The organism is Pseudoalteromonas sp. BZK2, from assembly GCF_014349195.1.
GTDB lineage: Bacteria > Pseudomonadota > Gammaproteobacteria > Enterobacterales > Alteromonadaceae > Pseudoalteromonas > Pseudoalteromonas simplex.
The window spans coordinates 1-57,671 of the sequence record NZ_JACSOG010000004.1; the positions used below are offsets into that span (position 1 = coordinate 1).

At 40.4% G+C, this 57,671-nt stretch carries 53 protein-coding genes, 1 tRNA gene and 1 pseudogene (1 of these 55 running past the window's edge); 32 read left to right on the plus strand and 23 right to left on the minus strand.

Features of this window, described 5'->3' with window-relative positions; translation table 11 throughout:
- Positions 1 to 98: 98 nt before the first annotated feature.
- The 4 genes and pseudogenes from BIZ38_RS03355 to BIZ38_RS03370 all read right to left on the minus strand — a co-directional run.
- Positions 99 to 440: pseudogene (locus BIZ38_RS03355) on the minus strand (transposase); the annotation flags it as partial.
- Positions 441 to 653: 213 nt separating this feature from the next.
- Positions 654 to 2,369, minus strand: a complete 1,716-nt coding sequence (locus BIZ38_RS03360; protein WP_187489556.1) for an AMP-binding protein — start codon at positions 2,367 to 2,369, stop codon at positions 654 to 656.
- A 235-nt stretch (positions 2,370 to 2,604) separates the two neighbouring features.
- On the minus strand, positions 2,605 to 3,057 hold the full coding sequence (locus tag BIZ38_RS03365) for a DUF3010 family protein (RefSeq protein WP_054561405.1): 453 nt from the start codon (positions 3,055 to 3,057) through the stop codon (positions 2,605 to 2,607).
- Between the two features lie 64 nt (positions 3,058 to 3,121).
- Entirely contained in the window at positions 3,122 to 4,135 is a 1,014-nt protein-coding gene (locus tag BIZ38_RS03370; RefSeq protein WP_166340043.1) for an endonuclease/exonuclease/phosphatase family protein, read from the minus strand.
- A 249-nt stretch (positions 4,136 to 4,384) separates the two neighbouring features.
- Between BIZ38_RS03370 and thrS the strand changes: the two genes are divergently transcribed.
- The 10 genes from thrS to BIZ38_RS03420 all read left to right on the plus strand — a co-directional run bounded on the left by thrS (position 4,385) and on the right by BIZ38_RS03420 (position 14,694).
- Positions 4,385 to 6,295, plus strand: coding sequence for a threonine--tRNA ligase (gene thrS / locus BIZ38_RS03375; RefSeq protein ID WP_054554889.1), 1,911 nt, complete (start codon positions 4,385 to 4,387; stop codon positions 6,293 to 6,295).
- Between the two features lie 57 nt (positions 6,296 to 6,352).
- A complete protein-coding gene (gene infC, locus BIZ38_RS03380; protein ID WP_082389338.1) occupies positions 6,353 to 6,916 on the plus strand; it encodes a translation initiation factor IF-3 in 564 nt (187 codons plus the stop codon).
- Between the two features lie 208 nt (positions 6,917 to 7,124).
- A complete protein-coding gene (gene rpmI, locus BIZ38_RS03385; RefSeq protein ID WP_054554888.1) occupies positions 7,125 to 7,325 on the plus strand; it encodes a 50S ribosomal protein L35 in 201 nt (66 codons plus the stop codon).
- A gap of 15 nt (positions 7,326 to 7,340) precedes the next feature.
- A complete protein-coding gene (rplT, locus tag BIZ38_RS03390; protein ID WP_036968189.1) occupies positions 7,341 to 7,700 on the plus strand; it encodes a 50S ribosomal protein L20 in 360 nt (119 codons plus the stop codon).
- Positions 7,701 to 7,899: 199 nt separating this feature from the next.
- Positions 7,900 to 9,696: a M14 family metallopeptidase gene (locus BIZ38_RS03395; RefSeq protein WP_187489557.1), complete on the plus strand. Its 1,797-nt coding sequence runs from the start codon at positions 7,900 to 7,902 to the stop codon at positions 9,694 to 9,696.
- A 1-nt stretch (position 9,697) separates the two neighbouring features.
- On the plus strand, positions 9,698 to 10,339 hold the full coding sequence (locus BIZ38_RS03400) for an MBL fold metallo-hydrolase (RefSeq protein ID WP_187489558.1): 642 nt from the start codon (positions 9,698 to 9,700) through the stop codon (positions 10,337 to 10,339).
- Positions 10,340 to 10,485: 146 nt separating this feature from the next.
- Positions 10,486 to 10,944 (plus strand): Lrp/AsnC family transcriptional regulator, encoded by a 459-nt coding sequence (locus BIZ38_RS03405; protein ID WP_036968198.1) that lies wholly within the window; start codon positions 10,486 to 10,488, stop codon positions 10,942 to 10,944.
- Positions 10,945 to 11,087: 143 nt separating this feature from the next.
- Entirely contained in the window at positions 11,088 to 12,644 is a 1,557-nt protein-coding gene (locus BIZ38_RS03410; protein WP_054554885.1) for a SulP family inorganic anion transporter, read from the plus strand.
- 155 nt (positions 12,645 to 12,799) lie between these two features.
- Positions 12,800 to 13,873: a sensor histidine kinase gene (locus tag BIZ38_RS03415; protein WP_054554884.1), complete on the plus strand. Its 1,074-nt coding sequence runs from the start codon at positions 12,800 to 12,802 to the stop codon at positions 13,871 to 13,873.
- Positions 13,870 to 14,694: a LytR/AlgR family response regulator transcription factor gene (locus tag BIZ38_RS03420; RefSeq protein WP_054554883.1), complete on the plus strand. Its 825-nt coding sequence runs from the start codon at positions 13,870 to 13,872 to the stop codon at positions 14,692 to 14,694. The genes BIZ38_RS03415 and BIZ38_RS03420 overlap by 4 nt, the downstream gene beginning before the upstream one ends.
- A 78-nt stretch (positions 14,695 to 14,772) precedes the next feature.
- Here the strand turns inward: BIZ38_RS03420 and pyk are convergent, their stop codons facing one another.
- Positions 14,773 to 16,206: a pyruvate kinase gene (gene pyk / locus BIZ38_RS03425; RefSeq protein WP_138601084.1), complete on the minus strand. Its 1,434-nt coding sequence runs from the start codon at positions 16,204 to 16,206 to the stop codon at positions 14,773 to 14,775.
- A gap of 424 nt (positions 16,207 to 16,630) precedes the next feature.
- Between pyk and gndA the strand changes: the two genes are divergently transcribed.
- Complete coding sequence (gene gndA / locus BIZ38_RS03430; protein WP_055022232.1) at positions 16,631 to 18,004, plus strand: NADP-dependent phosphogluconate dehydrogenase; 1,374 nt, start codon at positions 16,631 to 16,633, stop codon at positions 18,002 to 18,004.
- A gap of 54 nt (positions 18,005 to 18,058) precedes the next feature.
- Here gndA and ansA read toward each other — a convergent pair whose 3' ends face one another.
- Positions 18,059 to 19,069: an asparaginase gene (gene ansA, locus BIZ38_RS03435; protein ID WP_138616814.1), complete on the minus strand. Its 1,011-nt coding sequence runs from the start codon at positions 19,067 to 19,069 to the stop codon at positions 18,059 to 18,061.
- A 59-nt stretch (positions 19,070 to 19,128) separates the two neighbouring features.
- On the minus strand, positions 19,129 to 20,994 hold the full coding sequence (gene sppA, locus BIZ38_RS03440; protein ID WP_187489559.1) for a signal peptide peptidase SppA: 1,866 nt from the start codon (positions 20,992 to 20,994) through the stop codon (positions 19,129 to 19,131).
- A gap of 199 nt (positions 20,995 to 21,193) precedes the next feature.
- Between sppA and BIZ38_RS03445 the strand changes: the two genes are divergently transcribed.
- The 7 genes from BIZ38_RS03445 to BIZ38_RS03475 all read left to right on the plus strand — a co-directional run bounded on the left by BIZ38_RS03445 (position 21,194) and on the right by BIZ38_RS03475 (position 26,423).
- Positions 21,194 to 23,155 (plus strand): FAD-dependent oxidoreductase, encoded by a 1,962-nt coding sequence (locus BIZ38_RS03445; protein WP_187489560.1) that lies wholly within the window; start codon positions 21,194 to 21,196, stop codon positions 23,153 to 23,155.
- Positions 23,156 to 23,216: 61 nt separating this feature from the next.
- Positions 23,217 to 23,900: a DoxX family protein gene (locus tag BIZ38_RS03450; RefSeq protein WP_187489561.1), complete on the plus strand. Its 684-nt coding sequence runs from the start codon at positions 23,217 to 23,219 to the stop codon at positions 23,898 to 23,900.
- Positions 23,901 to 23,988: 88 nt separating this feature from the next.
- Positions 23,989 to 24,537, plus strand: coding sequence for an NAD(P)H nitroreductase (locus BIZ38_RS03455; protein WP_187489562.1), 549 nt, complete (start codon positions 23,989 to 23,991; stop codon positions 24,535 to 24,537).
- Positions 24,538 to 24,736: 199 nt separating this feature from the next.
- Positions 24,737 to 25,114: a hypothetical protein gene (locus BIZ38_RS03460; RefSeq protein WP_054553932.1), complete on the plus strand. Its 378-nt coding sequence runs from the start codon at positions 24,737 to 24,739 to the stop codon at positions 25,112 to 25,114.
- A gap of 73 nt (positions 25,115 to 25,187) precedes the next feature.
- Positions 25,188 to 25,278: transfer RNA gene (locus tag BIZ38_RS03465), tRNA-Ser, on the plus strand.
- Positions 25,279 to 25,330: 52 nt separating this feature from the next.
- Positions 25,331 to 25,732 carry a hypothetical protein gene (locus BIZ38_RS03470; RefSeq protein ID WP_187489563.1) on the plus strand — a complete coding sequence of 134 codons (402 nt, stop codon included), beginning with the start codon at positions 25,331 to 25,333 and terminating at the stop codon, positions 25,730 to 25,732.
- A gap of 73 nt (positions 25,733 to 25,805) precedes the next feature.
- Positions 25,806 to 26,423, plus strand: coding sequence for an FKBP-type peptidyl-prolyl cis-trans isomerase (locus BIZ38_RS03475; protein ID WP_054561418.1), 618 nt, complete (start codon positions 25,806 to 25,808; stop codon positions 26,421 to 26,423).
- A gap of 68 nt (positions 26,424 to 26,491) precedes the next feature.
- Here the strand turns inward: BIZ38_RS03475 and fur are convergent, their stop codons facing one another.
- The 5 genes from fur to BIZ38_RS03500 form a co-directional block, all read right to left on the minus strand.
- Complete coding sequence (fur, locus tag BIZ38_RS03480; protein WP_054561419.1) at positions 26,492 to 26,935, minus strand: ferric iron uptake transcriptional regulator; 444 nt, start codon at positions 26,933 to 26,935, stop codon at positions 26,492 to 26,494.
- 190 nt (positions 26,936 to 27,125) lie between these two features.
- Complete coding sequence (fldA, locus tag BIZ38_RS03485; protein ID WP_054553928.1) at positions 27,126 to 27,653, minus strand: flavodoxin FldA; 528 nt, start codon at positions 27,651 to 27,653, stop codon at positions 27,126 to 27,128.
- Positions 27,654 to 27,667: 14 nt separating this feature from the next.
- Complete coding sequence (gene ybfE, locus BIZ38_RS03490; protein WP_004586673.1) at positions 27,668 to 27,946, minus strand: LexA regulated protein; 279 nt, start codon at positions 27,944 to 27,946, stop codon at positions 27,668 to 27,670.
- Between the two features lie 2 nt (positions 27,947 to 27,948).
- The gene (locus BIZ38_RS03495; RefSeq protein WP_187489564.1) at positions 27,949 to 28,170 is read right to left on the minus strand and encodes a DUF2788 domain-containing protein; all 222 of its coding nucleotides are present in this window, start codon (positions 28,168 to 28,170) and stop codon (positions 27,949 to 27,951) included.
- A 99-nt stretch (positions 28,171 to 28,269) separates the two neighbouring features.
- Entirely contained in the window at positions 28,270 to 29,034 is a 765-nt protein-coding gene (locus tag BIZ38_RS03500; RefSeq protein ID WP_138601094.1) for an alpha/beta fold hydrolase, read from the minus strand.
- A 131-nt stretch (positions 29,035 to 29,165) separates the two neighbouring features.
- Between BIZ38_RS03500 and seqA the strand changes: the two genes are divergently transcribed.
- From seqA to BIZ38_RS03530, 6 genes are all read left to right on the plus strand, one after another.
- A complete protein-coding gene (seqA, locus tag BIZ38_RS03505; protein WP_054553926.1) occupies positions 29,166 to 29,768 on the plus strand; it encodes a replication initiation negative regulator SeqA in 603 nt (200 codons plus the stop codon).
- A 16-nt stretch (positions 29,769 to 29,784) separates the two neighbouring features.
- Complete coding sequence (pgm, locus tag BIZ38_RS03510) at positions 29,785 to 31,422, plus strand: phosphoglucomutase (alpha-D-glucose-1,6-bisphosphate-dependent) (RefSeq protein WP_054553925.1); 1,638 nt, start codon at positions 29,785 to 29,787, stop codon at positions 31,420 to 31,422.
- Between the two features lie 79 nt (positions 31,423 to 31,501).
- A complete protein-coding gene (gene astE, locus BIZ38_RS03515) occupies positions 31,502 to 32,557 on the plus strand; it encodes a succinylglutamate desuccinylase (protein WP_187489565.1) in 1,056 nt (351 codons plus the stop codon).
- Between the two features lie 269 nt (positions 32,558 to 32,826).
- A complete protein-coding gene (locus BIZ38_RS03520) occupies positions 32,827 to 34,041 on the plus strand; it encodes a thiamine pyrophosphate-dependent dehydrogenase E1 component subunit alpha (RefSeq protein WP_187489566.1) in 1,215 nt (404 codons plus the stop codon).
- Complete coding sequence (locus BIZ38_RS03525) at positions 34,041 to 35,018, plus strand: alpha-ketoacid dehydrogenase subunit beta (protein WP_054553922.1); 978 nt, start codon at positions 34,041 to 34,043, stop codon at positions 35,016 to 35,018. The genes BIZ38_RS03520 and BIZ38_RS03525 overlap by 1 nt, the downstream gene beginning before the upstream one ends.
- An 8-nt stretch (positions 35,019 to 35,026) precedes the next feature.
- Positions 35,027 to 36,595: a dihydrolipoyllysine-residue acetyltransferase gene (locus tag BIZ38_RS03530; RefSeq protein ID WP_187489567.1), complete on the plus strand. Its 1,569-nt coding sequence runs from the start codon at positions 35,027 to 35,029 to the stop codon at positions 36,593 to 36,595.
- Between the two features lie 60 nt (positions 36,596 to 36,655).
- On the opposite strand, the gene BIZ38_RS03535 is transcribed toward BIZ38_RS03530, so the two are convergent.
- Together BIZ38_RS03535 and BIZ38_RS03540 are read right to left on the minus strand one after the other, a co-directional pair.
- Positions 36,656 to 37,828: a putative manganese transporter gene (locus BIZ38_RS03535; protein WP_187489568.1), complete on the minus strand. Its 1,173-nt coding sequence runs from the start codon at positions 37,826 to 37,828 to the stop codon at positions 36,656 to 36,658.
- Positions 37,829 to 37,899: 71 nt separating this feature from the next.
- The gene (locus BIZ38_RS03540) at positions 37,900 to 39,525 is read right to left on the minus strand and encodes a M28 family metallopeptidase (protein WP_054553919.1); all 1,626 of its coding nucleotides are present in this window, start codon (positions 39,523 to 39,525) and stop codon (positions 37,900 to 37,902) included.
- A 110-nt stretch (positions 39,526 to 39,635) separates the two neighbouring features.
- Here BIZ38_RS03540 and BIZ38_RS03545 point away from each other — a divergent pair, with 110 nt between their 5' ends.
- From BIZ38_RS03545 to BIZ38_RS03555, 3 genes are read left to right on the plus strand one after another with little or no spacing between them, the layout of a single operon-like run.
- A complete protein-coding gene (locus tag BIZ38_RS03545) occupies positions 39,636 to 40,448 on the plus strand; it encodes a DUF3025 domain-containing protein (protein ID WP_054553918.1) in 813 nt (270 codons plus the stop codon).
- Positions 40,445 to 41,233 carry an ABC transporter ATP-binding protein gene (locus BIZ38_RS03550; RefSeq protein WP_187489569.1) on the plus strand — a complete coding sequence of 263 codons (789 nt, stop codon included), beginning with the start codon at positions 40,445 to 40,447 and terminating at the stop codon, positions 41,231 to 41,233. Before BIZ38_RS03545 ends, BIZ38_RS03550 begins: the two co-directional genes overlap by 4 nt.
- Positions 41,226 to 42,434, plus strand: a complete 1,209-nt coding sequence (locus BIZ38_RS03555; protein WP_138599554.1) for an ABC transporter permease subunit — start codon at positions 41,226 to 41,228, stop codon at positions 42,432 to 42,434. Before BIZ38_RS03550 ends, BIZ38_RS03555 begins: the two co-directional genes overlap by 8 nt.
- 49 nt (positions 42,435 to 42,483) lie before the next feature.
- Here the strand turns inward: BIZ38_RS03555 and BIZ38_RS03560 are convergent, their stop codons facing one another.
- The 6 genes from BIZ38_RS03560 to BIZ38_RS03585 all read right to left on the minus strand — a co-directional run bounded on the left by BIZ38_RS03560 (position 42,484) and on the right by BIZ38_RS03585 (position 49,127).
- Positions 42,484 to 43,317 carry a UDP-2,3-diacylglucosamine diphosphatase gene (locus tag BIZ38_RS03560; RefSeq protein ID WP_166340069.1) on the minus strand — a complete coding sequence of 278 codons (834 nt, stop codon included), beginning with the start codon at positions 43,315 to 43,317 and terminating at the stop codon, positions 42,484 to 42,486.
- 141 nt (positions 43,318 to 43,458) lie between these two features.
- Complete coding sequence (locus tag BIZ38_RS03565; protein ID WP_187489570.1) at positions 43,459 to 45,183, minus strand: proline--tRNA ligase; 1,725 nt, start codon at positions 45,181 to 45,183, stop codon at positions 43,459 to 43,461.
- Between the two features lie 113 nt (positions 45,184 to 45,296).
- Positions 45,297 to 46,001, minus strand: coding sequence for a tRNA (N6-threonylcarbamoyladenosine(37)-N6)-methyltransferase TrmO (gene tsaA, locus BIZ38_RS03570; RefSeq protein ID WP_054553913.1), 705 nt, complete (start codon positions 45,999 to 46,001; stop codon positions 45,297 to 45,299).
- Between the two features lie 107 nt (positions 46,002 to 46,108).
- On the minus strand, positions 46,109 to 46,681 hold the full coding sequence (locus BIZ38_RS03575) for an outer membrane beta-barrel protein (protein WP_054553912.1): 573 nt from the start codon (positions 46,679 to 46,681) through the stop codon (positions 46,109 to 46,111).
- Between the two features lie 231 nt (positions 46,682 to 46,912).
- On the minus strand, positions 46,913 to 47,377 hold the full coding sequence (locus BIZ38_RS03580; RefSeq protein WP_054561436.1) for an acyl-CoA thioesterase: 465 nt from the start codon (positions 47,375 to 47,377) through the stop codon (positions 46,913 to 46,915).
- A gap of 103 nt (positions 47,378 to 47,480) precedes the next feature.
- Complete coding sequence (locus BIZ38_RS03585) at positions 47,481 to 49,127, minus strand: electron transfer flavoprotein-ubiquinone oxidoreductase (protein WP_187489571.1); 1,647 nt, start codon at positions 49,125 to 49,127, stop codon at positions 47,481 to 47,483.
- Positions 49,128 to 49,320: 193 nt separating this feature from the next.
- Between BIZ38_RS03585 and BIZ38_RS03590 the strand changes: the two genes are divergently transcribed.
- A complete protein-coding gene (locus BIZ38_RS03590) occupies positions 49,321 to 50,070 on the plus strand; it encodes an electron transfer flavoprotein subunit beta/FixA family protein (protein WP_063705098.1) in 750 nt (249 codons plus the stop codon).
- Positions 50,071 to 50,997: an electron transfer flavoprotein subunit alpha/FixB family protein gene (locus tag BIZ38_RS03595; RefSeq protein ID WP_187489572.1), complete on the plus strand. Its 927-nt coding sequence runs from the start codon at positions 50,071 to 50,073 to the stop codon at positions 50,995 to 50,997.
- 69 nt (positions 50,998 to 51,066) lie between these two features.
- Here the strand turns inward: BIZ38_RS03595 and BIZ38_RS03600 are convergent, their stop codons facing one another.
- Positions 51,067 to 51,996, minus strand: coding sequence for a PstS family phosphate ABC transporter substrate-binding protein (locus BIZ38_RS03600; protein WP_166340075.1), 930 nt, complete (start codon positions 51,994 to 51,996; stop codon positions 51,067 to 51,069).
- A gap of 150 nt (positions 51,997 to 52,146) precedes the next feature.
- Complete coding sequence (asnS, locus tag BIZ38_RS03605) at positions 52,147 to 53,544, minus strand: asparagine--tRNA ligase (RefSeq protein WP_187489573.1); 1,398 nt, start codon at positions 53,542 to 53,544, stop codon at positions 52,147 to 52,149.
- 259 nt (positions 53,545 to 53,803) lie between these two features.
- Between asnS and BIZ38_RS03610 the strand changes: the two genes are divergently transcribed.
- Positions 53,804 to 54,238, plus strand: coding sequence for an ATP-binding protein (locus BIZ38_RS03610; protein WP_187489574.1), 435 nt, complete (start codon positions 53,804 to 53,806; stop codon positions 54,236 to 54,238).
- Between the two features lie 297 nt (positions 54,239 to 54,535).
- Here BIZ38_RS03610 and bioA read toward each other — a convergent pair whose 3' ends face one another.
- The gene (gene bioA / locus BIZ38_RS03615) at positions 54,536 to 55,828 is read right to left on the minus strand and encodes an adenosylmethionine--8-amino-7-oxononanoate transaminase (protein ID WP_187489575.1); all 1,293 of its coding nucleotides are present in this window, start codon (positions 55,826 to 55,828) and stop codon (positions 54,536 to 54,538) included.
- Positions 55,829 to 55,926: 98 nt separating this feature from the next.
- On the opposite strand from bioA, the gene bioB reads away from it, so the two are divergent.
- Positions 55,927 to 56,967, plus strand: coding sequence for a biotin synthase BioB (gene bioB, locus BIZ38_RS03620; protein ID WP_187489576.1), 1,041 nt, complete (start codon positions 55,927 to 55,929; stop codon positions 56,965 to 56,967).
- A gap of 7 nt (positions 56,968 to 56,974) precedes the next feature.
- Positions 56,975 to 57,671: the 5' portion of an aminotransferase class I/II-fold pyridoxal phosphate-dependent enzyme gene (locus tag BIZ38_RS03625; protein WP_187489577.1), read on the plus strand. The gene runs 437 nt beyond the window's last position; 697 of the gene's 1,134 nt are visible here — the first part of the coding sequence; it begins with the start codon at positions 56,975 to 56,977; the stop codon falls past the right edge of the window.

The following is a 57,671-nucleotide window of genomic DNA, read 5'->3' on the forward strand; positions in this document are numbered from 1 at the left end:
AGAGGTGCAAGAGCAGGCGCAGTTAACACTGTAGTAAACAACGCCCCCTTCTAGGGGGCTAATGCAAAGCCACCTTCTTTAGAAGGTGGATCTTTTACTAGCAATTCGCCATTTAAGAATCGTTGGCAAAGGAATGTACTTTTAAATAACTTATGCCATCTAATCAGAATCGCTTTATTATTCAAACGCTTTGCTTTTGCTATATCAATATGAAGTACTAGATGAGTATGGTTACTCATAACAGCGTAAGCACAAACATCAATACAAAATATACGACCAAGTTGAAGTAGTTTGTTTTCAACCCAATCGCGTCTGTGTTCATATGAACGACCAGTTAGTGGGTCTTGCCCGCACAAATAAGCGCGACGAACGCAGCGTGAAATGCAGTGATAATAAGGCGTGTTTGAAACGCTAATTAAGTTTCTACGTGGGGTTGCCATGCTCTTCTCCTCCATGAGTTGAACACTATAAGCTTAGCTGTAATTCCAAAAATTGAGAAATATTAAGTTGGATGTCTACATAAATTTAGTCTTTATATATGAAGCTCGGTTAACTCTTCAAATTTAAAATGGGTGTCTAAATATATATATAAATAAAAAAGCTCAGCGGTGCTGAGCTTGCTTGAAATTAGGGGGTACTTTGCAAGTGAATGATTACGAAAATGCCTTTTCGCTTAGGAGTTCCTGCATTTGTTCGCGCATTTTAAATTTTTGAAGCTTGCCTGTTACTGTCATTGGGTATTCTTCAACAAAGCGGATGTGCTTTGGTACTTTGAAATAGGCAAGTTTATCTTTTAAAAAATCACGAATGGCATTTTCATCAAGTACCGCATCATCTTTTGGTTTGATCCAGGCGCACACTTCTTCGCCGTATTTTTCATCGCTAATACCAAATATGGCTGCATCTTGAATACCTGGATAGGTGTAAAGTACTTCTTCTATTTCTCTTGGATAAATGTTTTCTCCACCGCGAATGATCATGTCTTTTATCCGGCCAACGATAGCAACAAAGCCATCTTCGTCCATCACACCTAAGTCACCAGAATGTAACCAGCCGTCTTGATCAATTGTTGCTTTCGTTTTTTCTTCATCATTCCAATAGCAGCGCATAATTCCAGCACCACGGCTACATACTTCTCCAGGTAAGCCAACTTGTTGAACATCACCCAGCTCGTCGATGATTTTCACTTCAGTATGGGCTAATGCACGGCCTACTGTGGTAACTTGTTTTTCGAGAGGCGAGTCGGTTTCGGTTACGTTATTTATCGGGCTACATTCAGTTTGGCCATAACCAATTACAACTTCTTTCATATGCATTAATGAGTGAACTTTACGCATAACTTGCTCAGGGCAGGTTGAGCCGGCCATTACGCCTGTTCGGAGGCTAGATAAGTCATAATTTGCAAAATCTTTAAGCTCTAACTCGGCGATAAACATCGTTGGAACACCATGTAGGCCAGTACAGCGCTCTTTTTCTACAACTTCAAGGGTTGTTTTGGGGTCAAAAGAATCCCCCGGAAAAACAGCCGTAGCGCCTTTACTGATACACACTAAATTACCAAGCACCATGCCAAAACAATGATATAAAGGTACCGGAATACAGAGTTTATCTTCATGTGTCAGCTTCATCGCTTGGGCCATCAAAAATCCGTTATTGAGGATGTTTTTATGGGATAAGGTCGCTCCTTTTGGATTACCCGTAGTACCAGAAGTAAATTGAATATTGATATCTTGGTCACAGCTTAAAGTAGCAGCTATTGCATCAAGCTCTAGCTTATGGGCATCTGTTGCGCGCTGCATGATATCGCTAAAGCTAAACATGCCAGTAGCAGGCTCATCACCAATACGAATAATATTTTTTAGGTGTGGCAGGGCGTTTAAATTTAATTCACCTGCTTGTGAATCTTTAAGCTCCGGTGCGAGCTCATTCAGCATGTTTATATAATTACTGGCTTTAAATTCACTTGCTGTGATAAGTGTTGAACACTCAACACTATTGAGTGCGTATTTTAATTCGCTTGGTCGATATGCAGGGTTAATGCACACCATGATTGCACCAATTTTTGCTGTGGCAAATTGAGTTAAGCACCATTCAATATTGTTAGGAGACCAAATACCAACCCGGTCGCCAGGTTTTACGCCAAGTGATAATAATCCCATTGCTAACTGGTTAATCTGTTGCTGGTATTGCCTATAGGTTAAACGGATCTGTTGATGATGAACCACAATCGCGGGGTGATCAGGGTAATTGTCGACAATATTATCAAGGTACTGTCCAATAGTTTTTTCAATTAAAGGAATATCTGTACGGCCTTGATAATAGCTTTGAGTAAGTGGAAGCGCATTACAGTGTGTGTTCTTTGTCTGCATTGTATTCTCCGTGTCCGGTTAATTTGTTGTCATGGACTTGATGCAAAATAATTGAAACAATCATTTAGGATGATTTCAAAACATGCGTACTTGATTAACTAAACATAGATTGTCGACAAAGAAAAGCTTTATAAGACTAATGTACAGAGTGTAATTTTAATAAAGCAGAATAAAGGATGGTTTTTGAGGTATAAAAAAACGTGCCGTAGCACGTTTTATTAAGAATAAGCAGCAATTAAGCTTTTGGCTCATCTTGCTTATAAGTTTTACGCATGATGTACACGTAAGCACTAATGAATGCGTTTTCTTGGAATTTTTTCAGGCCTGTGTCTTCAAAATCAATAGGCACTGGGTTGCGCTTAAGCTGCTCTTTGATTTCAGTTGCCGATAAAACTTGCACATCTAAGCGTTCAATTAACTGAATAGCCGTTTCCATTTTGAAACCTTTCGCACTACCAGCGAATTTACCTTTTGCTTGGCGCTCTTTGATTGCTACAGAGTCAATTTGGTAATCTTCCATTAATTTTTTGAAATCAAATTGGAATTTACGCATTACTTCTGTGTCATTACCATTGCCTAAGGTAAAACGTGTTTGTCTGACATCACGGATATCAAATACGTCATTGTCTTTGGTTAAAATGCACAGTAGTACGTCACTACCTGTAATTTCTACACCACATGTTCTCATGGTCTTTCTCTAAATAACTTAATTTGCGCAATTATAGCAATTAACGTTATGAAAAACAGGTGCTTTAAAAATGAATTTTAATTGCGATAACACCGTGGTCACTTACACTAATATCTTCGGTTAATTTACTTGGCGAAATATGCTTATCATAACTTTCGTAGTCGAGCACTTTAACTTTCGAAGCTTGGCAATCGGGATTAAAATGCGCTGAAGCAAGAATATAATCTAATACATTCCCTTTTCCTTGGTAATAATGGCTAAAGGGTTTGTTTTTATTATCATAATATGAGCGGCTAAACTCATAGCTGTCGGTCAGACCAACAACAAGTTCGTTCTGTTCTATACAAGGTTCACAGCGAGTGGGGTGAAAGCCTTGAGTCATAAACGATAAAGTTGGGCTGGTAAGTACATCATTAAAGTCCCCCATAACAAGTGTTGCACATTGCATTTCTCGCTGCGTTTTCAGTGCATCATAATAGACAATAGACGCTTCTAATGAGCGGGAGATTTGCGACTGCATGGTACCCACCGTTTGATGTAGTAACTGCAGGAGCGGATCTTCAAGGTTATGAATATTAAGAATGTGCGCCATTGATTGCACACGCTGTGACTTAAAATGAACAACATAAAAACAGACTTCACCAAAATCAGGTAAATCAATGATACATTTAATCGGTGTGCGATTAAATTTGAACTCATTTTGATTGTTTAAGTACTCAAGTAATTCAGGGCATGGCGTCAGTGCATCGGCTGATTTAAACGGGTATTTACTCGCAATTGCAACTACAGGGTTGAATAACACTTGCGGATAGAGCGCATCATGGGACGGGCTATCGACCGTTTTAAAATAATCATAACCCGCTTCTTTACACTGCACTTCTAATGCGTGTTGACTAAACACTTCTTGAAATGCCACCACATCAGGGGTTGACTCACTTAAGAAATTAGCAACAAACAATTGTTTTTGCAGCCATTGTGTATTGTTATAGCGTTCATGTAATTGGTAAAACGAGTAGGGTGGCGCGGTATAATTTAATAAGTTAAATGTAGCAAACTTGAAAGAACGCGTGTTTGGCATTTTCATCACCCTAAAAGTACTGACTCATTAAGTATGAAATGAGTTAACTAATTGTCAATTTACTCTTCTAACTACTTGTATTTGAGCACGTGAGCAGCGACAATAGTCGCTTGTATTTGCGAAGACTCAGTAAATACAAGCATAAATAGCAATGCTTATTCGTAAAAGCGTTGCAGAGTTACTAAAAATTAATTTAAAAATATTACATGTGATGCATTGTAGGCATCACCACTGTATTAAGGATTTATAATGCCAGTTATTACCCTCCCTGACGGCAGTCAGCGTAGTTTTGAAAACCCAGTAAGCACATTTGACGTAGCGAGCGATATCGGTCCAGGTCTTGCCAAGGCAACTATTGCAGGCCGTGTTAATGGTACTCGTGTTGATGCATGTGACTTAATCACCGAAGATGCGCGTTTAGAAATTATCACAGCAAAAGATGATGATGGTTTAGAGATTATCCGTCACTCATGTGCGCACCTTATTGGTCATGCAGTTAAGCAGCTTTTCCCTGAAGCAAAAATGGCAATCGGTCCGACCATCGATAACGGTTTTTATTACGATATCGACATGGAACACTCTTTAAGCCAAGATGATTTAGATGCTATCGAAAAGCGCATGCTTGAGCTTGCTAAAACAAACTACGACGTTGTTAAAAAGACCGTAAGCTGGCAAGAAGCACGCGATACTTTTGAAGCGCGTGGTGAAACATACAAAATGGAAATTCTAGACGAGAACATCGCGAAAGATGATCGTCCAGGCTTATACCATCACGAAGAATACATCGACATGTGTCGTGGTCCACACGTTCCAAACATGAAGTTCTGTCAACATTTCAAAATCATGAAAGTGGCAGGTGCTTATTGGCGCGGTGATTCTGAAAACAAGATGCTGCAACGTATCTACGGCACTGCATGGGCAGATAAAAAGCAACTTAAAGCGTATTTAAAACGTTTAGAAGAAGCTGAAAAACGTGATCACCGTCGTATTGGTAAAGCGCTTGATTTATGGCACTGGCAAGAAGAAGCACCAGGCATGGTGTTTTGGCACAATGATGGCTGGAGCATTTACCGTGAACTAGAAGACTTCGTTCGTGAAAAACTACGTGAGTACGATTACGAAGAAGTTAAAGGCCCATTAATGATGGACCGTGGTTTATGGGAAAAATCAGGTCACTGGGACAAATACGCAGATGCGATGTTCACAACTGAATCTGAAAAGCGTGAATACGCAATCAAACCAATGAACTGTCCGGGTCACGTACAAATCTTTAACCAAGGTTTAAAATCATACCGTGATCTTCCATTACGTATGGCTGAGTTTGGTTGTTGTCACCGTAACGAACCATCAGGTGCATTACACGGCTTAATGCGTGTACGTGGCTTTACTCAAGATGATGCGCATATCTTCTGTACTGAAGAGCAAATCATGGATGAAGTTTCTGCATGTATCAAAATGGTTTACGACACATATGAAACGTTTGGTTTTGAGAAGATCGTTGTAAAACTATCTACTCGTCCAGAAAAACGCATCGGTGAAGATGAAATGTGGGATAAAGCTGAGCTTGCGCTAGCTGATGCATTAAAAGCAAACGACATTGAGTTTGATTACCTACCAGGTGAAGGTGCATTCTACGGTCCTAAGATTGAGTTTACACTTTATGACTGTTTAGACCGTGCATGGCAATGTGGTACTGTACAGCTAGACTTCGCATTACCAGGTCGTTTAGGTGCAACTTATGTTGCTGAAAATAACGAACGTCGTACACCTGTTATGATCCACCGCGCGATTTTAGGTTCAATTGAGCGTTTCATCGGTATTTTAACTGAAGAATACGCTGGTTTGTTCCCAACGTGGCTTGCTCCTAAGCAAGTTGTGATCATGAACATCACGGACAAACAAGCAGATTATGTGCAAGAAATTGTACAAAAATTAAATAAACTTGGAATTAGAGCCGCTGCTGACTTGAGAAATGAGAAGATTGGCTTTAAAATCCGTGAACATACGTTAAAACGTATTCCATATTTACTTGTTGTTGGCGATAAAGAAGTTGAACAACAAGAAGTGGCAGTACGCACTCGCACAGGTGAAGACCTAGGCAAATTTAGTGTTGATGATTTCATTGCAAAAGTAAGCGAAGAAATTAAAAATCGACAATAAATCATGAGCGTGTAGGGCAAAACAAACAGCCAACTACACGCTTTTTATTTTATATTCTTGGAGGATCGTACCATTAGAGGCGGCAAGAAAGGGCAACAAACAGCTCAAAAAAATCGTATCAACGAAGATATTACAGCTAAAGAAGTTCGTTTAATTGGCATCGACGGCGAGCAAGCTGGCATCGTGTCATTAAAAGAGGCGCAAGCTATCGCTGATGATGCGGGTGTAGATCTTGTAGAAATCAGTCCTAATGCTGAGCCACCTGTTTGTAAGGTTATGGACTACGGTAAGTTCATCTTTGAAAAAAGCAAAGAACTAAAAGAACAAAAGAAAAAGCAAAAGCAAATCCAGGTTAAAGAAATCAAATTCCGTCCAGGTACGGATGAAGGTGACTACCAGGTTAAGCTACGCAACTTACGCAAGTTCTTAGAAGCGGGTGATAAAGCTAAAATCACTATCCGTTTCCGTGGTCGTGAAATGGCTCACCAAGAAATTGGTATCGAATTATTAAACCGTGTTAAAGCCGATTTAGAAGATGTTTCACAAGTTGAATCATTCCCAAATCGTGTTGAAGGTCGCCAGATGGTTATGATGATGGCACCTATTGCTAAAAAGCAATAAACAGGGTATATTACGCACCGATTTTATTTCAGGTCTGCAAGTAACAGTTTACTGTTCACCTGAAATAACCGGTTATAAGTAAGGTTGCACTGCTTTTGTAGTGAGCCTTCACCGGATTATGGCAGTAAGTTAGGCCTTAAAAGTAGAGCTATTTTTATATCTCTCGCCTGCTTGCTAATTTTTAAGCAATACATTTGGAGTTATTGCAATGGCTTACAAGCTAAAAACTCACAGAGGCGCGGCTAAGCGTTTCAAGAAAACTGCTTCTGGCGGTTTCAAGCGTAAACAAGCGCATCTTCGTCACATTCTGACTAAGAAAACTTCTAAGCGTAAATTACACTTACGTCCTAAGATGATGGTTCATAAGAATGACCATGGTCTAGTTTCACGTATGTTACCATTCGCTTAATAGGAGTCTTCAGAAATGGCAAGAGTTAAACGCGGTGTTATCGCACGTGCACGTCACAAAAAAGTTTTAAAGCAAGCTAAAGGTTACTACGGAGCACGTTCACGTGTTTACCGCGTAGCTTTCCAGGCAGTTACTAAAGCGGGTCAATACGCTTACCGTGACCGTCGTGCTAAGAAACGTACTTTCCGTCAACTTTGGATTGCACGTATCAATGCAGCAGCTCGTCAAAACGGTCTTTCATACAGCCGTTTTATCAATGGTCTTAAAAAGACTTCTGTAGAAATCGATCGTAAGATCCTTGCAGATATCGCTGTTTATGACCAAGTTGCATTCGCAGCGCTTGTTGCAAAAGCAAAAGAAGGCCTAGCGGCTTAATTTCGCTTTTCATAAAGTTTAAAAAGGAGCCTAGTGCTCCTTTTTTTGATCTTAATTAATATTCATAACTAACAACGATTTTGCATAGCGTATGTCGTTTGCTCCATTTTTTTGTTGAATCACCGCAGTTTACGCAATCCATTCAGATTAGTTGTTATAATTTCCCCAATATAGAATAAGTACCGCACTTGAGAGTGATATGTTTGCGAGTTTAGTGTTTTTATCTGCTGCAGTAACTTTAGACAGCCACTTACCCCCACTGTTGCCATGGCAAGGCGATAGTGTGTCTTTAATGCAAGAAAAAGGACCTTTAACCACAGATTTTGAATTAAGCGAAGGCACTTTTTCGCCTGATTATGCAGACACTATGGCGTTCGTAGATCGCCTTGTTGCAGCAAATCCTACCCAATTCAAAGTTACGACAATTGCAACAAGCAGTGCGGGTCGTGCGGTTAAAATGTTAGTAGCAAATGAGCAAGGTATGTTTGATGCCAAACAACTTGTTGCTGATACAAAGCCAACCATCTTTATTCAAGCAGGCATTCACAGTGGTGAAATTGATGGCAAAGACGCCATGTTTATGTTGCTACGCGATATTGCAACAGGTAAACGCCGCGATATTCTGAGCAAAGTCAATATTCTGTTTATTCCTATTTTAAACGTTGATGGTCACGAGCGTAGTAGCCAATACAACCGTATTAATCAGCGTGGCCCTGTAGAAATGGGTTTTAGAACAAACGGTCTAAATTTAAATTTAAATCGTGATTACACTAAGCTTGATACACCCGAAGTACGAGGTGTGATGCAGGTTATTAATCAATTTAAGCCAGATTTATACGTGGATGTCCATGTAACCGATGGCGCTGATTATCAGTATGACGTGACCTACGGCTATAATCCGGTTTTTTCGAGTGAATCACCGAGTGTCTCACAAGCGCTGGATAATCTATTTAAACCTGTTATTGATGCCAAACTCGAAAAAGCAGGGCATATTCCTGGTCCACTTGTGTTTGTAATGGACAAGCGGGAATTTAAAAAAGGGTTAGCGGGTTGGGTGGCAACACCACGTTTTTCAAATGGCTGGGGTGATTTACGTTCATTACCGACTATCTTAGTTGAGAACCACTCTTTAAAACCTTATAAGCAGCGCGTATTAGGTACTTATGTATTTATTGATGGTGCCATTGATGCTTTAGCTGCAAACGATAAAGCCCTTAATGAAGCAGTTCAAAAAGAGCTCGATTTCAAACCTACGCAATTAGTTGTTGAACGTGGTTATGCAAAAGAGCCAGATACCATCGAATTTAAAGGGATCGCCTATTCAAGAACTGAAAGCGCATTGTCTGGGCAACCTGAAGTTAAATATTTAGGTGAAGCTAAAAACTATGACGCTTTGCCTATTTTTTGGCAAAAAGAAGTTAAAAAGACTGTTAACGTACCTGCTGCGTTTTATATTCCGCCGGCGTACAGCCAATTGGTAAGTAAGCTTAAATTACACGGCGTAGAGGTAACGACGTTGAATGGTTCTGTTTCTGAGCCATTAACGCAAGCAAGCGTTGCTGATTACTCATTTGCAAAAGCACCTTTTGAAGGACGTTTTCGTGTAGAGGCGACATTTGATTACAATACCGTAGAAAATGTCGATATGACCAGCTGGTACAAAGTCTCAACTGAGCAGCCATACTCAGAACTGGCTACACACTTACTACACCCAGAAGCACCAGATTCATTCTTTGCTTGGGGCGAGTTTAATACTCTTTTTCAGCGCACTGAATACGTTGAGAATTACGCTTTAATGCCGTACGCACGTCAAATGCTAAAAGAAAAACCTGCATTGGCTTTAGAGTTCGATAAAAAAATTCGTGAAGATAAAAACTTTGCTAAAGATGCTGATGCGCGCTTGCATTGGCTTTATGAGCGTACACCGTTTTATGATCAACGCTATTTAAAATACCCAATTTTAATGGCGTTTGAGCAGTTACAAAAAGGACAATAACATGAAAGTGAAAGCTGTTCCTGTTACTGGCTTTGCGCAAAATTGCCGCATTATTATTTGTGAGCAAACGAATAAAGCGGCCTTGGTTGACCCTGGTGGCGATGCAGACAAACTTCAAGCAGAACTTGCTGCTTTAAGTTGCCAATTGGAGGCAATTTATTTAACACATGGCCACTTAGACCATGTGGGCGCTGCAAAGCAACTCGCAGAGCATTTTAGCGTTGATATCATTGGCCCACATTTAGATGATAAATTTTGGTTTGATGCCTTGCCAATGCAAGCGCAAATGTTTGGTTTTGCACCAATTACACCATTTTATCCAACGAAGTGGCTAAATCATGGCGATACAATCACAGTGGGTGAACTTGAGTTATCTGTACGCCATTGCCCAGGGCATACGCCTGGTCATGTTGTTTTTTACCACCAAGGTTCAGAACAGGTGATAGTGGGTGACGTGATTTTCCAAGGCTCTGTTGGTCGTACTGATTTTCCAAAAGGGGATAGTGCGCAATTAATCGAATCAATTAAGTCTGAGATTTTATCATTCTCTGATGAAGTTGCTATTTTGCCAGGCCACGGTCCGAATACCACCGTAGGGCATGAGCGAAAAACAAATCCATTTATTAGTGGGCGTTTTGGTTGATATTTACTCGCAATAATGGCTAATTTTTTAATTAAGTGGATTGGTATAAAGTTGCAATTTTTTTGCACAAACAGTAGAAAATAGGCAGACTGATATTTAAATCAGTTATATAATTTAACCAGTATTTTTACAGAAAAAGAAATAAAATGTCTCTGAACCAAGTAGATCGCCAAATTTTGGCATTATTACAGCAGGATGCTAGCTTATCTACGGCAGAAATTGCCGATAAAGTTGGTTTATCTCAATCTCCATGTTGGCGTCGTATTGCTAAGCTTGAGCAAGATGGTTATATCAAAGGTAAAGTTGCTTTGCTTGACGAGAAAAAGCTTGGCTTTGATATGTTGGTTTATGCCCATGTTCGTCTATCTAACCACGGTAGAACGAACCTAGCTGAGTTTGAACGTTTAATTATGAGCTATGATGAAGTAACCGAGTGTTACAGTATGGCTGGTACGATGGACTTTATGCTTCGTATTATTTCAAAAGGTATTGAAGGTTATGAGCAGTTTGTTCGTGATAATCTACTAAACCTTGAGTTTGTTCAAGAAGTTCACTCAAACGTGACCATGACATGCGTTAAGCGTAGTACGTCTTTACCTCTTTAATCTTTTTCTACTACGTTTTATTTTTCGAAAACGGTTAGTGCTTTTAGGTACTAGCCGTTTTGTTGTTAATAATTGTTAACTTTTGCGGATTTTGCTAGAATTCTGCGCCTTGCCGAAATGCATTCACTATAAAGAGGATCTTAATGTTTAACTTACTCAGCAAAGCGCCAAGCTCTGCTAAAAACGATATTCTATCAGGCCTGACCGTTGCGTTGGCATTGGTACCAGAAGCGGTTGCGTTTGCTTTTGTTGCTAATGTTGAGCCTTTGGTTGGTTTATATGCCGCATTTATTGTTGGCTTAATTACGGCTATTTTTGGTGGTCGTCCAGGTATGATTTCTGGTGCTACCGGCGCACTAGCCGTTGTAATGGTAAGTTTAGTTTTAGATCATGGTGTAGAGTATCTATTTGCAACCGTCTTGCTAATGGGGATACTGCAAGTACTCGCAGGTATCTTCAAGCTTGGCAAGTTTATTCGTATGGTTCCGCACCCAGTAATGCTGGGCTTTGTAAATGGTCTTGCGATTGTTATTTTCTTGGCGCAACTGGGTCAATTTAAAGTACCAGACGGTATGGGTGGCCAACAGTGGATGGAAGGGCAAGCACTTTATATTATGCTTGGCTTAGTAGCGTTAACTATGGCTATTATTCATTTCTTACCTAAGCTAACTACTGCTGTACCTTCATCGTTAGCTGCCATTGTAACGGTAACAGCGATTGTGATTGGCTTTGATTTAGAAGCGCGCACTGTACTAGATTTCTTAAAAGGAATGACAGGTAATGAGCAGGCAACGATCGCCGGTGGCTTGCCGGAGTTTCATATTCCTATGGTGCCATTTAATCTTGAAACATTAAAAATTATCTTCCCTTACGCTTTAGTTTTAGCGGCGATTGGTTTAATTGAATCGTTATTAACACTGACCTTAATTGACGAAATTACTGAAACCCGTGGTCACAGTAACAAAGAGTGTATTGGTCAAGGCGCTGCAAACATTACCTGTGGTTTCTTCGGTGCAATGGGTGGTTGTGCGATGATTGGTCAATCTATGATCAATATTAACTCGGGCGGTCGTTCACGTTTATCTGGTATTAGTGCCGCAATCATACTGCTAGCATTCATCATTTTTGCAGCCAGTCTCATTGAAATGATCCCACTAGCTGCCTTAGTTGGTGTTATGTTCATGGTTGTTCTTGGTACCTTCGAGTGGGCAAGCTTCAAAATGATGAAACGTGTACCTAAGTCTGATGCTTTTGTTATCGTGCTTGTTTCTGGCGTAACCGTAGTAACAGATCTTGCGATCGCGGTATGTGTGGGTGTGATTGTTTCTGCTTTAGTTTTTGCTTGGCAGCATGCGAAACACATTTACACAAGCAATTATATCGATGAGCAAGGCTCTAAAGTGTACGAGCTTCATGGTCCTTTATTCTTTGGTTCGGTTAAGAACTTTGCCGAGTTATTTGATGTTAAAAATGACCCAGAAGACGTGATCATTGAATTCAAACATAGCCGTGTTGCTGATCACAGTGCGATTGAAGCGATTGACAGTCTTGCAGAAAAATACGCAAAAGTCGGTAAGAAACTGCATTTGCGTCATTTAAGCCCTGATTGTATTCAACTATTACACAATGCGCGTGATTTAGTTGAAGTGAATGTGATTGAAGATCCAAATTATAAAGTGGCTTCAGATAAACTAGCTTAAAAATAAAGCAGATAAAAAGCGAAGGCTGTTGTGGCCTTCGCTTTTTTAATGTCTGAAGAATGCGGTAAGGCTATAAAAAATTAAGATAGGCGGCAGTGCTTTGTTCTCGTGACTATCGGTATAATAAAAATAATTATGAAAGGTAATCTGATATTTTGAATTGGCAATCATTAGTTGATAATCGACAACGCTTTTTCTGGGTTTTGCAAATTGCAGGCTGGATAGGGTATGCGTTAGTTAATTATATCGGCTCAAAAGTCTTTGAAATGCGTGATATTTACGTATTTGTTATTGTATTAAACGCTTATGCAGGCTGTTTAATGACAGTACCTTTACGTTATATGTATCGTAAAGTGTGGAATGCCTCACCTTGGGTATTAATGCTTGTCGTTTTTGGTGCTTCCTATGTAACTGGCACATTATGGGCCGTTGTACAAAAATTCAATTTATGGGAAATCTACCGTCACGGTTACCGTCCAAATGAATGGTTTTATTACTTTCAACAAGGTTTAGATTCGGTTTATATCATTCTTTGTTGGAGTGGTTTGTATTTTGGTATTAAGTATTACCAGCTATTGCAAAGTGAGCGTCAAAAGGCTCTAAAAGCAACCACTATGGCGCACGAAGCTCAGCTGAAAATGCTGCGCTATCAACTTAATCCGCACTTTTTATTTAATACCCTAAATGCAATCTCAACCTTAATTTTGGTAAAAGAGAACAAAGATGCAAATTTAATGGTGTCAAAATTGAGTGACTTCTTACGATACACACTCAATACCGACCCAATAAAAAAGGTGCCGTTAGAGCAAGAAATTCATGCCCTCATGCTGTACTTAGAAATTGAAAAAGTACGCTTTGATGAACGTTTACAAGTCAATGTAGACGTAAGCGAGCAGGCAAAAGAAGCCTTGGTACCAAGCTTGATCCTCCAACCTATTATCGAAAACTCGATAAAGTATGCGATAGCGCAATTAAATGAAGGTGGTGTGATTGATATTAAAGCACAAGTTTTTGCAAATGAACTATTATTGGAAGTAGGCGATAATGGTCCTGGCACTGAGCTTAAAAATGGCCAACTGGTTAATTCTCAAGGCGTTGGCATAGCTAATACACAGGACCGCTTAAAAACACTTTATGAGAACAACTACTCGTTTGTTCTCTCTGACAATACGCCAAGTGGATTAAAAGTTAATCTGCGCGTTCCGTTTGAAAAGGCTGTTAAGAAATGAGCAAAATTAGAACTTTGATCGTTGACGATGAACCGCTAGCAAGAAAGGGCTTAGCTGTTCGACTTTCTGAATTTGACGATTTAGAAGTCATTCGTTTATGTAGCAATGGTCAAGAAGCAATTGATGAATGCTTATCGGGCAATATTCAATTGGTTTTCTTAGATATTCAAATGCCAAATATGAACGGTTTTGAAGTTGCAAGAGCACTTAGCGAGAGCGTTAATCCATTACCCGCTATTGTGTTTGTAACGGCTTTTGACCAGTTTGCAGTTAAAGCATTCGAGATTCATGCGTTGGATTATATTCTTAAACCAGTCGATGACAACAGACTAAAACAGGCGGTAGAAAAAGTGCATACCTATTTAAAAACGCAACAAGATAACGCCCATAAGAAAAAACTAGCGAGCTTTGTTGCAGGTATTACAGGCAATAATTGCGAAGAAATTTTAAAGAAGTTAGCAACGGGCGATAGCCTTGCTGACCGTCGTTATCCAGAATCATTAGCTGTAAAAGAGCAGGGCGAAATTGTTCGTGTGCCTGTTATTACAATTCAATGGGTTGATGCGGCTGGTGATTATATGTGCCTTCATTGCCAAGATGGGCAAACACATATCCTTCGTAAAACAATGAAAGAGCTTGAACAAGAGCTTGATCCACAACTATTTGTGCGAGTTCATCGCAGTGCCATTGTGAATACTAAGCAAATTAGCAAACTTGTAACTCAAGTAAGTGGTGAGTATCTTTTAGTGCTAGATAACGGCCAAGAACTAAAAGTAAGCCGAAGCTATCGCGATAAAGTGAAAGCAGCTCTGGCGAGCTAATAGTTGTTCTAAGCTAAACAAGTTAAAACAAAAAAGGCGCAATAAATTGCGCCTTTTTTATTGAAAATTTGTAACAGCTTAAACAGTTACAATCTTCATCGTGTTTGTTGCACCAATCGTTTCCATTGCATCACCATGAGTTAAAATCACAGTATCACCTGCAACTAGTGAGCCTTGCTCAACAAGAGTGTTTAATGCATCACGTACCATGCTTTCGTCTTCACACTTCGTTGAATCGAAAAATACAGGATAAACACCACGGTAAAGTGCTGTTTGGCCCAGCGTACTTGGATGACGTGATAATGAATAAATTGGTAAACCAGAGCTGATGCGCGACATCAATTTAGCTGTACTTCCTGATTCAGTCAGAGTCACAATAGCTTTAACAGAATCTAAGTGGTTAGCTGCATACATCGCAGATAATGCAATTGATTCAGCATTTGATGAAAAACGGCTGTCTAAACGGTGCTTAGAAACGTGCGTTTCTTTTTGTGATTCAGCACCTAAACAAACGCGAGCCATAGTCGCTACGGTTTCTTCAGGGTAGTCACCAGCAGCTGTCTCAGCAGATAACATAACTGCATCAGTACCATCTAATACGGCGTTTGCTACGTCCATAACTTCTGCACGTGTTGGCATTGGGTTATCGATCATAGATTCCATCATTTGTGTTGCAGTCACAACTGTACGGTTAAGTGAACGAGCACGGCTAATGATAAGCTTTTGTTTACCAACAAGCGCTGCATCACCAATTTCAACACCTAAGTCACCACGCGCAACCATCACTGCGTCAGACGCAAGTACGATATCATCAATTGCTTCAACAGTTTCAACGGCTTCTGCACGTTCGATTTTTGCTAATAGTTGTGCGTTTGAGCCAGCAGCTTCTGCTAAAGAGCGAACATAACGCATGTCATCACCACTGCGTGGGAACGAAACAGCAATATAATCAACACCAATCTCAGTGGCAGTGATTAAATCTTCTTTATCTTTATCAGTGAAAGCAGGGGCTGTTAAACCACCGCCTAAACGGTTGATACCTTTGTTATTTGAAAGTACGCCACCAACAGTAACAGTTGTGTGCACTAGGTCACCGTCAACGCTATCTACTGTCAATTGGATTAAACCGTCGTTTAATAACAGTAAGTCGCCTGTTTTAACGTCGTTAGGTAGCTCTTTATAGTCGATACCTACTGCATTAACGTCGCCTTGGCCTTTTTCCATTTTCGCATCAAGGGTAAATTTTGCGCCAACTTCTAGGTTTACTTTACCGTCTTTGAAGGTTGATACACGAATTTTAGGACCTTGTAAGTCTGCAAGGATAGCAACGTGTTTGCCTAAACGCTTAGCAATGCTGCGTACCGCTTCAGCGCGGTCTTTATGATCTTGTGCTACGCCATGTGAGAAGTTCAAACGAACCACATTTGCACCTGCACGAATAATTTTTTCTAGGTTGTTATCGCGATCGGTTGCCGGTCCAAGGGTCGCAACAATTTTTGTGCGTCTTAGCATCAAATTCTCCTGTGCGCTCAAATATATTAAGCGAATTGATGGTTATCTATTAAAATGTCGTGCTATAAACCTTTAATATAGGCTTATACATAAGCACAATGTAGAACTCATAAGTAAAAAATGATTGTTTTTACTTATGAGAATCTGGCTCTTTGTATTAATTATAGAGTATACAAAGGGTGAATGACGTTATTATGACACCGGTGTCAGGTAGCGTCAATACACATACCTTTTTAAAGGGTATTATAAAAATCTGGTCCGATGCCTTGGTTATTTTGATATACTGGGGGCCAACGTCGCTTCATGATTTCGATGATTTATCTCAAGTTGGCTGTCAAGCTCGCATTTTTGGGCTGCTTGGGTATAATGCGCGCGTAATTATTTTGATTAACTAACCAATAGTTGTTACCGAGGAGGACACTAAATGCAAGTTGCATTAGTAGGGTTAGGCGTTATGGGTAAAAATCTTGCCCTCAACCTGATTGAAAAAGGGCTGACATTAGTAGCTTACGATAAAAACCCAGATGCGGGTGCCGAGTTACTAAGCTGTGCGAAAGCATTAGGTTTGGCAGACCGTTTACATATTGTGTCTGATTTAAATGATATGGTTAGACGCTTAGAGCCGCCTCGTTCGATTCTTCTTTTAGTTCCTGCTGGTGAATTGGTTGATAAAGTATGTACAGAGCTTGCAGAAGCAGGTGTTGACTGTGATGACATTATCGTAGATTGCGGCAACAGTAACTACAAAGACGGCATTAGCCGTAAACTTAAATATCAAAACAAATTTGAATTTGCCACTATGGGTATTTCTGGCGGTGCAGAAGGCGCACGTCACGGCCCTGCAATGATGGCAAGTGGTTCAGAAGGCGGCTGGGAGCGTGTTGAGCCGTGGTTTGAAAAAGTAGCGGCAAGCTACAAAGGTGAGTCGTGTTTTGCACGTGTAGGCCAATCTGCAAGTGGTCACTTTGTGAAAATGGTGCATAACGGTATTGAATATGCGCTAATGCAATTAATTGCAGAAATGTATCAATTATTACGTTTAGGTACTAATCGTTCACCAAAAGAAGTGGCTGACATTTTCAATGAATGGTCCGAAGGCACTTTAAATAGCTACTTACTGTCAATTTCAAGCCATATCTTGAGCCTTGAAACGACAGAAGGCGAGCCACTCGTTGATTTAATCGACAATAAAGTTGGCGCGAAAGGCACGGGTTTATGGACTGCACAAAATGCCCTAGAGCTTGGTATTGCTGTGCCATCACTCGTTGCGGCTGTTCAAGCTCGTCACTTAACAAATACGTGTGATACGCATGCTGCTAAAGAAATGACTTACGCTGCTAAAGCAACTGATACCGTTGATTTAGACTTAGCAGAGCTAAAAGATGCATTCACATTGGCAAGTTTACTTGCTTATCGTCAAGGTTTAGCACTTATCAAAGGTGCGTCTCGTGCGCATCAGTGGAAAGTTGATCTTTCTAAAACGCTACAAACGTGGCGCGCTGGCTGTATCATCCGTGCTGATTACTTAGACAATGTCGCTGAAGGTGTAGAATTTATTGATTCTATGCAGCGTGAATCAGCAGCATTACGTAAGGTAACGGGTGCAGCAGTTTCATCTGGTCTTGCATTCCCAGTGTTAACAGCAACGCAAACTTACATTGCGACGTTAACAACACCAAGTAATGGTCACCTTGTTCAAGCACAACGTGACTACTTCGGTGAGCATGGTATTAAAACTCACAGTGGTGAGATTTGCCATTTAACAGATTTAGTTGAGATTGACGAAAAAGTTCGTTAATTATCAAAAAGCATAAAAAAGGCACCAATTGGTGCCTTTTTTGTATTTGCTGCATTAACGACTTAGCTCACCGCGCAGGTTGTCTTGCATCAAGTGACGAATTGTTTCTACTTCCAGCTTTTGACTAAATAAGTAGTGTAACTTGGTCAAACAGGCTTCTAATGTCATATCGTAGCCACTGATCACACCACAATTTAATAAGGCATTACCGGTTGCATAACCGCCCATATTAACTTGGCCTTTTAAGCACTGCGTTAGATTTATAATCACCATACCGCGTTTGCTTGCATCATTAAGAATGTCTAAGAACGCCGGATCTTGTGGGGCATTACCCACGCCAAAACTTAATAACACAAGTGCTTTTATGTCGTCATTAACTAAACTTTTAACCACTTTTGGGCTGATCCCAGGATAGAGATAAAGCACACCAATTGGCTGTGGCGTGATATTTGACACCTGTAGTTCGTTATCAACATAAGGGCTAAGTTGCCCTTTGATCAGTTGAATATTAATTCCTGATAGTGCTAATGGTTCAAGGTTCGGTGATGCAAAGGCATCAAAGCCATCAGCATGGGCTTTTGTTGCACGGTTACCACGGAATAACTGGTTATTAAAAAACAGACTTACTTCGGCAATTGGGTAATTTGCGGCTAAGTACATGGCATTAAGTAAGTTTACTTGGCCATCAGAACGAAGTTGCGACAATGGAATTTGTGAGCCTGTCACAATCACAGGTTTTGTCAGGTTTTCGAACATGAAAGACAAAGCAGAAGCTGTGTAGGCCATAGTATCGGTACCATGCAAAACCACAAAGCCATCATAGTCTTGGTATTTACTCTTAATATCGTCAGCAATTAATTGCCAGTGGGCAGGGGACATATCTGAAGAATCAATGAGCGGGCAATATTCGTGAATATCAAACAAAGGCATTTCATCACGATTAAACTCTGCATTATTGACCACTGTTTCGGTTAAAAAACCTTCTGCCGGAACATAGCCACGGCTCGATTTTTTCATACCGATAGTACCACCCGTATAGGCGATATATATACGTTTACGTTTCATAAAAAAAGCCCAGTTAAATAACTGGGCTTAGTATACCTAAAATCGCTTAGCTAAGTAACTTATTGAATTACATTACACACTAAACAACGAGCGTAAACGCCTTGTGGATCGTTGTAATCTTTTAGATTATCGATCTCACTACTTAACTGATTAATAAGGCTTTGTAAGTTAGCTTGTGTTGCGAGTACTGATTGTGATGAATCAGACTTAGCAAAGAAGCTCTTAACAGCCGCGGTGCCAAAGATATCTTGCAGCATTTGCTCTTGTGGTGTTAATGACTGTTTGATGGTCTTAACATCATAATGATTAAGCTTAGCAAGCTCAGCTGCCGCCTTAATTGCATCTTGCTTATCGCCAAGCTTATCAACTAAACCTAGTTCTTTTGCTTGAGTTGCAATCCATACACGGCCTTGGGCAATTTTATCAACTTGCTCAGGCGTCATGTTACGTGCTTCAGCCACTACATTTAAAAAGCGTTTATATGCATTTTCAACGCTCATTTGAATGATGTCTGACATTTTCTCGTCAAGTGGGCGTGCAATAGAGAAGCCAGCAAGATCAGTTGTTGCAACACCATCTGAGTAAATACCTAATTCAGCCATGGTATTCTCAAACGTCATGAAAGTACCGAATACACCAATTGAACCTGTAATTGTGCTAGGGGCTGCCCAAATTTCATTGGCTGCAGATGCAATCCAGTAACCACCTGATGCTGCCACTGAGCTCATTGAAGCGATAACCGGTTTACCCGCTGCCTTAAGTGCTAATACTTCAGCGCGGATAACTTCAGAAGCAAACATACTACCGCCACCTGAATCGATGCGTAGTACAACGGCTTTCACTTTGTCATCAAGACGCGCTTTACGAAGTAGGGCTGCAGTAGAGTCACCACCAATTTCGCCCGCTTTACGCTCGCCATCGACAATGGTGCCTTTAGCTACAACGACAGCTACTTTTTCAGTAATTGGGTTATCGAACTCAACAGGCGGTTTTACCAGCGATAAATACTCACGGAAGCTTACTTGCTTAAAGGTTTTACCTGTTTCTTCTGCACCGACTAACTCAATAAGTTGTTGGCGAATTTGTTGTGAGGTTTTTAAAGAATCAACCCACTGATTATTTAGCGCGTACTGACCCGAGTTACCGTCAACGGCTTGCATTTTTGCAAGATAAACATCCATATCTTCATCGAAATTACTTTCATCGAATGGACGGCTTGCTGCAACGTCAGTTTTGTATTCGTTCCAAAGTGCAGTTAACCAAACACTATTCGCTTCTTTCGCCGCATCTGACATGTCATTACGAATAAATGGCTCAACCGCTGATTTATAAGTACCCACACGGAAAATATGTTGAGTCACTTTTAACTTTTCAAGCGCGTCTTTGAAGTACAGTGGGAACATACCGTAGCCTTCAATGCTCACACCACCATATGGGTGCATAGACACTTCATTAGCATGGGCAGCAATATAATATTGTGCTTGTGTATAGTAGTAGCCTGTTGCAATAACTTGCTTGCCTGCCTCTTTAAAGGCATCAATTGCTTTCGTTATTTGTTTTAGCTTATTGATGTGTGCACTTGGCATTTTTTGTAGGTCAAGAAGCATAACAGTGATGCGATCATCTTTAGTTGCTTCGTTGATCACTTCAATGACGTCATCAAGAAGAATTTCTGATGGTGCTTCTTTACCCATAGTTGCATCGTTGATGGCTGCTTCTACAGGATCAACATAGGTTTTTTCTTCAACAATAGGGCCATTTAAGTTTAGGCGTAGCACGGTTCCGTCTGCTACTTTTACTTGATCTTCTTCGCCAGTGATAGCAACAAAGAAGAGTATTACTAGTAATAGAAATAATATGTTTAGGACCAAACGGCGGGAAAAATTAATCCCGGTCCAAATGCCTTTAAATATCTTTGCTAGCAAAATAAATCCTTAATTCAGTACAGCTTAGTAGTGAACTCATCTTAGCTTAGAATAACTTTAAAATTAACTGTTAAATAGTAACAGAGTGTTTAAAACGACAATTTGCGACAGATTAATTACCAGTGAAAAGTTGATTATTCTAAGTTATTGCCGCAGAATCTATTTCAAATAGAGGTTCGACCAGTTAACGGGGCACACAATGTTAGAACAAAAATTACAATTACCGCATACCGAACTTCGTAATCGTTTGGTTATGGGATCAATGCATACTGGCTTAGAAGAAGGCTGGCATAACCGCAAACGCTTACGTGCATTCTACGAGGCACGTGCCAAAGGCGGCACGGGTTTAATCATTACAGGTGGCTACAGCCCAAATATTCGTGGCAAGCTATCTCCGTTCGCATCAACATTTAATTCATTTTATGATGTGATCAAACACAAAGCATATACTGATGCGGTGCATCAACATGGCGGAAAAATTTGCTTACAATTATTGCATGCAGGTCGCTATGCGTATCATCCATTCAATCAAGCACCAAGCTCAATTCAGGCACCTATTAATCCATATAAACCTAAAGAAATGTCGTTAGGGTCGATTAAAAAAACCATCAAAGACTTTGCTAACTCAGCAAAAATGGCTGAAAAAGCAGGTTATGACGGTGTTGAAATCATGGGTTCTGAAGGTTATTTGATTAATGAATTCATGGCTAACCACACCAATAAAAGAACAGACAACTATGGCGGTAGTTTAGAAAACCGCATGCGCTTGGCTGTTGATATTGTTAAAGCTGTTCGCGCTAAAGTCAGTCAAAAGTTCATTATTGTATTTCGTTTGTCTGTAATGGATTTAATTCCTAATGGATCAACGCCTGATGAAGTAAAGCAACAAGCCCTGGCACTTGAACAAGCTGGCGTTGATATCTTTAACACCGGTATTGGTTGGCACGAGGCTCGTGTACCAACGATTGCCAGTATGGTCCCAGCAGGTGCATTTAAAGAAGCATCAAAACGCTTAAAAGATACAGTATCAGTGCCAGTTATCGCGGTTAACCGTATTAACACGCCGGAAATTGCCAATGGAATTTTAGAAGCAGGCGAGTCTGATTTAATTTCGATGGCCCGCCCTTTATTAGCAGATCCAGAGTTTTTCAATAAATACGTTAATAATAAGTCTGAACAAATCAATATTTGTATTGGTTGTAATCAGGGTTGCTTAGACCATGTGTTTAAAAATAAACGTGCCACCTGTTTGGTTAACCCACAAGCGGCTTTTGAGTTAGATTACAGCCTTGAAAAAGCTCCATCTTCTCGATTAGTTCTGGTTGTGGGTGCTGGCCCTGCTGGCCTTGCTGCAAGTTGTTACTTAGCAGCGAAAGGTCACAAAGTGACTTTAATTGAACGTAAAGAACAAATGGGTGGCCAATTTAATTTAGCCATGCAAGTGCCGGGTAAAGAAGACTTTAACCATACCCTTAACTACTTTACTAATGAATTAAAGCGTTTAAATGTCGATTTACAGCTCGGTACTGAATTTACTGACAATATGCTCAATCAATACGATGATGTGGTTTTTGCAACAGGCGTACGTCCGCGCGAAGCCAAAATAGAATGCGGTGATGGCAAACGTGTATTCGCTTATGATGAAGTAATTCGTGGTGAAGTAGAACTCGGTGAGAAAATTGCGATTCTAGGTGCCGGTGGTATCGGTTTTGATATGGTTGCCTTTTTAAGTGAACACAAAGGCCAAACAATTGAGCAATTCAAAACTCAATGGGGTATTGAATGCGAAGCTAAGCCTGAAAAAGACAATCGCCAAATTTATATGCTTAAGCGAAGTGCAGGGCGTTTTGGTAGTGAACTTGGTAAAACAACGGGTTGGATCCACCGACAAGTTGCCAAACAGCACGGTGTTAAACAAATCGCTGAGTGTCAGTATCTAAGCTTTGATAAGCAAGGTTTGAAGATAACGGTAAAAGGTGAAGAGCAAATCCTCGATGTTGATACCGTGATTGCTTGTATTGGTCAGGTATCAAATACTGAAACGTTCGACAATCAAACCGAAAACGCGAAAGTACACGTTATTGGTGGCGCAAAACTAGCTGCCGCTATCGATGCTAAACGTGCAATTTTTGAAGCGTTACAAGTCGCTCGTAAAATTTAATTGAAAGTAAACTAGAAAACGTGCGGTCTATGTGATTAATCTATTTAGTCACGAGACCGCTATGTTGAACACACACTTAATACCCCTTTACCAACACACCTTGAAGAAACTGCAGTTTTTAGATGGACTACCGAGTCTATTAATTCGCTTGATTTTAGCCCCAGTGATGATCATTGCAGGCTTTAATAAGCTTGCTTTAAGCAGTGATGTTACTCATTTTTATCAATACTTTTTAGCATCTGAAGATATTGTTGCATGGTTTGGAAATAGTGACTGGGGTTTAGGCCTACCCATGCCCTCTGTATTGGCCTTTTTAGCTGCATGGACTGAGTTTTTAGGGGGGATCTTTATATTATTGGGTTTATTAACTCGTTTAACCGCAATTCCTTTGATGATCACCATGCTGGTTGCAGCGACAACAGTACATGCCAGTAATGGCTGGTTTGCTGTAACACCTACCGATGCCAGCACCAGCCCAGCGAGAGTACTCAATTGGCTTGCAATACCTGGTAGTGAAGCTAGCCTAGTTAATTCTGATGAAGCCAGCGAAAGATTAACCAAAATGCGTGAGTTGCTAGAAACGCATGGTTATACAGAGTACCTTTATGCGAAAGGGAAACCTGTGATCTTAAATAATGGTATTGAGTTTTCTGCCATCTATTTTGTTATGTTATTGAGTTTATTTTTTACAGGGGGTGGTCGTTACGTTAGTTTAGATTATTGGTTAACTAAAAGTATCGAATAGCTTTCTTGCTCATAAAGATAAATGATAAGCTTGGGTTTTCTGCCCCGATTATTAAGGGGCGTCGTACTTAAGCATTTACGGAATATTCATGGACGCTTTAACGCTATTACAAACTCGACAATCAGATCCTCGCCTTATCGCACCTGGACCTACTGCAGAACAACTTGAAATTATTAAGCGAGCGGCCATTAAAGTGCCTGATCATGGCTGTATTGCTCCTTGGCGATTTATTGTCGTTGAAGGCGATGCACGTAATAAATTAGGCGATATCTATCATCAGGCCGCTGTTGCTGAAAACCAAGATGATAGAACCATTGAGCGCGCTAAAGAACTACCGCTGCGATCTCCGATGATGATCATTGCCATTGCAGATATAACTGAAAACCCAAAAGTGCCACGTATTGAACAAGTACAAAGTGCAGGCTGCGCTGTACTTGCAATGCAACAAGCGGCATTCGCCCAAGGTTTAGGGGGTATTTGGCGCACAGGTTATTTTGCACAGAGCCCAGCTGTTAAAGCGGCACTCGGTTGTAAAGAACAAGATGAGATTGTTGGTTACCTCTATTTAGGTACGCCAGAAATAGACATTAAAAAACCTATCAGACACAAGCCAGAGACGTTTTTTGAGAATTTATAAATAGTAGGAACTTTTTTGCAGTTAAGCAGTCAGACACTATTAAGCTTACTTATGTTAGTTTTTTTAGATTTAGCTTAGCTGTAAGAAGCGCACGGATGCAAAAAACGAAATAATTCTTCTTCAGTGTGTTTTTTAATCGGTTATTTTTTGTTAACGTATGGAAAGTCTTAAAAAAATAACGATAAAGAAGACGAGAACAATGGGAAACTTATTTTTACGTGAAAAAGAAAATTGGTTCGCTTGGTCAATTTGGGGCTTAGTTGGCGCTGTTGTCACATTTTTTGTTGCCATGTCTACAAAACAACCTCATTACCTTGGCTTGTCTGCTGTAGTGGTATTACTTCTATTGACATGGTGGATGCAAAGCACTAAACGTTTCGATTTCGGCCGCGCTTTTAAAATTTGTTGCTACGTTTTAACGATCACCTGCTTACCCGCCTTCGCATTAGTTATTGTACCGAGTTATAACCTCAATAAAATTGACGTAATAGTGCAGGGCTCAGGTTTTGCAATTGTTAGTTTAATTGTTTGTTTAGTTTGCTCTTTAATCGCAAAGCGTCCGAAGCAGTACTATTAAAATTACTTTTTTAAAGTTTTTTACATTTAAGGCTTTACAACGAACGCAGTAAACACTATTATGCGCGCCGTACGGAGAGATGGCAGAGTGGTCGAATGCACCGGTCTTGAAAACCGGCAGGGGTTTGTAGCCCCTCTAGGGTTCAAATCCCTATCTCTCCACCATTATTTAGAAAAACCGCCTTTAGGGCGGTTTTTTGCTATCTGGAGATAAGTAATGTCAGCAAGCGAGTCTTCTTCTACACTAATGCGCATTGTTAAACATGTTCTGTTTTGGTGTATCTTTTCTTATTTTTATCACAGCGGGATCAATGTACTTGTAGCTATGGCCCATGATGCGCAGCCTGATTACGGGCTAATATCTTCAATCGCTTATGGTATTGGGTTTAATGTGTTAGTAGGGCACCTTATTGGCAAATACGACAAGCATTGGCCTGTTATTGCAGCATGTGTGATTTCTACTGTGGGTCTTATTGCTGTGCCTTTAATTATGTTAGGCAAAGATGGTTTAATGAGCGGCTTTTTTATTGGTTCGATGATCGCTACATTACCTGTTGCGACATTTGTAATTGATAAAATAAAGCAGCGAATTAGTGCAAACACTGAGCAAACGCAGTAAAACTAGGCGATATTCGTTGTTTTTTTATGTTAGTATGAGCACGTCTTTTAACTAAATAAACGTGAATTAAAACATGTCAGATAATTTTACAACAGACGCTGAAAAAGCAAGTTACGGTATTGGTTTACAAATGGGTGAGCAATTAAAAGCGAATCCATTCGAAGGTTTAAACTTAAATTCTGTATTTGAAGGTATGAAAGACGCATACACTGGTAATGATTTCCAAGTTGAAATCCCAGAAATTCAAGCAGCTTTTGAGAAAATCAACGCTGAGATCCAAGCTCGTCGTGAAGAAGAAGCTAAAGTTCTTGCAGCTGAAGGTATTGCATTCTTAGAAGAAAATGCAAAACGTCCTGAAGTAACAGTAACTGAATCAGGTCTTCAATACGAAGTACTTACTGCAGGCGACGGTGAAAAACCAACTGCAGATTCAACAATCCGTGCACACTACCACGGTACACTAATCAACGGTACAGTATTTGACAGCTCATACGAGCGTGGTCAACCAGCTGAATTCCCAGTTGGCGGTGTAATCAAAGGTTGGACTGAAGCAGTGCAAATGATGGGTACTGGTTCTAAGTGGCGTTTATACGTACCACACGAACTTGCTTACGGTGAGCGCGGTGCTGGTGCAGCAATCGCTCCTTTCTCAACGTTAATCTTTGACGTTGAGCTATTAGAAATCATCTAATCGATTTCAAATAGATATAAAAAAACCTGCTTTAAGCAGGTTTTTTTATATCTGAATCAAATAGCTAATTAGCTATTTGATTCAGCGTATTCTTTACACGCAGCAGTGTCTTCACATTCACCATATAGGTAAAGAGAGTGGTTCGTCAGTTTAATACCATTCTCTGTTGCGATTTCTTCTTGACGACGTTCAATAGTGTCGTCTTCAAACTCAACTACCTTACCACATTTTAGGCACACTAAGTGGTCATGGTGAGTGCTACCTGATAATTCAAATACTGACTTGCCGCCTTCGAAGTGGTGGCGAGATACAATACCTGCATCATCAAATTGGTTAAGAACACGGTAGACAGTTGCAAGACCAATCTCTTCGCCTTTGTCTAAAAGAATTTTATAGACATCTTCAGCGCTGATGTGTTGGTTGTCTGGAGATTGTAGAATCTCTAAAATTTTAATACGTGGCAAGGTTACTTTTAACCCTGCTTTTTTTAATTCCAAGTTGTGATCAGTCATTCAATCTGTCTCAATTTTATTTAGTTATACTAGGCATCATCAAGATGCACACGACACATTAGCAACTATTAGAATAACGTGCCTAGTTACTAAGTGCAAAGAACAATTCGTCTATTTGCCGATTTTTCAAACAAAAATGAACTGGTTGTGCATCTTTACATCAGCTAGTAAATGCGAGTAGTACTTGTTATTAATCAGCAAGTTCCGCTAAACACATTTCATCATAAACCTGAGCACACCAGTCTTTAACACGCTTTTCAGTAAGCTCTGGTTGACGGTCTTCATCAATACCAAGGCCAACAAAGTTGCTGTCATCTACGAGTGCTTTTGAAGCTTCAAAGTCGTAGCCTTCAGTTGACCAATGGCCCACTACGATTGCGCCACGCTCAGTAACGATATCGTTGATCATGCCCATTGCATCTAAGAAGTACTCTGCATAGTCTTCTTGGTCACCGCAGCCGAAAATAGCAACAAGTTTACCTTCGAAGTCAACTTCTTCTAATTCAGGGAAAAAATCATCCCAGTCACATTGAGCTTCACCGTAGTACCAAGTTGGAATACCGAATAACAATAAATCGAATTCAGCAATCTCTTCTTTAGAACTTTTTGCAATGTCGTGAACAGCAACAAGCTTTTTACCTAATTCTTTTTGAATCATTTTAGCTACGTGTTCAGTATTGCCTGTGTCACTTCCGAAAAAAATACCTACGCTTGACATGGATTTAAAACCTTCTATCTATCAATAGCCAATCTTTCTTGTAAAATTGTTTCAATCAACGCGCTACGGCTAATATTCTGCGCATCTGCCATATCGCTTAATGCTTGATATAACTGTGATGAAACCTTAAATTCTACACGCTTTAAACCACGTGCTTTATCTCGTTTTATTTGATTACGTTTATTTACTTTTAATTGCATATCGCGAGGTAGGGGATTTGTTTTCGGCCTACCTGGACGCTTTTCGTATTCAAATAAATCGGGTGTTGTTCTATCTGTTTCTGACTTTGCCATGTCTAGCCCACACCTGCGCCTTGCCAGAAGACTTGAATAAGTCCTTTCGCTATAAACCCAGAACAGCCTAAAAATAGCACTAACCAAACGATGTATCGGCCAAATCGTGGTACATCACCTTTTTTAAGGACGTCTTGAATTGCCATTCCAATAAAAAAGAAAATACCGGCTAAGCCAAAATACAACCCTAAGGAATCAAATTCGTTAATTAACTGACTGACCATCAACGTATAAACCTTTAAATTAAACGGCGCGTACTATATCACACAAATTTGTAATAATTTAGTGCGCACGATCAAAAACAGCGAATTTAATCAGCTCTATTAATGAGCTAAAAAATCGCTGATTGCTTTATTAACAGCAAGTGGTTTTTGGGCATGTAGCCAGTGACCAGCACCATGAATAATTTTTGCTTTTGCATTAGGGAACAACGCCATAATAGCAGGGCGGTGCTCTGCTAAAATGTAGTCAGAATCATTACCTTTAATGAACAAAGTATCACATAAACAAGAATCATTTTCACTAACTTGCGCTAAAATATTTTCATATTGCTGGTATAAAACAGCTAAATTAAAGCGCCATTGATAGTGACCTTCATTATTTTTAGCAAAGCTTTTTAATAAAAATTGACGTACGCCCATTTCCTCAATGTGCTTGGCAAGTATTTCATCAGCCGCTTTTCTATCTGTGATATTAGACTGTGCAACTTCGTTTAGGCCTGCAAAAATGGCACTGTGGCGAGGGTTATTAGCAACAGGAGAAATATCTAACACAACAAGCTTATCGATAAGTGAAGGGTGATTAAGTGCTATTTGCATGGCCACTTTGCCACCCATTGAATGACCTATGATGTGCGCTTTACTAATAGTTAGATGTTCAAGTAACTCACTGACATCTTTAGCCATAGCATGATAATTCATGGTATCGCTATGGAATGATTTACCGTGGTTACGTAAATCGATATTCGTTACACGATAATTTTCAGCTAATGCTTTTGCGATTACATTGAGGTTTTCAAGTGAGCCAAACAAACCGTGGATCAATACAACGTCTGAACCTTGACCCATTTGTTGGTAGTTTAATAGCATTTTCAACTCCTATTTTTAATGGCAGTATTTTGCCTAGTGAAATTACAAAATGCAAAACATAGAGAATTGCTGCGAGCTTAGGTATAATCATTGAGAACTTTTAAAATGTGACCCGTAAAGACAGGAATAACATGAAAAAAATCGACATAGACGACGAGTTATATCAATACATTGCAAGCAACACGCAAAGTATTGGTGAAAGTGCATCAACCATTTTGCGTCGTTTATTAAACCTCTCTGATGGCACCAATGCCCCAGTTGAAACAACTACTAAAACTGAACAAGAAACCCCAGTTGTTGAAGTACAAGAACAAGCAGAACAAGAATCAAGCCCTGAACCAAGCAACGAAAATGTTGAAGAGGCTGCAGAAACTGTCACAGCATCGACACAAGTGAAAGGTAATGTGTTTAATGTATTAAACAAAGAAGAGCTGGCAATGCAAAAAGGTGTTGTTGGTCGATTCTTATTTATACTTGCTGCTTTATATAGAACGCATAAAAAAGATTTTGCTAACGTGCTTGAAATTAAAGGCCGTGATCGAGTTTATTTTGCCACAAGCAAAGAAGCACTTCTGGAAAGCGGTAGCAGCATGAATCCAAAAAATATCACTGATACTGAGTATTGGGTGATGACAAATTCAAATACAACCAGAAAAAAAATGATGCTTCACGAAGTAGCACTGTGCTTAGGTTACAGCGCAGATGAAGCAGAAAAAATTCGTGATTACTTATAATCCATAAGGAAATAATATGGCGATTCATCCAGATGCAGGTAAACCTGCACCGCAATCAAGCTTAGTGAATGTACCAAAACTGATCTCGGCTTATTACTTAAATGAACCAGACCTAGAACAAAACCCAGAGCATTGTGTTGCTTTTGGTACATCTGGCCATCGTGGTTGTTCGTTCGATGTAAAATTTAATGAATCGCATATTTTAGCGATCACTCAAGCAATTTGTGATTACCGTAAAGAAAACAATATTTTTGGCCCACTTTTCTTAGGTAAAGATACACATGCATTGAGTGAAGCGGCTTTTAACTCTGCTATTGAAGTACTTGTTGCAAACGAAGTGCAAGTCATTGCACAAGAAAATGACGATTACACGCCAACGCCGGTAATCAGTCATGCTGTTGTTTGCCATAACAAAGAAAATCCAAATGAACTTGCTGATGGTATTGTGGTAACACCTTCACATAACCCGCCAGAAGATGGTGGTTTTAAATATAACCCGCCAAATGGTGGCCCAGCAGATACTGATGTTACTAAGTGGATTGAAGACAGAGCAAATCAATTACTTTTAGAAGACTTAGTTGAAGTAGAGTTATTTCCATATGCTAAAGCATCACGTTCTGGTTTTATTAAGTACCAAGACTTAATTACCCCTTATGTTGATGACTTAGTTAATATCGTTAATCTAAAAGCAATTAGCGATGCGAAAATCAAAATTGGTGTGGATCCACTTGGTGGCTCTGGTATCAACTTTTGGCCAGTCATTGCAGAAAAATATAATTTAGACTTAACGGTCGTAAATGAATCTGTTGACCCAACATTTTCGTTCATGCCTTTAGATAAAGACGGCAAAATCCGTATGGATTGTTCATCTCCTTATGCAATGACAAACCTTATTGCATTGAAAGATGACTATGATATCGGTATAGGTAACGACCCTGATTATGACCGCCATGGTATTGTTACGCCTGACGGCTTAATGAATCCAAATCACTTTTTAGCAGTTGCGATTGACTACTTATTAAATAACCGCGAATGGTCAAAAGAGGTCGCAATTGGTAAAACGCTGGTATCGAGCGGCATGATTGATAAAGTGGTTGCACGTAATAACCGCGAAGTAAAAGAAGTACCGGTAGGCTTTAAATGGTTTGTTGAAGGCTTAAGCAAAGGTACCCTTGCTTTTGGTGGTGAAGAAAGTGCAGGGGCGTCATTCTTACGCTTTGATGGTACAGTTTGGAACACTGATAAAGATGGTTTCATCTTAGGTCTACTTGCTGCAGAGATTTTAGCTGTAACAGGTAAAACACCATCACAGCTTTATAAAGAACTTGAGCAAGAGTTCGGTGCGCCTATTTATAAACGTATTGATGCGCCAGCTAATGCAGAACAAAAATCACGTTTAAAAGCGTTATCAGCGGATGATGTAACTGCAAGTACCTTAGCGGGTGATGCCATTACGCAAAAACTAACCCATGCTCCTGGTAATAACGCTGCTATCGGCGGTTTAAAAGTTGTTACTGAAAACGGTTGGTTTGCTGCACGCCCATCTGGCACTGAAGACATCTATAAAATTTACCTTGAATCATTCAAAGGTGAAGAACATTTAGCATTATTAGAAAAAGAAGCGAAAAAGCTGGTTGATTCAGTAATTAGCTAATTCCTCTTTTACCTATTAAAACGGCTGAGTTTCTCAGCCGTTTTTGTATTCTACTCTCACGCATTTTTAGGATAGAACAATGAGCTATTCAACTCCTTCATATCTCGAACAATTAAAAAGTACTGGCGACTTTTTAACCCTGACTCGTAACAATGAATTTTCACTCGAACCTTGTGCATTTACCCTTGAAAACGGTACTGATGTCACTGTTCACGACACGGGTATCATTGAGTTTCAACCTGCGCAGCAGACAAACAAAGATATTGTACTTTCAAGTGCGGTACATGGTAACGAAACTGCGCCAATTGAAATCTGCGATCAATTAATCAAGTCAATCGTTACAGAACAACTTACCTTGCAGCAGCGTGTACTGTTTATTTATGGTAATCCTAAATCTATTAATATCGGTAAGCGTTTTGTAGATGAAAACTTAAACCGTTTGTTTAATGGTCATCATACTGTAGAAGGCATTGCTTCAAACCCTGAGCGAGTTCGTGCAAAGCTACTTGAAGACGTGGTTACTGATTTCTTTGCTAGAGGCAACCAGGACAGTGAGCGTTTTCATTATGATCTTCACACAGCAATTCGTGGCTCTAAAAATGAAAAGTTTGCAGTCTATCCTTTCTTACATGGTAAACCGTGGAAAAAATCACAACTGCAATTTTTACTTAGCTGTGGCGTAAACACGGTATTAATGATGAAATCAGCGGCAACTACCTTCAGTTACTACTCGTCGTTTGTACATGGAGCTGACTCATTTACGGTAGAACTTGGCCAAGTAAAACCATTTGGCGAAAACGACATGTCGCGATTTGAGAAAACCAGACAAACCTTAATTGCATTAATTAGTCAAAAATCCGTTGAATATAAAGAATTCAATGCAGAAGATTTCGAGTTGTTTTCTGTATATAGAACAATAAACCGTACTTGCGAAGACTTTAGTTTTCCATTTGCTGATGATGTGGAAAATTTCACCGGTTTCGCAAAGGGCGAATTAATGGCAACTGATGGTCAGACCAGATATGAAGCGGAAGTAGACGGTGAAGCTATTATCTTCCCAAACGCTGATGTAGCCTTAGGTCAGCGCGCTTTGCTTACCGTTATTCCAATGCAAGTTGATAGCAACTTTATTTAAATTCTCTGCATTAACACCCATCTAAATTTAGTTAACTATATGACTATAAAGAATTTATCTTGTTGTATAGTTAACTTTCCATGCGTTTTTAGCCATTTGTCATCTATTCGTCTATGATTAGTTGAATAACAACTTACGTTAACGTAAAGTGACGGCAGTTTAATTTAATTAGATTGAATATTGCGCAAACTTTATCCTTACAGCTCATGCTGATAAAAATATAATTAAGGGCAGTAGCGTAGGTTTCTGACAACGAAAGAAGGTAGGTTATGAGTAATCCAAATAACGTATCGCTAAACATTAATCATGAACTGTCATTTATTGATGGTCACGCATTAACGATCCCTACATTAAGTATTCTTAATGAGGAAGGCGACATCTACGAAGGTGCAACCGCACCTGATATCGACAAAGCAACGGCAATCCGTCTATATGAAACAATGCGTTTTATTAGAGCACTTGATGAGCGTATGCAAGCAGCACAGCGTCAAGGCCGTGTTAGCTTTTATATGCAATGTCTAGGCGAAGAAGCGGCTGTAACAGCATCAGCTGCAGCGCTTGATCAAAACGATATGATCATGGCCCAATACCGTGAGCAAGCAGCTTTACGTTATCGTGGTTTTAGCCTTGACCAATTCATGAATCAAATGTTCTCAAATGAAAAAGATTTGGGTAAAGGTCGCCAAATGCCAATTCACTATGGCTCACGCGAACTTAACTACATGACTATTTCATCACCGCTTGGTACACAAATTCCACAAGCAACAGGTTATGCATATGGTCAAAAAGTTCGTCATATTGATGCCCAAACCGGTGAGTTAAACAGCACTATTGATAACATCACTATTTGTTACTTTGGTGAAGGCGCTGCGTCTGAAGGTGATTTCCATGCTGGTTTAAATATGGCCGCAGTTCATGAAGCACCGGTAATTTTCTTTGCTCGTAACAATGGTTATGCGATTTCTACACCTGCTGATGAGCAATTTAAAGGTGATGGTATTGCATCACGTGGTGTTGGCTATGGCATTAAAACAATTCGTGTTGATGGTGCTGATGCACTTGCTGTTTATGCAGCAACTAAAAAAGCCCGCGAAATTGCGACGACTAAAGGTGAACCTGTTTTAATTGAATCGATTGCCTATCGTCTTGGCGCTCACTCAACCAGTGACGACCCTAGTGGCTATCGTACAAAAGATGAAGAAGCAAAACATAAAGGCTGTCCAATCGAGCGTTTCCGTAAGTGGTTATTAAAACAAGGTTGGTTAGATGAAGCGCAAGACGCAAAAGACAAAGAAACAATTCGTGAAGAAATTTTAGCGGCTCTTAAACGCGCTGAAAAAGTAGCAAAACCAGCATTAGAAGACCTTATTTCTGATGTGTATGATAAGCCAATCCCATCACTGCAAAAACAATATGAAGAACTAAAAGAGCACATTTTGCAGCATCCTGATGCTTATTCAACAACTGCAGGGAGATTAAAGTAATGGCTAAAATGAACATGCTTCATGCAATTAACTCTGCCCTTGATATCACCATGGCAGAGCATCCAAATGCATGTATTTTTGGTGAAGATGTTGGTTATTTTGGTGGTGTATTCCGTGCTACATCTGGCTTACAAGAAAAATATGGTAAGCATCGTGTGTTCAATACTCCGTTAACTGAGCAAGGTATTTTAGGTTTTGCTAATGGTTTAGCGGCGTTCGGTGCCCCTGCATTAGCTGAAATTCAGTTTGCTGATTATATTTTCCCTGCATTTGACCAAATCGTGAATGAATCAGCTAAATTCCGTTACCGTAGTGGTAATGAATTTAATGTTGGCAATCTAACAATTCGTACACCGTACGGTGGTGGTATTGCAGGTGGTTTATATCACTCACAATCACCAGAAGCTTATTTTGCTCACACACCGGGTTTAAAGTTAGTTGTGCCACGTAACCCATACCAAGCAAAAGGTTTGCTTCGTGCATCAATTAAAGATGATAACCCTGTTATTTTCTTTGAGCCGAAACGTTTATACCGTGCATCAACAGGTGAAGTGCCAGAAGAAGATTACAGCATCGAGCTCGGTAAAGCTGAAATCGTTCAAGAAGGCACTGATGTCACTGTACTTGCTTGGGGTGCTCAGATGGAAATCATCGAAGACGCCGCTAAAAAAGCTGCAGAGCAAGGTATTAGCTGTGAAGTGATCGACTTACGTACCATTTTACCATGGGATGTTGAGACCATTGCTAAATCAGTGACTAAAACAGGTCGTTTAGTGGTAAGCCACGAGGCACCAATCACGAATGGTTTTGGTGCAGAGATCGTTGCAACAATTCAACAAGAGTGTTTCTTACACCTTGAATCGCCAATTACTCGCGTGTGTGGTTTAGATACGCCATACCCATTAGCACTTGAAAAAGAATATGTACCGGATGCACTTAAAGTGCTTGCTGCGATCAAGCAATCAGTAGAGTTTTAGGAGTCAGTATGTCTAAAGATTTTATCTTGCCAGATATCGGCGAAGGCATCGTAGAGTGTGAAATTGTTGAATGGTTAGTTGCAGAAGGCGATTCTGTAAAAGAAGACCAGCCTATTTGTGATGTTATGACCGACAAGGCGCTTGTGCAAATTCCTGCTGTTCATGATGGTGTGATCAGTAAGCTCTATTATGCAAAAGGGGATATTGCGAAAGTACATGCACCATTATTTGCAATGGATGTTGATGGCGAAGCACCAACACAAAGTGAAGAAGTTCAAGCTCCTGCAGCAACTGAAGCATCATCTGAGGCTGGTGAGCACTTAGAAGATTTCATATTACCCGATATCGGTGAAGGGATCGTTGAGTGTGAAATCGTTGAGTGGTTAGTCAGTGAAGGCGATGAAATCGTTGAAGACCAAGCTGTTTGTGATGTAATGACAGACAAAGCATTGGTGCAAATTCCGGCTAAATACACAGGTAAAGTTGAAAAGCTTTATTATCAAAAAGGTGATATTGCTGCAGTTCACAGCCCATTATTCCAAATGAGCATTGCCGGCCAAAGTGCAGAGCCAGATGTAAGTTCTGCGGTAGTTAAAGCACAAACAAATGCAGCAACTAAACCTTCGCAGAAGCCTGCGACTTCGGCAAACTCTAGCAAACAACTTAATAAGAAAGCGGTTGCTTCACCTGCTGTTCGTCGTAAAGCCCGCGAACTTGATGTTGATTTAACGCAAGTACCAGGCTCTGGTAAAAATGGCCGTATTTACAAACAAGATATCGAAGATTTCTTGAATGAAACACCAAGCCAAGCAGCATCACAACAAGCTGCGCAAAAAGCGGCAGAGCCTGTATCAACGGTGGTGTCTTCTGGTGGCAGTCGCGTAGAGCCTATTAAAGGCATTAAAGCGGCAATGGCTAAGCAAATGGTTGCTTCAGTTTCGACAATTCCTCACTTTACTTTCTGTGATGAAATTGACCTCACTAAACTAATTGCAATGCGCAGTGAGCTCAAAGAGCAGTATAAGCAGCAGGGTGTTAAGCTCACTATGATGCCGTTCTTTATCAAAGCACTGTCGTTAGCGATTAAGCAATTCCCAGTACTAAACTCGCAAGTAAATGATGATTGCAGCGAGCTAACTTACTTTGATGATCATAACATCGGTATGGCGGTTGATTCTAAGATTGGTTTACTTGTACCAAACATTAAATCATGCCAGTCAAAGAGTATTGTAGATGTTGCAAACGAAGTGACCCGCTTAACTGAAGCAGCACGTGATGGTCGTGTTTCACCGGATGATTTGAAAGGCGGCACTATTAGCATTTCTAACATCGGTGCGATTGGCGGCACAATTGCAACCCCGATCATCAATAAACCTGAGGTAGCGATTGTTGCTTTAGGTAAACTGCAGCATTTACCTCGCTTTGATGCACAAGGTAATGTGATTTCAGCAGCAATTATGCAAGTAAGCTGGTCTGGTGACCACCGAGTGATTGATGGCGGAACAATTGCCCGCTTCAATAACTTATGGAAGTCTTACTTAGAAGACCCTGCAAAAATGATGATGGCGATGAGCTAAATCAGTAAGCATTAAAAAACCAGCCTCGGCTGGTTTTTTTAATTGTAAATTTTGTATTTGCTATTTACCGTAAAAATACAACCCATAACCGAGTATCAGCGCTGGAATTGTTGAATACACCGTCGCGATTAAGGCCGCTTTTGGCGCTAATGCGATAGCTGGGAATAGGGCATCGCCGTCATTTGAAATTGCATTGGCTGCCATCGCACTAAATGGAATAATACCTTGAATATAGAGTGTCATCACGACGATTTGTGGCCCGCAGCCGGGTAATAAGCCAATAGCCACAGCCACCAGCGGTGCAAGATAAGCATACTCAGAAAACCACGCTGTTAAATCAACACCAACTAGGTTAACGAGAATTTCAAACAGCATAAAACTGGCAACAACCCAGGCCGTAACAAAGTGCGTGTCCATTAACACTTTCGTGAGTTTTGAAGGAGGTGTGCAAGGTGCTTCTTCACTGGTTACTTGCTTATAACTGCTGCCTTTAGAAGACAGTGCCCACACAACCACGGTGAATAGTGCCATGATTGAGCCAAATACAGTAATGCCCTCATTAATACCACTGCCAAATACACTTAAGTCGGTATTGGTGGCGATAACAAAAGCAACAATCAAGCTCGGTACTAAAGCTAATTTCCATACTGGTCGGCTAAACTTTAACGCTTTTGGTTGGCATTGTGGCTGCTCGTTGTATTCGCTAGCCTCATCAGGCTGAAATTTATCTGGGCTATGAAATGTATTAACTAATTGACCACTAATAACGCCTACAGCAACACCTATTAACATCATTAATAAGCCATCAAGCGGACGGGTTGCTAACAGTAAAAAGGCGGCATCACCCATGGTTGCGGTTAAGACAGCAACAACAGAGCCAAAGCTAGCCTGCTTTTTAGTAAATTGGGTTACCACAATAATGGCACCCCCACAGCCAGGTAAAGCACCTAAAATTGAGGCAAAACTCACCTCTAGAATGCCTGATTTAGCGCGTAGATAGCTCAGCTGTAACTGAGGAAGTTTATCAATAAGGTAGTAATAGATTAATAAGGTGGCTGCAACAAATACAGATACTTGAAAAAAAGCATCACTAAGCGCTTGTAGGGTGAATTCTCGGCTTGCAGGTACCGCTAAAGAAATTAGTAATAAAAGAGGTAAAAATAAGCGTTTATTGTCCGTAATGTAACACCTCGCTTTGTTAGGAATAAACCTTGTTTGTGTTAGTGAGAGCATACAGTGCAACCTTAAAATTAATCAGGTTACACTGTAGTACGATTTTAAATGAAAATCAATCTCATTTGTATCTATTTGCGTTGGAACTCAGAAGTGGCATTCCAGGTCGGCCATTCTTTTCGTTCTGAGATATCAAAACCTACTTGATAGAATAACTGAAGGTCCTGAACGGCACCTGATAAATCCCATTCATCACGGTAACGGTCGCAAGGCTGATGATAACAACCACGAAGCACTAGGCTCATACGCTTACGGTAATTTGCCGTTTCTTCATCAAGGGCTTCACTACCACCACCGGCATACATTGCTGGTACACCCATGTTTGCAAATGCAAAGTGATCAGAGCGGTAGTAACCACCTGAAGACGGTTTAGGGTCGCCAGATACTGTACGGCCTTGCGCTTTTGCAGCTGTTTCTAGTAGGCTATCCATTTCAGATTTGCCAATACCAACAACACTGATGTCTTTTACTTTACCTAATAGGTTTAAGCTATCCATATTGATGTTTGCAACCGTTTGTGATGCTGGGATCACTGGATTTGCAGCATAATATTTCGAGCCAAGTAAACCTTGTTCTTCAGCAGTAACGGCTAAGAAAGTCATTGAACGGCTAGGGTGCTCAGGTAGGGTCGCGAATGCTTCAGCAACTTCGATTAAGCCAGCAGTACCCGTTGCATTATCGTGGGCGCCATTATAGATTTGGTCGCCTTTGCGGGTTTTATCAGTACCAAGGTGATCCCAGTGAGCTGAATAAATGATGTGCTCATCAGGCTTTTCGCTACCCGGTAAGGTCGCGATAAAGTTATACGAAATTGATTTTTTAATTGTGTTATTTACTTCAACACTTGCAGTTAGGTCGCCCATATCAACATGGTAAGCGCCTTTTGCCGCATTCGCTTTCATGGTATCGAAATCTAAGCCTGCTTTTGTGAAAAGCTCTTTAGCAACATCTGTTGTTACCCAGCCTTCAACAGCAACGCGATCCATGTTGTTATTTTCTTTTTGGAAACCAAATTGCTCACCGCTCCAAGAGTTTTCAACAACTGACCATGGGTAAGAAGCCGGTGCTGTTTCGTGGATGATAATCGCACCTGCTGCACCTTGACGGCTTGCTTCTTCATATTTGTATGTCCAACGACCGTAATAGGTCATGGCATCGCCGGTGAATAAATCAGGGTTTTTCGTCGCAAAACCAGGATCGTTTACCAGCATAACAACGGTTTTGCCTTTAACATCTAGGCCTTCGTAGTCGTTCCAGTTGTACTCTGGTGCATTAACACCGTAACCAACGAATACTAATTCAGAATCTTTAATGCTTTGCTTAGCACTAATACGGCTACTACCCATTACCATATCTTTTTTGTATTGGTAATCTTTGCCGCCAATAGTAAGTACCATGTCTGAATCAGCTTCTAGTGAAACAAGCGGTACTTCTTGTAAGAAGCTATCACCGTTACCCGGCTCAAAACCCAATGCTTTAAATTGGTCGGTTAAATAGGCAAGCGTTAGCTCTTCACCTTTCGATGATGGTGCACGGCCACCGAACTCATCAGAGGCAAGCACTTTAATGTGTTCTGCTAGTTGCTCTGAGTTAATGCTTTGATAGGCTTTTTCGACATCACTTGATGTGATACTTGTTGAAGCACAGCCCGCAAGAATAGCACTTGCAAGGACTGTCATTGGAAAATAGCGTTTCATAATAGCTCTTTTTTTGTTTTATGGTGACGTTAGTATATGAGGTTCTATTAGTGAGAACCAGTTTTTACGGTAAACTACCCACAATACATCAATAAGTTAAAAAATAAGCAATGAAACGATTTACTGCTCCCGAGCAATGGTCAACGCAATACCTTACAACGGGTGCCTTTAGTGACCTAGCAACGCTATTTAATATTGATAAACTCTCAGATTGGCCATCTTGCCAGTGGTTTAATCAATATCTAAATGCGAAAACTACACAGGGCAAAGCCATAACCTTTGTTGAAGATGAAAAGTTTGCCGATGAAACCCGTTATTATGAGCAAATCATATTTGAAACAGGGCAAGTACCAACAAGACAACAAAATTGGCATGACCTTTTTGGTGGCTTTATTTGGTGTTTATTCCCAAAAACCAAAGCGCTGATTAATCATCAGCACATTGAAGAAATTAAACTGCATGGTCTAAAAGAGCGTAGTAAACACCGAAACGCACTGACCTTATTTGATGAATGCGGCGTGGTGCTGGCAATTACTGAACAAAGCTGGCAGCAGCAATTACGCGACCACCAATGGCAGCAAGCCTTTGTAGAACAGCGTGAACAGTGGGGTAAAAGCATTAGACCATTTATGTTTGGCCATGCTAACTACGAAATGCTCACACAGCCTTATATTGGTTTAACGGGTAAAGCATTATTTGTAATTGTTCCTGATGACATATTTTGTAAAGATTTAACCGAGCAATATGCGTATCTAGATCAGCGTCTTTATGAGATGATTAAGCATGATGATTGTTTGCGTGATAATAAAAATTTATCACCCTTACCCTTGTTAGGCGTACCGGGATGGTGGACTGACAATGAAAATCCAGAATTCTACAGTAACACTGATTACTTTAGACCGAAACGAAGGAAACGCACATGATTGAAGTGGCAGGGCTTAAAAAGAAGTTTAAGCTAACAAAAGATCATAAAAAAAATAAAACGGACAACATAGACCCCCGTGAAGATAAAGAGTTTTTTCATTCTGTAAGAGACGTCAGCTTTCAATGTAACAAAGGTGAAGTACTCGGTTTACTCGGCCCAAATGGTGCCGGTAAAACAACCACCCTTAGAATGATTTCAACAGCCTTAAAACCAGATGAAGGCAGCATTACCATTTCTGGTCACGATATCGTTAAAAAGCCATTAGTTGGCCGCAAGTCAATTGGATTTCTGTCAGGTAGTACTGGCTTGTATGGGCGTTTAACAGTTAAAGAAAACGTTGAATACTTTGCCCGTTTACATGGCATGAGTAAAAAAGCGGTCGCCGCTCGTTGTGATGAGCTATTCACCTTACTTGATATGCACAGCTTTATTGATAAACGCGCCGAAAACCTTTCAACAGGTATGAAGCAAAAAGCCAATATTGCCCGTGCTGTTGTTCATCATCCTGATGTGGTTATTCTTGATGAGCCGACAACTGGTTTAGATATTATGACTACGCAAACCGTCATTAACTTTATTCGCGGCCTTAAAGAGCAGGGCACACCAGTTATTTTCTCAACGCACCATTTAGATGAAGTTGCCTTACTGTGTGACCGTGTTGCAGTGATAAACCAAGGAATTAGTTGCTTTGATGGCACCTTAGATGAGTTTAAGCAAACAGGTCAAAGTGAAGAATTAAACCAAGCGTTTATGAATATTTTAACGGAGAGCCGTAATGTTTGAAGTATTTAAAAAGGAATTAAAAGAGCTATTACGTGACCGTAAAACATTGATTTTCGTTGTTGCACTACCGGTTGCTATCTTCCCACTGTTATTTGCTGTTATGGCCTTTATTAGTTCACAAGCGGCGTTAGAGGCAGAACAAGAGGTGCATACTTACGCCATTATCAATGGTAACTATGCGCAAGAGTTTACAGATAAGGTGTTTTACCATAAAAGCTTTGCTTTATATAAAGGTGATGAAACCTTTAATACAGTAGAAGATCTTACTAAAGCGGTTAAAGCGGGCACCATTGACATGGGTATCTATTTACCGTCAGACGCTAAGCAAACGTTAGATGATGCAAAGCAAAGTGAATGGCAAGTTGTGTATAACGACGCAAAAGCAATTAACTTCCTATTTGATCGTGTTAAAGAACTGGCAAAAGAATATGGCGATAAACTGCGCACGACAAAGCTATTAAGTTTTGGTGTTTCAGAGCAGCAGCAAGCCGCTATTATCGAGCCTATTAAAGTGGTGAAGGTCGACACTGCAGATAAACGTGAAAATCTGGGTGAGAAAATTGGTGGGTTTATTCCTTATCTACTTATTCCTCTGGTATTGATGGGCGCAACGTACCCGGCGATTGATTTAGGAGCTGGTGAAAAAGAGCGTGGTACGCTCGAAACCTTGTTACTTACACCAATCACCCGTACACAGCTGGTGTTAGGTAAGTTTGTAACCTTACTTGCTTCTTCTATTGCAACAACCACCATTACTGTACTCAGTATGGGTGTGTGGATATCAGTGGCCATTGCATTTGTAGATTTAGCCGTTGTTAAAAACGCATTTAGCTCTTTAACTGTATTAGATTTAGGGCTAATTTTTGTGCTGTTATTACCTATAGCTGCAATATTCTCATCATTAGCGTTAGCCATTTCTATCTATGCGCGAACCTTTAAAGAAGCACAAAACTACATGGCACCACTTAGCATGGGTGTAATTTTTCCAATTATGGTTGCCTTAATGCCTAATGTTGAGCTTACGAGCAAAACAGCATTTATTCCTGTGACAAATGTAGCTCTGGCAATCAAAGAAATCATTAAAGGTACAGTTGATTACACACTCGTGGGTTTAATTTTCTTAGCGACAGTCATTGTGGCAGGTGCATTACTTGCGTTTTGTGTTAAATGGTTCAATAAAGAAGATGTACTATTTAGATAGTAAATTACAATAAATTTAAGCCCCGAGTAGGGGCTTTTTACGTTTAGGTCTAGGCTGCATCTTGGTTTTTATCATAAGCAGTCTTTGGTGTAAGTTTGCTAATGTCTGCCGAGTGAATCACTTTTTTAGTTTCACTCCAGTGCAATAACTCTATACGCCCAGAGCTGTTCTCTACTAATGCAGTGCAGTTTTCAATCCAGTCGCCATCATTGCAATATAAAATTCCATCAACCACTTTAACAGCTGGGTGATGAATGTGCCCGCAAATGATGCCATCGACGGCTTGTTTTTTTGCTTCGTGGATGGCCGCTTTTTCAAATGCATCAATAGCTTCACGTGCTTTATGCACGCGTGCTTTGATCCAGGAGGCCAATGACCAATAATTACCGCCAAATAAACGCCGAATGCGATTAGTCCAGCGATTTAAAAATAGTAATAAATCGTATCCTGCATCGCCCGCAATACTGATTAATTTGTTGTAGCGCGTTGCTGAGTCAAAATCGTCACCATGTAACAGTAAAAACCGTTTTTTGGCTTTTGTGGTATGGATATATTGCTTGTGTACTTCGATACCGAATAATGAATCATTGGCATAATGGCGAAAGGTTTCGTCGTGGTTACCCGGTATATAGATAACTCGAGTGCCATCTTTTGCTTTTTGTTGAATAAGCGCAAGCACATCATAATGACTAGGATGCCAAAAAAACTGTCGTTTCATTGACCATAAATCAACAATATCGCCGACCAAATACAGAACATCGCATTCAATGGCATTTAAAAAATCTAGTAAATACTGCGCTTGGCAGTCTTTATAACCTAAGTGAACGTCGGAAATCCAAACGGCAGGATAGTGGGTTTTACTACTGCAAGTGGTGTTATTCATGGCATTTACTCATGGTGTAATAAAGTAAATGCTAGGCAGAATCAATGACAGTTAAAAGACGCTTTAGCGAAACATCTATGACAATTAATAAAACAAAAAAACCGCCGAAGCGGTTTTTTAAATTTTGTTGAGAAGACTTAATCAGCCTTTAACAAGTGCGGCAATTTCAGAAGCGGCACTATCTAAATCAAGCATTAGCTTTTCGCCAGTACGACGGTTTTTAAGCTCAACCTTGTTTTCATCAAGGTTACGCTCACCAATTACTAATGTGAAAGGCACACCTAGTAATTCCATATCGTTAAACATAACACCTGGGCGCTCTTTACGGTCATCAAACAACACATCTAAACCGGCATCTTTCAAGCCTTTGTAAAGGTTATCAGCAATATCAGGAATACGATGAGACTTGTGCATGTTCATTGGCACAATCGCTAAATCAAATGGTGCGATAGGTTGCGGCCATTTAATACCGTATTGGTCATTGTTTTGCTCAATAGCGGCAGCTACGATACGTGATACACCAATACCGTAACAACCCATTGTCATTACTTGGTTTTTACCTGTTTCACTTAATACGCCAGCTTTCATTGCTTCTGAGTATTTAGTACCAAGTTGGAAAATATGACCTACTTCAATGCCACGTTTGATTTGCAGTGAACCTTGACCACATGGGCTTGGGTCGCCTTCAACGATATTACGGATATCAGCCACTTCGTAGTTTTCTACATCGCGATCCCAGTTGATACCGCTGAAATGTTCACCATCTTTATTAGCACCTGCTACAAAGTCAGCCAAAACGTTAGCTGTGCGATCAACAATAATTGGCATTGATAGACCAACAGGGCCTAATGAACCTGGTTTTGCGCCAATAGCAGCAACGATGTCTTCTTCTTTCGCCATTTCTAGCGGTGAGTCTACAAGTGGATGCTTCTCAGCTTTTAACTCGTTTAATTCATGGTCGCCACGTAATACAAGAGCAACTAAACCACGTTGTTCGTTTTCATCTGGTGCGCCATACACGATTAATGTTTTCACGCCGCGATGAGGTTTAACACCATAGTGCTCTTTAAGCTCAGCAATTGATTTTGCATCAGGCGTTGGGAACGCTTTTAAATCTTTACTTGCTGCTGGGCGCATTTCAGTCGGTGCTAATGCTTCTGCTTTTTCGATATTTGCAGCGTAATCACTTGCATCACTAAATGCGATTGCATCTTCGCCTGATTCTGCAAGTACATGGAACTCATGTGACACGCTACCACCAATTGAACCTGTATCAGCGATAACAGGGCGGTAATCAAGACCAAGGCGCTCGAAGATGTTGCAGTATGCTTTGTGCATTACTTGGTATGTTTTCTCTAAACACTCATCACTTAAGTGAAAAGAGTACGCATCTTTCATGGTAAATTCACGGGCACGCATTACACCAAAACGAGGGCGAACTTCGTCACGAACTTTTGTTTGTACTTGGTAAAGAGTAAGCGGTAATTGCTTATAAGAGCTCACTTCTTTACGTACAAAATCTGTGATCACTTCTTCGTGTGTTGGGCCAAGTGCAAATGGGCGGTTGTGACGGTCATTAATACGCAGTAATTCAGGGCCGAATTGCTCCCAACGACCAGACTCTTCCCAAAGATCAGCTGGTTGGATAATAGGCATTAACATTTCGATAGCGCCTGCTTTATCCATTTCTTCACGTACGATGTTTTCTACTTTTTTAAGTACGCGTAGACCAGAGGGCAACCATGTATACAAACCCGACGCAACGCGGCGGATCATGCCTGCTCGTAGCATTAATTGATGAGAAACAATTTCTGCATCAGACGGAGTTTCTTTAAGTGTTGCGAGTATATATTGACTGGTACGCATCTCTATTCCAAGTAGTGTTAAAATTATTATCGTTTACTCAAGACGTTTGAGTAATAACAAGGCGCTAAGTTTACCAGTGGAAGCACTGACACTAAAGCGCTATATGCTAAAAACTAGCATTTTTCAATGCTGGTCACTGTATTATGATTGTCCTGAACATGCCACCTAATATTAAAATCATATAAGGTCATGCCGTAGCTTTGCTCTGAGTCACGTTGCTTTTTATAGGCAGGGCGAGGATCTTGCTTTAATACATTGCTTATAAACGCTTTTAATTCAGGTTGCTCAGTTTGCTTTGCAATAAAAGCAAGCGCTTCTTCACTAAACTCAACGCTCATATCGGTTTCTGGTCTGGTATCGGCAAAACCAGCGGTGGCATCGGTCATTGCGTCTGAGTAGGGCAAATATGGCTTAATGTCTAAAATAGGTGTGCCATCGAGTAAATCGATACCTGAAAGCAATAAGCTTAACTGACCATTTTTATATTCAATGCCTTCAAGTTTTACAGCACTCATGCCTATAGCATTTGGGCGAAAGGTTGCACGTGTTGCAAATACACCTTTACGTTCATTACCGCCTAGGCGAGGGGGTCTCACCATTGCTGAGTAACCTTTATCTGCGGTTTCATGAAATCTAAATAACAGCCAAATATGGCTAAATTCATCGAGGCCGCGTACAAACTCTTCACGATTAAAATCGCTGCTGAATACCAGCTTTGCTTTAGCCTCAGGAACCAAACGAGGTTGGCGAGGTATGGCAAACTTTTGTTTATAAGGAGATTGAATATGGCCGACGGCAGTTAATTGGTATTCGCTCATTGTGCATTGTCGTTAAGAAAATCTGCCGACATTTTACATGCATTACATGCAAACACAAAAAAGGCAGTCGAGACTGCCTTTTAAATATTTAGACTGTATAGTCCAAATTAAAACATGTATTGAAATGATACAGACGCAACGTCCATATCTGGGTCAATATCATCTTCTAATTTATAGCGCTCATACTCTAAACGTACTTGCATGTTTGTTGTGAAAGCATATTCTACACCTGCACCATAAAATACATCACCGCCATCAGAGTCAGCACTGATGCTGCCAAGCTCGCCTAGGTCTTGCTTAATTTCAGCATCCCACTCTAGCCAACCACCTTTGGCATAAACAGAAAAGCTATCTGTAATTGGGGCTGCTAAGCGTGCTGCTAGTGAAACACCGTCAATTTCAGCTTTAGAATCGATATCGCTTACTTCATCAAAATTTTGATAAGCAAGTTCAAGGCTTAAGTACTTGTTAAACTGAGTACCAATATAGCCTTTTAGCATTTGTGAATCGTCATCAAAGTCAGTGTCATTTTCACTGTCTTCAAACTCAAAAGAATATTGGCCGTAGCCGATACCGGTATAAATACGCGGAGAATCCATTTCGGTAATATCTGCATGTGCAGCATTATTAAAACCTAGTAGTGCTAAAGAAAGTGCAGAAAGTGAAATTGCTTTAATCATTTAATAGCTCCTTTATAAAATAAATAAACGAATGTTTCGCGTCATTCACAAGGAGTATTGCAATGGCAATGCCAAGCTGAAAATAAAGCCTAAAGTATTGTTTTTAGGCTTCATTAAGTGGTTTTTTAAACAGTTTGTTGAAACTGTAATCAGGCATTCAGTTTGGCAGTCGTAACAATTTCAGGGTGCTCTGTAGAAGTTACTAGGTGCAGTTTTTAAATCGGTTTAGTTTTATGCTTTTTGTAATAGGGTTTCTGTTTCTATCGCGATCTCTTTCATTTTAATCGCATAGTTTTCGATTTTCTTTTCTTCGTCTGTTACGGCTGTATATGAAGGTACTTCAATTGGGTAGCCTGCTTCATCCATTGCAATAAAACTTATAACACAATGATTGGTTTCAACTAGATTTTGTGTTTTAGGGTCGCCACAGCGTACTTGAATAAAAATTTGCATACTGGTTTTACCCGTGTGGGCGATACTGGCTTTCACTTCGACTATTTGGCCAACCAAAATAGGGCGCTGAAACTTTACACCCGCAACAGACACAGTTACGCAGTAATGACCGCTCCAACCTGCAGCACAGGCGTAACCAGCTTGGTCAATCCACTTCATTACCACACCACCATGAACTTTACCGCCAAAATTGACATCGGTAGGCTCAGCTAAAAAACGAAAGGTTACACTTGAAGACGGCATACTTTACTCACTTTTATAAAACACGACACTTTCAGCATAGCCTAAAAAAGGGGCCGAAGCCCCTGCAATTTAGGATAAATTTTAATTAAATGAGTAACGTGCGTTACATATTAGGGTAGTTTGGCCCGCCTGCTCCCTCAGGTGTTACCCAAATAATGTTTTGACTTGGGTCTTTTATGTCGCAGGTTTTACAGTGCACACAGTTTTGTGAGTTGATCACAAACTCTTTCTCATCTTCAACTTCTTGTACTTCGTAAACCCCCGCAGGGCAATATCGTTGTGCTGGCTCATCGAATTGCGGTAAATTGACCTTAATTGGAATCGAGTTATCTTTAAGCTTTAAATGGCATGGCTGCGATTCTTCATGATTGGTATTTGATAAAAACACCGATGAAAGTTTATCGAAGCTAAGTTTGCCATCTGCTTTTGGGTAGTCGATTTTTTCAGCCTGATCAGCTGCAACCAACGTTGCATGATCTGGCATGTTATCTTCAAAGTTAAACGGTAAGCTACCACCAAATAGATTTTGATCGAGGGTGTTATAAGCACCACCTAAGAACTTACCGAGTTTGTGCATAACAGGGCCAAAGTTACGTGATTGATAAAGCTCTTTGTATGCCCAGCTTTGTTCAAAAGCTGATTTATATTCAGCTAAATCGGCATTTTCTTTACCGTCGCTAAGAGCTGCTACTATCACATCAGCGGCAACCATGCCTGATTTCATCGCTGTATGATTACCTTTGATCTTGGCAAAGTTCAATGTGCCCGCATCACAACCTACAAGTAAACCACCCGGGAAGTGCATTTTCGGTAAAGAACGCAGGCCACCTTTGGCAATAGCTCTTGCGCCATAGGCTATGCGTTCACCGCCTTCTAAAACATCTTTAAAAACAGGGTGATGCTTCATGCGTTGGAATTCATCAAACGGGCTTAAATGTGGGTTTGAATAGTTAAGGTCAACAATTAAGCCAACCACAACTTGGTTGTTATCGCTGTGATACATAAATGCACCACCACTGGTATCACCAGTTAACGGCCAGCCTGTACCATGTACTACAGTGCCTTCTTTGTGTTTACTCGGGTCGATTTGCCAAATTTCTTTGAAACCTAAACCGTAATGCTGTGGTGATGCATCTTTATCAAGAGCAAAGTGTTTGATTAGCTCTTTACCTAAATGACCGCGGCAGCCTTCAGCAAATACGGTGTATTTTGCTCTAAGCTCCATACCAGGCATGTAACCATCTTTTTCGTTGCCGTCTTTATCAAGGCCCATATCGCCAGTGATAATGCCTTTCACTGTTTCGTCTTCAATAATCAAAGAATGAGCACTAAAGCCAGGGAATATTTCTACCCCTAAGTTTTCCGCTTGCTCTGCTAAAAAGCGACATACATTACCCATAGAGACAATGTAATTGCCTTCGTTATGGAATGTTTTAGGGCTAGCAAAGTGGGGGATGCTGGTGGCTTTTTCACTGTTATTGAACCAGTAAATATCATCTTGCGTTACTTTAGTGGTAACTGGTGCGCCTAATGACTGCCAATCAGGTAATAATTCATCCAGCGCTTTGGTTTCGAAAACCGCACCCGATAAAATGTGTGCGCCCACCTCAGAGCCTTTTTCTACCACACAGATCATTAATTCTTGTTGTTTTTCTTGTGCTTGTTGAGCCAATCTAATCGCAGTTGATAAACCTGCTGGGCCTGCGCCTACGATGACTACATCAAATTCCATGGTTTCGCGTTCGACCATATAAACCTCTTCTCGGTGACGGACCTGCTGTAAAGAACCTTATTTCATACTTGCAAATGAAACGTTACAGGCTGTGAATACTTTAAGGTTATTTTAGGTTGACGTTTACGTCAACAGGAAGTAGTCTGAATTCATAAAATAAATAAGTTGACGCCAAGGTCAACTTTGAGAACACACAATTGATGGAGTCACGATGAAAGTCCTCGTTCCAATTAAAAGAGTAATTGACTACAACGTCAAAGCACGCGTTAAAGCCGATAAAACGGATGTTGATCTAGCTAATGTAAAAATGGCGATGAACCCGTTTTGTGAAATTGCAATTGAAGAAGCTATTCGTTTAAAAGAAGCAGGGACGGCCACTGAGGTTGTTGCTGTGACTATTGGTAATAAATCATCTCAAGAGCAATTACGTACGGCATTAGCACTCGGTGCTGATAAAGCCATTCATATTGAAACAGAAGAAAAGCTTGAGTCTTTACATGTTGCTAAATTACTGAGCAAGATTGTAGAGCAAGAATCACCTGAGCTGGTTATTTTAGGTAAGCAATCGATTGACTCTGACAACAATCAAACCGGTCAAATGCTTGCAGCTTTAACGGGTCGTGGCCAAGGTACTTTTGCATCTAAAGTCGATGTTCAAGCGGGTACCGTTAATGTAACGCGTGAAGTAGACGGTGGCTTACAAACAGTTGCTCTTAAACTACCTGCTATCGTAACCACAGACTTACGTCTAAATGAACCGCGCTATGCTTCATTGCCAAACATTATGAAGGCAAAACGCAAGCCTCTTGATGTAATTGCTGCTGATAGTCTAGGTGTAGACCTTGCGCCTCGTGTACAGCTGGTAGAAGTAAATGAGCCAGAAAAACGCAGTGGCGGCATCATCGTAGAAGATGTAGCAACATTGGTAGAAAAGTTAAAAACAGAAGCGAAGGTGATCTAAATGAAAACATTAGTGATAGCCGAACACGATAAAGGTGTTCTAAAGCCTGAAACGAATAAAACGATTACTGCTGCTGTTAAACTAGGCTTTGATGTAGATTTACTACTTGCAGGCGAAAACTTATCAGCAATGAGTGAACAAGCAGCATCAATTGCAGGTGTTAGTAACGTACTTATTGCCGATGATGCAGCTTATGCTAATCAACTTGCAGAAAACCTAGCTGATCTAGTTTTATCTTTAGCTGATAACTATTCACACATTGTCGCAAGCGCAACAACAACGGGTAAAAACTTTATGCCACGTGTTGCTGCACTTTTAGATGTTGCGCAAATCTCTGAAATCATCGATGTGATTGATGCAGATACTTTTAAGCGTCCTATTTATGCAGGTAATGCAATTGCGACAGTTAAATCACTAGATAGCAAAAAAGTGATTACTGTTCGTGCAAGTAGCTTTGATATTGCACAAGAGCAAGCGCCAGTAGCTGTAACGAGTGTTACTGGTAAAGGTTCTGTTGGTCTGAGTGAGTTTGTATCAGAACAACAAACTGAATCAGAACGCCCTGAGCTTACTGCAGCACCTGTGGTTATTTCAGGTGGTCGTGGTATGCAAAATGGTGAAAACTTTGCGTTATTAAATGGTATTGCCGATAAACTAGGTGCAGCGATTGGTGCTTCACGTGCTGCTGTTGATGCGGGCTTTGTACCAAACGATATGCAAGTCGGTCAAACAGGTAAAATTGTTGCCCCAGATTTATATATTGCTGTGGGTATTAGTGGTGCGATTCAACACTTAGCGGGTATGAAAGACTCAAAAGTGATTGTTGCCATCAATAAAGACCCTGATGCGCCAATTTTCCAAGTCGCAGACTATGGTTTAGTTGCTGATTTATTTGATGTGTTACCAGAGCTTGAAAGCGCTCTGTAATTCATAACGATTCTGGTTGTTAAAAGCTGTTCACCTTTTAGGTGCGCAGCTTTTTTTATATTTACGAAGCTATTTTACTGGAAGGTAGCCAATATCGAGCATTTTTTGTTGTATCTTTTTTGACTTTATAAATACAGCTAATTTGTCACCTATTTTCTTTGAACGCGGTGATTGTGTATTAACTATCAATACCAATGGGCGAACAAAAGCGTATTCTCCACTTTGAATTGTTTCGATAGACGGGCTAACGCCATCAATTGCTAATAAACTCACTTTATTTATTCTTCTATCGTTTTCAAGCTTGGTTATTGCTCCATATGAATCATAAGCAATAGCATTTTGTATTCGTTGCACAATTCCCAGCGCTTGATTAAATTGATCGTATAATTCAACTTTTTGTTCAGAAAATAGGCCTCTATTTCCAGCATTTTTTAGGCGAATAAAATTACTGTCTGGTTCTTTGATGTAATCAAGCTGTAAATACTCTAAAAACACATCAAAACTGCCGTGCGTTGTGCCTTTGCTGAAAAGCAAAATCTCATCATTTTTACTACTAAGTTTCGGAGTATGCGGAGAAACATCTGACCACTTAGTGAGCTTACCCTGATATATAGCACTGAGTGTACTAGTTGATAACTCATCGATATTGAGGTTTTTATTTACAAAAAAAGTGATCGCATCTTGTGCTAAAACAATTTGCCGTAAAAACGGCCATCTTTGCTGTTCATCTTTGGTGAGGTATCGGGAGCTTGTGCCAATATCGATGACATTATCTGCAATTGCGATAATTCCTTTATCGCTACCCATAGGTCTTATTTGTATGCTATTACCAAATTCTTGACTTAATTCGCTCTTAAGATCTATTAATAATGCAGAAACAGAAGTGGAACCAGCAATAAAAATAGGCTTTGCGTTTAAGTCTTCTTCTAGTGCCGTGACTTTGCATGCGATTAATGATGAGGTTACTAGTAAAATGGTCTGAATAGCGCGAAAGTGCATAATAAAATGAGCTCTTAATTATTAGACTACTTTCAATATAGGCTATTTATTTATGTTTGCTAAATCTCTACCAGATTTTTTATATATTATAGTGTGTTAGCAATAAAAAAGCCGCTCGAAAGCGGCTTTTAAATTGTATAGCGTTGCTTATTAGTAAGTCGCGCTGCCTTTTGTACGTGGGAAAGCGATAACGTCACGTACGTTCCCCATACCGGTTACATATGCAACTAAACGCTCAAAACCTAGACCAAAACCTGAGTGCGGTACAGTGCCGTATTTACGTAGGTCGCGGTACCAGCTGTAATCTTCTTTGTTTAAGCCCATTTCTTCTAGACGCTTATCTAATACATCTAGACGCTCTTCACGTTGAGAACCACCGATGATTTCACCAATACCTGGTGCAACTACGTCCATTGCAGCGACTGTTTTACCGTCTTCGTTTTGACGCATGTAGAAGGCTTTAATATCACGCGGGTAGTTTTTAATAACTACTGGCGCATTAAAGTGCTCTTCAGCAAGGTAACGTTCGTGCTCAGATTGTAAATCTACACCCCATTCAACAGGGTATTCGAATTTCTTGCCACACGCTTTTAAGATTTCGATAGCATCTGTGTAATCAACTTGTGCGAAATCTTTAGTTACGAACTCTTCTAAGCGTGAGATAGCTGTTTTCTCAACACGTTGTTCAAAGAATTCCATATCGTCACGACGCTCAGTTAATACTGCATTGAAAACATATTTCAGCATGTCTTCAGCAAGTTTTGCGATATCTTCTAAATCTGCGAATGCAACTTCAGGTTCAACCATCCAAAACTCTGCTAAGTGACGAGATGTGTTTGAGTTTTCAGCACGGAAAGTCGGGCCAAAAGTATAGATTTTTGACATTGCAGATGCGTATGTCTCACCATTTAACTGACCAGATACTGTTAAGAATGCTTCTTTACCAAAGAAATCTTCACTGTAATCGATGTCGCCTTTATCTGTGCGTGGCAAGTTTTGCATATCTAAAGTAGATACACGGAACATTTCACCGGCGCCTTCACAGTCACTAGCAGTGATGATAGGTGTGCTGATCCAGTAGTAGCCTTGCTCGTGATAAAAACGGTGAATCGCTTGTGCTAAACAGTTACGTACACGGGTTACCGCACCCATGATGTTAGTACGAGGGCGAAGGTGTGCGTGCTCACGTAAATATTCAATGCTGTGACGTTTAGCAGACATAGGGTAGGTGTCTGGGTTCTCAACCCAACCTAATACTTCTACAGAGTTAGCTTGAATTTCGAAAGACTGACCTTGACCTGCAGATGGCACTAGAACACCGGTTACAGATACAGAACAACCTGCTGTTAAACGTGTTACTTCATCATAATTATTGAGTGAATTAGGTACTACCGCTTGAATAGGATCAAAACACGAACCGTCATGAACGGCTAAAAATGAAATTCCTGCTTTTGAATCGCGGCGTGTACGGATCCAGCCTTTTACTGTTACTTGGCTGTCTACCGCAACCTTGCCTTTTAATAGCTCTGAAATCGCTAAATGGCTCATCTTCACTCCAATGATATAAGTTGCCTAATATAATAATGCTGTGCATTGCACTTGAATCGACTATCTTACCCTCGTAAATCAAATAAAAAAACTATTGTGGCGCACTCTTTAGTAGTTTTTCTTCAATTGAGTAAAATTGCAGCAATATTTTGCGTAAAATTTGCGTTTATTTAAATTCTCGCTGCGCTAATTGGTTATTTTGTGGCATTATTAACAATTACTATCCTTTAGTCTTTAATTAAATTGTATAACAGGTGCTATGAAACAAGTTTTTATTCTTCGCGGCTTACCAGGCTCAGGTAAATCATATTATGCACAAAGCCTAGCTGATGAGTTGGTAGCTGGTAACGAAAGTGATTATGTCGTGTGTTCAACAGATGATTATTTTTACAATAGCGAAGGTGAGTATCAATTTGATAAGTACAAGCTGCCTGAATATCACAATCTAAACCTTGCACGCTTTATTAATGCCTTAGCAGAAGAAATCCCGTTAGTAATTGTTGATAACACTAATATTAAAAAATGGGAATTTATCGCTTACGCACAAGCGGCTACTGCACTGGGTTATCAAGTAAAAGAAGTGATCGTTGGTGAAATTAAAGATAAATCATTACAGCATCTTTACGCTAAGCGCTGTGAACATAAAGTGCCACTTCGCATGATCAGTAAAATGGCTTATATGTTTGAATGGTAAAGTTTAAAGAAAAGGAAGCATCAGCTTCCCTAGAGGGCGTGTTGACCTTTGTGGATTAAAATTTGTTCACTCTAGGGGCGATTTAATCGCGGCGCGAGATTTGTAACCTAGTGGGCTAAGTAAAAATCGAGCAACAAAGAGTTAATCGCCCCTAGGAAGAACCCGAAGGGCAGCGCGTGTTTGGCCTTGATGCTGCGTTATCGCCTATTTATGTGGAACAACCACACTACATAGGCTCTGCCTTGCCTAAATACCAAACACACTGCTGCAAAATTAATCACAAAGGGTCAACACGCCCTAATACGCCTGTTGTTTAATGGCTGCATAAATAGCATTGCATAACTTAGTTAAGCTTTGTTCGTCGCTTATGTAAGGCGGCATCAAGTAAATTAAATTACCAAACGGGCGTATCCACACACCTTGCTCGATAAAAAAGCGTTGAATCTTTGCTACATCTACACTTCTATTAAGCTCTACAACACCAATTGCCCCCAATGTTCGCACATCAACGACCGCATCGAGCTGCTTACACTTAGCAAGCTGCGCTGTCAGTACATCATTTATGTGTTCAATATGCTCTTGCCAAGGTTGCTCTAGCAGTAAATCAATACTTGCACAGGCTGTAGCACAGGCAAGCGGGTTACCCATAAATGTTGGGCCATGCATTAATACGCCGGCTTCACCTTCACTAATGCCAATAGCGACTTTGCTGGTGGTTAATGTTGCTGATAGGGTCATCATGCCACCCGTTAATGCTTTGCCAATACATAAAATATCAGGTTCTATGTTGGCGTGCTCAACAGCAAACAAGGTGCCGGTGCGGCCAAAGCCTGTGGCGATTTCATCACAAATAAGTAAAACATCATACTTATCACACAGAATGCGTAGGTGCTTTAAATAATCAGGGTGGTAAAAATTCATGCCCCCAGCATTTTGAACTATGGGTTCGATGATAAATGCCGCAACATCTTGGTGGTGAGCTGCAAAGTAGCTTTCAAGCGTATCAGCTTCAGCAGGGCTAAACTCACCATTAAATTTAGCACTTGGCGCAGGTACAAAAACATGTTCAGGTAAAAATCCTGAGTACATACTGTGCATTGAATTAACCGGATCGCAAACGCTCATCGCCGCAAAGGTATCGCCATGGTAGCCCTTAAGCGGCGTCATTAATTTTTGTTTGCTGGTGTAACCTTGGCTAAGCCAGTACTGCAAGGCCATTTTTATTGCAACTTCAACACTCACAGAGCCACTGTCGGCTAAGAACACCTTATCGAGTGATTCAGGTGTGATACTGACTAGCTTTTTACACAGCTCAACAGCGGGCTCATGAGTTAAACCACCAAACATGACATGACTCATTTTGCTAACTTGCTGGGTGATTGCTTCATTTAAAACAGGATGGCAGTAACCATGGATGGCACTCCACCAAGAGGCCATACCATCTATTAGGCTTTCGCCTGTTTCTAAGAAAATACGATTTGCATTGGCATGACTGACTGGGTAAACGGGAAGGGGCTGAGTCATAGAAGTATAAGGGTGCCAAATATGCTCACGATCAAAATCTAAATCTATTGGTTGTTTATTAATCATATGTAAACTTTATATCACTTCGATTCGTTGACAATGTTACGTCAAGTCGTAGACTAAGCCAATCTAACCGTCCCAATAATTTAAAAAAAGAGACTATTATGGAGCACGCAGTTGTCCGTCACGATTGGACTCACCAAGAAGTAAAAGCATTATTTGAAATGCCGTTCAATGATTTGTTATTTAAAGCGGCCAGCGTACATCGTGAAAACTTCAATCCAAATGAAGTACAAATTTCTACTTTATTATCGATTAAAACCGGTGCTTGCCCAGAAGATTGCAAATATTGTCCTCAGTCAGGTCATTATAAAACAGACTTAGACCGTGAACGCCTTATGGAAGTAGAAAAAGTGGTTGAGCAAGCGCGTGTTGCCAAAGAAAAAGGCGCTACCCGTTTTTGTATGGGCGCTGCGTGGTCTGATCCGAAAGAACGTGACATGCCTTATATTTCAAAAATGGTAAAAGAGGTTAAAGAGCTCGGCCTTGAAACCTGTATGACGCTTGGCATGCTAGATAACGAAAAAGCCCATGCATTAAAAGACGCGGGTCTTGACTACTACAACCATAACCTAGATACATCACCTGAGTATTACCAGCAGATCATTACAACACGTACTTACCAAGACCGTTTAAACACCATCGATAACGTGCGTGATGCCGGTATGAAAGTATGCTCTGGCGGTATTGTTGGTATGGGCGAGCAAGCTGCTGACCGTTTTGGTTTATTAATGCAATTAGCAAATTTACCGCAACAGCCAGAAAGTGTACCAATTAATATGTTGGTTAAGGTTAAAGGCACGCCACTTGAAGATGTCGAAGACTTAGAACATTTTGAGTTTATTCGTACCATTGCTGTTGCACGTATCATGATGCCGAAAAGCTATGTTCGTTTATCAGCGGGTCGTACGGCGATGAATGAACAAATGCAATCAATGTGTTTCTTTGCTGGTGCTAATTCAATTTTCTACGGTGATAAACTACTGACTACAGAAAACCCTGAAGCAGACGCAGACATGATGCTGATAAAAAAATTAGGCATGAACCCAGAAACCCGTGAAGATTATTCTGATGAAGCGGTTGCAGCATCACTTTCATCAAAAGTTGCTGATAAAGCAACATCAGAACTATTTTACGAAGCGTAATATTTAAATGGCTTTTGATTTTATTGCCGAGCATCTTGTTGAGCGTCAAGCAGAGGCATTACTGAGAAAGCGTCAACTTGTTGAGCAATCAAGCGGGCGCTTTATTCAGGTTGCAGGTAAAGAGTATTTAAATTTTGCCAGTAATGACTACCTTGGCTTTGCTGATGATTTTATTGAAATACAAGCGCAGCAACTAGGTAGCCACAGTTCAGCATTAGTGAATGGTTATAATAAACCACAACAACAGCTTGAGCAGCGTTTATGCGAGTTATTAGGCTACGAAAGCGCCATGTTATTTAATAGCGGATTTAGTGCTAATAGCAGCGTATTAAAAGCGTTGTTTCAAGATAAAAGTGTAGCGAAATCATCGGCAATATTTCAAGATAAGCTCAATCATGCCAGCTTAATTGATGGTGGACTTCATTCTGCCGCTGCAATGGTGCGCTTTAATCATAACGACCTTAGGCACTTAGAATCTCGGTTACAAAAGTCAAAAGCAAAGAATAAGCTTATAGTGAGCGAAGGGGTGTTTTCGATGGATGGCGATCAAGCCCCCATTGAAGCACTCTGTAAACTCGCTAAACAATACAACGCGTGGCTGATGATTGACGATGCCCATGGCTTTGGTGTGTTAGGCGAGCAAGGCTTAGGCAGTTGTGAGGCAATCAAGCCTGATTTACTGATCATCACCTTTGGCAAGGCAC

Excerpts from the sequence above, each read along its gene's own strand:
- BIZ38_RS03470 (WP_187489563.1), top strand. The coding sequence starts at position 25,331 with ATGTCAGCAAGCGAGTCTTCTTCTACACTAATGCGCATTGTTAAACAT.
- BIZ38_RS03540 (WP_054553919.1), bottom strand. The coding sequence starts at position 39,525 with ATGAAACGCTATTTTCCAATGACAGTCCTTGCAAGTGCTATTCTTGCG.
- BIZ38_RS03420 (WP_054554883.1), top strand. The coding sequence starts at position 13,870 with ATGAGCAAAATTAGAACTTTGATCGTTGACGATGAACCGCTAGCAAGA.
- fur (WP_054561419.1), bottom strand. The coding sequence starts at position 26,935 with ATGACTGATCACAACTTGGAATTAAAAAAAGCAGGGTTAAAAGTAACC.
- BIZ38_RS03550 (WP_187489569.1), top strand. The coding sequence starts at position 40,445 with ATGATTGAAGTGGCAGGGCTTAAAAAGAAGTTTAAGCTAACAAAAGAT.
- BIZ38_RS03405 (WP_036968198.1), top strand. The coding sequence starts at position 10,486 with ATGTCTCTGAACCAAGTAGATCGCCAAATTTTGGCATTATTACAGCAG.
- BIZ38_RS03460 (WP_054553932.1), top strand. The coding sequence starts at position 24,737 with ATGGGAAACTTATTTTTACGTGAAAAAGAAAATTGGTTCGCTTGGTCA.
- BIZ38_RS03580 (WP_054561436.1), bottom strand. The coding sequence starts at position 47,377 with ATGCCGTCTTCAAGTGTAACCTTTCGTTTTTTAGCTGAGCCTACCGAT.
- BIZ38_RS03535 (WP_187489568.1), bottom strand. The coding sequence starts at position 37,828 with ATGCTCTCACTAACACAAACAAGGTTTATTCCTAACAAAGCGAGGTGT.
- BIZ38_RS03595 (WP_187489572.1), top strand. The coding sequence starts at position 50,071 with ATGAAAACATTAGTGATAGCCGAACACGATAAAGGTGTTCTAAAGCCT.
- rplT (WP_036968189.1), top strand. The coding sequence starts at position 7,341 with ATGGCAAGAGTTAAACGCGGTGTTATCGCACGTGCACGTCACAAAAAA.
- BIZ38_RS03450 (WP_187489561.1), top strand. The coding sequence starts at position 23,217 with ATGTTGAACACACACTTAATACCCCTTTACCAACACACCTTGAAGAAA.
- BIZ38_RS03360 (WP_187489556.1), bottom strand. The coding sequence starts at position 2,369 with ATGCAGACAAAGAACACACACTGTAATGCGCTTCCACTTACTCAAAGC.
- BIZ38_RS03500 (WP_138601094.1), bottom strand. The coding sequence starts at position 29,034 with ATGCTATTAAACTACCAACAAATGGGTCAAGGTTCAGACGTTGTATTG.
- BIZ38_RS03585 (WP_187489571.1), bottom strand. The coding sequence starts at position 49,127 with ATGGTCGAACGCGAAACCATGGAATTTGATGTAGTCATCGTAGGCGCA.
- BIZ38_RS03525 (WP_054553922.1), top strand. The coding sequence starts at position 34,041 with ATGGCTAAAATGAACATGCTTCATGCAATTAACTCTGCCCTTGATATC.
- BIZ38_RS03370 (WP_166340043.1), bottom strand. The coding sequence starts at position 4,135 with ATGCCAAACACGCGTTCTTTCAAGTTTGCTACATTTAACTTATTAAAT.
- fldA (WP_054553928.1), bottom strand. The coding sequence starts at position 27,653 with ATGTCAAGCGTAGGTATTTTTTTCGGAAGTGACACAGGCAATACTGAA.
- rpmI (WP_054554888.1), top strand. The coding sequence starts at position 7,125 with ATGGCTTACAAGCTAAAAACTCACAGAGGCGCGGCTAAGCGTTTCAAG.
- pgm (WP_054553925.1), top strand. The coding sequence starts at position 29,785 with ATGGCGATTCATCCAGATGCAGGTAAACCTGCACCGCAATCAAGCTTA.
- BIZ38_RS03545 (WP_054553918.1), top strand. The coding sequence starts at position 39,636 with ATGAAACGATTTACTGCTCCCGAGCAATGGTCAACGCAATACCTTACA.
- BIZ38_RS03520 (WP_187489566.1), top strand. The coding sequence starts at position 32,827 with ATGAGTAATCCAAATAACGTATCGCTAAACATTAATCATGAACTGTCA.
- seqA (WP_054553926.1), top strand. The coding sequence starts at position 29,166 with ATGAAAAAAATCGACATAGACGACGAGTTATATCAATACATTGCAAGC.
- BIZ38_RS03600 (WP_166340075.1), bottom strand. The coding sequence starts at position 51,996 with ATGCACTTTCGCGCTATTCAGACCATTTTACTAGTAACCTCATCATTA.
- asnS (WP_187489573.1), bottom strand. The coding sequence starts at position 53,544 with ATGAGCCATTTAGCGATTTCAGAGCTATTAAAAGGCAAGGTTGCGGTA.
- BIZ38_RS03445 (WP_187489560.1), top strand. The coding sequence starts at position 21,194 with ATGTTAGAACAAAAATTACAATTACCGCATACCGAACTTCGTAATCGT.
- bioA (WP_187489575.1), bottom strand. The coding sequence starts at position 55,828 with ATGATTAATAAACAACCAATAGATTTAGATTTTGATCGTGAGCATATT.
- BIZ38_RS03575 (WP_054553912.1), bottom strand. The coding sequence starts at position 46,681 with ATGATTAAAGCAATTTCACTTTCTGCACTTTCTTTAGCACTACTAGGT.
- BIZ38_RS03495 (WP_187489564.1), bottom strand. The coding sequence starts at position 28,170 with ATGGTCAGTCAGTTAATTAACGAATTTGATTCCTTAGGGTTGTATTTT.
- BIZ38_RS03530 (WP_187489567.1), top strand. The coding sequence starts at position 35,027 with ATGTCTAAAGATTTTATCTTGCCAGATATCGGCGAAGGCATCGTAGAG.
- BIZ38_RS03590 (WP_063705098.1), top strand. The coding sequence starts at position 49,321 with ATGAAAGTCCTCGTTCCAATTAAAAGAGTAATTGACTACAACGTCAAA.
- BIZ38_RS03410 (WP_054554885.1), top strand. The coding sequence starts at position 11,088 with ATGTTTAACTTACTCAGCAAAGCGCCAAGCTCTGCTAAAAACGATATT.
- BIZ38_RS03560 (WP_166340069.1), bottom strand. The coding sequence starts at position 43,317 with ATGAATAACACCACTTGCAGTAGTAAAACCCACTATCCTGCCGTTTGG.
- BIZ38_RS03565 (WP_187489570.1), bottom strand. The coding sequence starts at position 45,183 with ATGCGTACCAGTCAATATATACTCGCAACACTTAAAGAAACTCCGTCT.
- BIZ38_RS03395 (WP_187489557.1), top strand. The coding sequence starts at position 7,900 with ATGTTTGCGAGTTTAGTGTTTTTATCTGCTGCAGTAACTTTAGACAGC.
- pyk (WP_138601084.1), bottom strand. The coding sequence starts at position 16,206 with ATGCTAAGACGCACAAAAATTGTTGCGACCCTTGGACCGGCAACCGAT.
- BIZ38_RS03475 (WP_054561418.1), top strand. The coding sequence starts at position 25,806 with ATGTCAGATAATTTTACAACAGACGCTGAAAAAGCAAGTTACGGTATT.
- BIZ38_RS03455 (WP_187489562.1), top strand. The coding sequence starts at position 23,989 with ATGGACGCTTTAACGCTATTACAAACTCGACAATCAGATCCTCGCCTT.
- BIZ38_RS03400 (WP_187489558.1), top strand. The coding sequence starts at position 9,698 with ATGAAAGTGAAAGCTGTTCCTGTTACTGGCTTTGCGCAAAATTGCCGC.
- astE (WP_187489565.1), top strand. The coding sequence starts at position 31,502 with ATGAGCTATTCAACTCCTTCATATCTCGAACAATTAAAAAGTACTGGC.
- BIZ38_RS03365 (WP_054561405.1), bottom strand. The coding sequence starts at position 3,057 with ATGAGAACATGTGGTGTAGAAATTACAGGTAGTGACGTACTACTGTGC.
- ybfE (WP_004586673.1), bottom strand. The coding sequence starts at position 27,946 with ATGGCAAAGTCAGAAACAGATAGAACAACACCCGATTTATTTGAATAC.
- gndA (WP_055022232.1), top strand. The coding sequence starts at position 16,631 with ATGCAAGTTGCATTAGTAGGGTTAGGCGTTATGGGTAAAAATCTTGCC.
- tsaA (WP_054553913.1), bottom strand. The coding sequence starts at position 46,001 with ATGAGCGAATACCAATTAACTGCCGTCGGCCATATTCAATCTCCTTAT.
- BIZ38_RS03555 (WP_138599554.1), top strand. The coding sequence starts at position 41,226 with ATGTTTGAAGTATTTAAAAAGGAATTAAAAGAGCTATTACGTGACCGT.
- BIZ38_RS03610 (WP_187489574.1), top strand. The coding sequence starts at position 53,804 with ATGAAACAAGTTTTTATTCTTCGCGGCTTACCAGGCTCAGGTAAATCA.
- ansA (WP_138616814.1), bottom strand. The coding sequence starts at position 19,069 with ATGAAACGTAAACGTATATATATCGCCTATACGGGTGGTACTATCGGT.
- thrS (WP_054554889.1), top strand. The coding sequence starts at position 4,385 with ATGCCAGTTATTACCCTCCCTGACGGCAGTCAGCGTAGTTTTGAAAAC.
- bioB (WP_187489576.1), top strand. The coding sequence starts at position 55,927 with ATGGAGCACGCAGTTGTCCGTCACGATTGGACTCACCAAGAAGTAAAA.